This window comes from Microcoleus sp. A2-C3 (genome assembly GCF_036706065.1).
Taxonomy (GTDB): domain Bacteria; phylum Cyanobacteriota; class Cyanobacteriia; order Cyanobacteriales; family Microcoleaceae; genus Microcoleus.
On sequence record NZ_JAUBVX010000027.1, the window covers coordinates 1 to 57,671 of the forward strand.

50 protein-coding genes, 1 tRNA gene and 1 pseudogene (1 of these 52 running past the window's edge) are annotated in these 57,671 nt (G+C 44.5%); 22 read left to right on the plus strand and 30 right to left on the minus strand.

The features are described from left to right. The first annotated feature begins 262 nt into the window (after positions 1–262). Positions 263–1,353 (plus strand): annotated as a pseudogene (locus QUB66_RS16050) (ISAs1 family transposase). Positions 1,354–2,011: 658 nt separating this feature from the next. Here QUB66_RS16050 and QUB66_RS16055 read toward each other — a convergent pair. Continuing rightward, positions 2,012–2,401, minus strand: a complete 390-nt coding sequence (locus QUB66_RS16055; RefSeq protein WP_265233970.1) for a response regulator — start codon at positions 2,399–2,401, stop codon at positions 2,012–2,014. Positions 2,402–3,134: 733 nt separating this feature from the next. Between QUB66_RS16055 and QUB66_RS16060 the strand changes: the two genes are divergently transcribed. Together QUB66_RS16060 and QUB66_RS16065 are read left to right on the plus strand one after the other, a co-directional pair. Continuing rightward, the gene (locus QUB66_RS16060) at positions 3,135–5,930 is read left to right on the plus strand and encodes a GAF domain-containing protein (RefSeq protein WP_332968692.1); all 2,796 of its coding nucleotides are present in this window, start codon (positions 3,135–3,137) and stop codon (positions 5,928–5,930) included. A 101-nt stretch (positions 5,931–6,031) separates the two neighbouring features. Next, positions 6,032–6,103 (plus strand) — tRNA-Gln (locus QUB66_RS16065). A gap of 334 nt (positions 6,104–6,437) precedes the next feature. Here the strand turns inward: QUB66_RS16065 and QUB66_RS16070 are convergent. Beyond that, the gene (locus QUB66_RS16070) at positions 6,438–8,126 is read right to left on the minus strand and encodes a serine hydrolase (RefSeq protein ID WP_332971253.1); all 1,689 of its coding nucleotides are present in this window, start codon (positions 8,124–8,126) and stop codon (positions 6,438–6,440) included. A 179-nt stretch (positions 8,127–8,305) separates the two neighbouring features. Here QUB66_RS16070 and QUB66_RS16075 point away from each other — a divergent pair, with 179 nt between their 5' ends. After that, the gene (locus QUB66_RS16075) at positions 8,306–9,409 is read left to right on the plus strand and encodes an N-acetylmuramoyl-L-alanine amidase-like domain-containing protein (protein ID WP_332968694.1); all 1,104 of its coding nucleotides are present in this window, start codon (positions 8,306–8,308) and stop codon (positions 9,407–9,409) included. 91 nt (positions 9,410–9,500) lie between these two features. On the opposite strand, the gene QUB66_RS16080 is transcribed toward QUB66_RS16075, so the two are convergent. Next, positions 9,501–9,728: a DUF2809 domain-containing protein gene (locus QUB66_RS16080; protein WP_332968697.1), complete on the minus strand. Its 228-nt coding sequence runs from the start codon at positions 9,726–9,728 to the stop codon at positions 9,501–9,503. Between the two features lie 607 nt (positions 9,729–10,335). On the opposite strand from QUB66_RS16080, the gene QUB66_RS16085 reads away from it, so the two are divergent. After that, positions 10,336–11,079: a TylF/MycF/NovP-related O-methyltransferase gene (locus QUB66_RS16085; protein WP_332968698.1), complete on the plus strand. Its 744-nt coding sequence runs from the start codon at positions 10,336–10,338 to the stop codon at positions 11,077–11,079. Between the two features lie 239 nt (positions 11,080–11,318). Here the strand turns inward: QUB66_RS16085 and QUB66_RS16090 are convergent, their stop codons facing one another. Together QUB66_RS16090 and QUB66_RS16095 are read right to left on the minus strand one after the other, a co-directional pair. Then, entirely contained in the window at positions 11,319–12,659 is a 1,341-nt protein-coding gene (locus QUB66_RS16090) for a D-alanyl-D-alanine carboxypeptidase (RefSeq protein ID WP_332968700.1), read from the minus strand. 193 nt (positions 12,660–12,852) lie between these two features. Further along, entirely contained in the window at positions 12,853–13,188 is a 336-nt protein-coding gene (locus QUB66_RS16095) for a ribbon-helix-helix domain-containing protein (protein ID WP_265233975.1), read from the minus strand. 83 nt (positions 13,189–13,271) lie between these two features. Between QUB66_RS16095 and QUB66_RS16100 the strand changes: the two genes are divergently transcribed. From QUB66_RS16100 to QUB66_RS16110, 3 genes are all read left to right on the plus strand, one after another. Continuing rightward, positions 13,272–13,532 (plus strand): hypothetical protein, encoded by a 261-nt coding sequence (locus QUB66_RS16100; protein WP_265233976.1) that lies wholly within the window; start codon positions 13,272–13,274, stop codon positions 13,530–13,532. Positions 13,533–13,753: 221 nt separating this feature from the next. Beyond that, positions 13,754–14,269, plus strand: coding sequence for an HNH endonuclease (locus QUB66_RS16105; RefSeq protein ID WP_265233977.1), 516 nt, complete (start codon positions 13,754–13,756; stop codon positions 14,267–14,269). 428 nt (positions 14,270–14,697) lie between these two features. Then, positions 14,698–15,096, plus strand: coding sequence for an alr0857 family protein (locus QUB66_RS16110; protein WP_265233978.1), 399 nt, complete (start codon positions 14,698–14,700; stop codon positions 15,094–15,096). A gap of 138 nt (positions 15,097–15,234) precedes the next feature. Here the strand turns inward: QUB66_RS16110 and QUB66_RS16115 are convergent, their stop codons facing one another. From QUB66_RS16115 to QUB66_RS16135, 5 genes are all read right to left on the minus strand, one after another. Next, the gene (locus tag QUB66_RS16115) at positions 15,235–16,251 is read right to left on the minus strand and encodes an S-layer homology domain-containing protein (RefSeq protein WP_265233979.1); all 1,017 of its coding nucleotides are present in this window, start codon (positions 16,249–16,251) and stop codon (positions 15,235–15,237) included. A gap of 78 nt (positions 16,252–16,329) precedes the next feature. After that, on the minus strand, positions 16,330–16,431 hold the full coding sequence (locus QUB66_RS16120) for a DUF3370 family protein (RefSeq protein WP_321161531.1): 102 nt from the start codon (positions 16,429–16,431) through the stop codon (positions 16,330–16,332). Positions 16,432–16,440: 9 nt separating this feature from the next. Beyond that, positions 16,441–17,343 (minus strand): hypothetical protein, encoded by a 903-nt coding sequence (locus QUB66_RS16125; protein WP_265234027.1) that lies wholly within the window; start codon positions 17,341–17,343, stop codon positions 16,441–16,443. Positions 17,344–17,654: 311 nt separating this feature from the next. After that, the gene (locus QUB66_RS16130; protein ID WP_332968707.1) at positions 17,655–18,260 is read right to left on the minus strand and encodes a DUF1517 domain-containing protein; all 606 of its coding nucleotides are present in this window, start codon (positions 18,258–18,260) and stop codon (positions 17,655–17,657) included. A gap of 359 nt (positions 18,261–18,619) precedes the next feature. Beyond that, the gene (locus QUB66_RS16135; RefSeq protein WP_332968708.1) at positions 18,620–19,096 is read right to left on the minus strand and encodes a hypothetical protein; all 477 of its coding nucleotides are present in this window, start codon (positions 19,094–19,096) and stop codon (positions 18,620–18,622) included. Positions 19,097–19,454: 358 nt separating this feature from the next. On the opposite strand from QUB66_RS16135, the gene rfbB reads away from it, so the two are divergent. The 4 genes from rfbB to hpsJ-A all read left to right on the plus strand — a co-directional run bounded on the left by rfbB (position 19,455) and on the right by hpsJ-A (position 23,090). Further along, positions 19,455–20,561, plus strand: a complete 1,107-nt coding sequence (gene rfbB, locus QUB66_RS16140) for a dTDP-glucose 4,6-dehydratase (protein ID WP_332968709.1) — start codon at positions 19,455–19,457, stop codon at positions 20,559–20,561. Between the two features lie 284 nt (positions 20,562–20,845). Continuing rightward, complete coding sequence (crtA, locus tag QUB66_RS16145; RefSeq protein ID WP_332968711.1) at positions 20,846–21,700, plus strand: cyanoexosortase A; 855 nt, start codon at positions 20,846–20,848, stop codon at positions 21,698–21,700. Continuing rightward, positions 21,700–22,368 carry a cyanoexosortase A system-associated protein gene (locus QUB66_RS16150; RefSeq protein WP_332968713.1) on the plus strand — a complete coding sequence of 223 codons (669 nt, stop codon included), beginning with the start codon at positions 21,700–21,702 and terminating at the stop codon, positions 22,366–22,368. Before crtA ends, QUB66_RS16150 begins: the two co-directional genes overlap by 1 nt. A 44-nt stretch (positions 22,369–22,412) precedes the next feature. After that, the gene (hpsJ-A, locus tag QUB66_RS16155; RefSeq protein WP_265233985.1) at positions 22,413–23,090 is read left to right on the plus strand and encodes an HpsJ-like protein, cyanoexosortase A-associated; all 678 of its coding nucleotides are present in this window, start codon (positions 22,413–22,415) and stop codon (positions 23,088–23,090) included. A 378-nt stretch (positions 23,091–23,468) separates the two neighbouring features. Here hpsJ-A and QUB66_RS16160 read toward each other — a convergent pair whose 3' ends face one another. Further along, entirely contained in the window at positions 23,469–23,636 is a 168-nt protein-coding gene (locus QUB66_RS16160) for a DUF2281 domain-containing protein (protein WP_265233986.1), read from the minus strand. 311 nt (positions 23,637–23,947) lie between these two features. Between QUB66_RS16160 and QUB66_RS16165 the strand changes: the two genes are divergently transcribed. Continuing rightward, positions 23,948–25,645 (plus strand): RNA-binding domain-containing protein, encoded by a 1,698-nt coding sequence (locus QUB66_RS16165; RefSeq protein WP_332968717.1) that lies wholly within the window; start codon positions 23,948–23,950, stop codon positions 25,643–25,645. A gap of 158 nt (positions 25,646–25,803) precedes the next feature. Here QUB66_RS16165 and QUB66_RS16170 read toward each other — a convergent pair whose 3' ends face one another. The 4 genes from QUB66_RS16170 to QUB66_RS16185 form a co-directional block, all read right to left on the minus strand. Beyond that, entirely contained in the window at positions 25,804–27,492 is a 1,689-nt protein-coding gene (locus tag QUB66_RS16170) for a DNA repair helicase XPB (protein WP_332968718.1), read from the minus strand. Between the two features lie 523 nt (positions 27,493–28,015). After that, positions 28,016–29,896, minus strand: coding sequence for a helicase-associated domain-containing protein (locus QUB66_RS16175; RefSeq protein WP_265233990.1), 1,881 nt, complete (start codon positions 29,894–29,896; stop codon positions 28,016–28,018). A 241-nt stretch (positions 29,897–30,137) separates the two neighbouring features. Continuing rightward, positions 30,138–30,422, minus strand: coding sequence for a peptidase (locus tag QUB66_RS16180; protein ID WP_265233991.1), 285 nt, complete (start codon positions 30,420–30,422; stop codon positions 30,138–30,140). Between the two features lie 111 nt (positions 30,423–30,533). Then, complete coding sequence (locus tag QUB66_RS16185) at positions 30,534–30,986, minus strand: hypothetical protein (RefSeq protein WP_332968720.1); 453 nt, start codon at positions 30,984–30,986, stop codon at positions 30,534–30,536. Between the two features lie 576 nt (positions 30,987–31,562). Between QUB66_RS16185 and QUB66_RS16190 the strand changes: the two genes are divergently transcribed. From QUB66_RS16190 to QUB66_RS16210, 5 genes are all read left to right on the plus strand, one after another. Further along, positions 31,563–31,685 carry a hypothetical protein gene (locus tag QUB66_RS16190; protein ID WP_265233993.1) on the plus strand — a complete coding sequence of 41 codons (123 nt, stop codon included), beginning with the start codon at positions 31,563–31,565 and terminating at the stop codon, positions 31,683–31,685. A gap of 283 nt (positions 31,686–31,968) precedes the next feature. Further along, the gene (locus QUB66_RS16195; RefSeq protein ID WP_332968722.1) at positions 31,969–33,393 is read left to right on the plus strand and encodes an aspartate ammonia-lyase; all 1,425 of its coding nucleotides are present in this window, start codon (positions 31,969–31,971) and stop codon (positions 33,391–33,393) included. Between the two features lie 172 nt (positions 33,394–33,565). Next, on the plus strand, positions 33,566–33,892 hold the full coding sequence (locus QUB66_RS16200; protein WP_265233995.1) for a hypothetical protein: 327 nt from the start codon (positions 33,566–33,568) through the stop codon (positions 33,890–33,892). 280 nt (positions 33,893–34,172) lie between these two features. Beyond that, positions 34,173–35,141 (plus strand): DUF362 domain-containing protein, encoded by a 969-nt coding sequence (locus tag QUB66_RS16205; RefSeq protein ID WP_265233996.1) that lies wholly within the window; start codon positions 34,173–34,175, stop codon positions 35,139–35,141. Positions 35,142–35,604: 463 nt separating this feature from the next. Continuing rightward, positions 35,605–36,480, plus strand: a complete 876-nt coding sequence (locus QUB66_RS16210) for a class I SAM-dependent methyltransferase (RefSeq protein WP_265233997.1) — start codon at positions 35,605–35,607, stop codon at positions 36,478–36,480. 441 nt (positions 36,481–36,921) lie between these two features. On the opposite strand, the gene QUB66_RS16215 is transcribed toward QUB66_RS16210, so the two are convergent. From QUB66_RS16215 to QUB66_RS16275, 13 genes are all read right to left on the minus strand, one after another. After that, positions 36,922–37,245 (minus strand): hypothetical protein, encoded by a 324-nt coding sequence (locus tag QUB66_RS16215; protein ID WP_265233998.1) that lies wholly within the window; start codon positions 37,243–37,245, stop codon positions 36,922–36,924. A gap of 37 nt (positions 37,246–37,282) precedes the next feature. Beyond that, positions 37,283–37,408, minus strand: a complete 126-nt coding sequence (locus tag QUB66_RS16220) for a hypothetical protein (protein WP_332971254.1) — start codon at positions 37,406–37,408, stop codon at positions 37,283–37,285. Positions 37,409–37,773: 365 nt separating this feature from the next. After that, complete coding sequence (locus tag QUB66_RS16225) at positions 37,774–38,619, minus strand: WecB/TagA/CpsF family glycosyltransferase (protein WP_265233999.1); 846 nt, start codon at positions 38,617–38,619, stop codon at positions 37,774–37,776. 75 nt (positions 38,620–38,694) lie between these two features. After that, complete coding sequence (locus QUB66_RS16230; protein WP_265234000.1) at positions 38,695–39,777, minus strand: NAD-dependent epimerase/dehydratase family protein; 1,083 nt, start codon at positions 39,775–39,777, stop codon at positions 38,695–38,697. A gap of 60 nt (positions 39,778–39,837) precedes the next feature. Beyond that, positions 39,838–41,067: a glycosyltransferase family 4 protein gene (locus tag QUB66_RS16235; RefSeq protein ID WP_265234001.1), complete on the minus strand. Its 1,230-nt coding sequence runs from the start codon at positions 41,065–41,067 to the stop codon at positions 39,838–39,840. A 184-nt stretch (positions 41,068–41,251) separates the two neighbouring features. Further along, a complete protein-coding gene (locus tag QUB66_RS16240) occupies positions 41,252–42,406 on the minus strand; it encodes a glycosyltransferase family 4 protein (RefSeq protein ID WP_332968748.1) in 1,155 nt (384 codons plus the stop codon). Between the two features lies 1 nt (position 42,407). Beyond that, positions 42,408–43,289 (minus strand): glycosyltransferase family 2 protein, encoded by an 882-nt coding sequence (locus tag QUB66_RS16245; RefSeq protein ID WP_321161534.1) that lies wholly within the window; start codon positions 43,287–43,289, stop codon positions 42,408–42,410. 315 nt (positions 43,290–43,604) lie between these two features. After that, positions 43,605–44,855 (minus strand): glycosyltransferase family 4 protein, encoded by a 1,251-nt coding sequence (locus QUB66_RS16250; RefSeq protein WP_332968727.1) that lies wholly within the window; start codon positions 44,853–44,855, stop codon positions 43,605–43,607. Positions 44,856–44,876: 21 nt separating this feature from the next. Continuing rightward, entirely contained in the window at positions 44,877–45,803 is a 927-nt protein-coding gene (locus QUB66_RS16255) for a glycosyltransferase family 2 protein (RefSeq protein ID WP_332968729.1), read from the minus strand. An 18-nt stretch (positions 45,804–45,821) separates the two neighbouring features. Further along, entirely contained in the window at positions 45,822–46,883 is a 1,062-nt protein-coding gene (locus QUB66_RS16260; protein ID WP_265234006.1) for a hypothetical protein, read from the minus strand. Positions 46,884–46,940: 57 nt separating this feature from the next. Next, positions 46,941–48,161, minus strand: coding sequence for a hypothetical protein (locus tag QUB66_RS16265; RefSeq protein WP_332968731.1), 1,221 nt, complete (start codon positions 48,159–48,161; stop codon positions 46,941–46,943). Beyond that, positions 48,158–49,492 (minus strand): flippase, encoded by a 1,335-nt coding sequence (locus QUB66_RS16270; protein WP_332968732.1) that lies wholly within the window; start codon positions 49,490–49,492, stop codon positions 48,158–48,160. The genes QUB66_RS16265 and QUB66_RS16270 overlap by 4 nt, the downstream gene beginning before the upstream one ends. Before the next feature lie 119 nt (positions 49,493–49,611). Then, on the minus strand, positions 49,612–51,030 hold the full coding sequence (locus tag QUB66_RS16275) for an O-antigen ligase family protein (RefSeq protein WP_332968733.1): 1,419 nt from the start codon (positions 51,028–51,030) through the stop codon (positions 49,612–49,614). A gap of 307 nt (positions 51,031–51,337) precedes the next feature. On the opposite strand from QUB66_RS16275, the gene QUB66_RS16280 reads away from it, so the two are divergent. The 3 genes from QUB66_RS16280 to QUB66_RS16290 all read left to right on the plus strand — a co-directional run bounded on the left by QUB66_RS16280 (position 51,338) and on the right by QUB66_RS16290 (position 55,976). Next, on the plus strand, positions 51,338–52,819 hold the full coding sequence (locus tag QUB66_RS16280; protein WP_332968735.1) for a polysaccharide biosynthesis/export family protein: 1,482 nt from the start codon (positions 51,338–51,340) through the stop codon (positions 52,817–52,819). 136 nt (positions 52,820–52,955) lie between these two features. Then, entirely contained in the window at positions 52,956–55,292 is a 2,337-nt protein-coding gene (locus tag QUB66_RS16285) for a GumC family protein (protein ID WP_265234011.1), read from the plus strand. 318 nt (positions 55,293–55,610) lie between these two features. Next, on the plus strand, positions 55,611–55,976 hold the full coding sequence (locus QUB66_RS16290) for a response regulator transcription factor (protein ID WP_039886668.1): 366 nt from the start codon (positions 55,611–55,613) through the stop codon (positions 55,974–55,976). A gap of 64 nt (positions 55,977–56,040) precedes the next feature. On the opposite strand, the gene QUB66_RS16295 is transcribed toward QUB66_RS16290, so the two are convergent. Further along, on the minus strand, positions 56,041–56,538 hold the full coding sequence (locus QUB66_RS16295) for a hypothetical protein (protein ID WP_332968737.1): 498 nt from the start codon (positions 56,536–56,538) through the stop codon (positions 56,041–56,043). Between the two features lie 386 nt (positions 56,539–56,924). Next, complete coding sequence (locus tag QUB66_RS16300) at positions 56,925–57,176, minus strand: CHASE3 domain-containing protein (protein WP_265234013.1); 252 nt, start codon at positions 57,174–57,176, stop codon at positions 56,925–56,927. Between the two features lie 243 nt (positions 57,177–57,419). On the opposite strand from QUB66_RS16300, the gene QUB66_RS16305 reads away from it, so the two are divergent. Then, positions 57,420–57,671, plus strand: partial view of a helix-turn-helix domain-containing protein gene (locus tag QUB66_RS16305; RefSeq protein ID WP_321161536.1) — the 5' portion only. The gene runs 105 nt beyond the window's last position; the window shows 252 of its 357 coding nt (coding positions 1–252); its start codon is at positions 57,420–57,422; its stop codon lies off the right edge, out of view.

Here is a 57,671-nt window from a genome sequence, read left to right on the forward strand (position 1 = left end):
CAATCTTCAAAAATGGTTCGTGGAAATTTTCGCTAAACCCACATAGCTGTTGGATCATTCTTTTTGTGGAGGTCTCTAAGTACCTCGCTACCCAACCTAATACGATCGCATAATACCAATTTTTTATGAGGCTGCATAGAATGCGATCCCCCCTAGCCCCCCTTAACAGGGCGAACGCATCTAAATTTTATGTTAACAGCTTATGGTATCCTGGAGAAGAATTCTTAACTACCTAAAAAACATTTAATTAGAGTTTATCATTATGAAACTCAAACCTAAAATTACCATTGCCGACCATTTTGCCGACTTAGAAGATCAAGCAAGTTGAGCGGACGAAACGCCATCAATTAATTGATATTATTACTATCTCAATTTGTGCCGTGATTTGTGGTGCTGACACATGGGTGGATATCGAGAGTTACGGTCGCTCTAAATACGAATGGTTAAAGAAGATTTTAGAATTACCGAATGGCATACCATCACATGACACAATTGCAAGAGTATTTTCTCGTCTCAAACCGGAGCAGTTTCAGAAATGTTTTTTGAACTGGATTCAATCTATTAGCTGCTTCAATCCAGGAGAGGTAATCGCAATTGATGGCAAAACTCTTCGCCATTCTTACGATCGGGAGGAGATAAAAAAGCGATTCATATGGTAAGTGCTTGGGCGACCAGTCAAAGATTAGTTTTAGGGCAAGTTAAAGTTGACAAAAAATCCAATGAAATCACAGCAATTCCGGCTTTACTCAAAGTATTAGAATTAAACGGAAGCATTGTCACCATTGATGCGATGGGCTGTCAGAGGTTAATTGTGAAGTCAATTGTCGAACAGGGAGGAGACTACGTTATCACCTTAAAAAAGAACCAGCCATCCCTGTATGCCAGAGTAGAGGAGTTGTTTAAATAAGCAATTAGAAAAGGATTTTCTGGCTTTACATATACAGTTTATTCGCCCAAAAAAGAGAATAATTACGATCGCTCAGAAATCCGAAATCACAACCATGTTAAGTGAAATCAAAGAGCTGATTGATCCAGACAATCAATGGGAGAAACTTCAGAGTATAGGTATGATAGAATCGGTGCGAATAGTGAAGGGAAAAACCACTATTGAAATTCGTTATTACATTAGTAGTTTACCAAATAATGCTCTCTCATCTTGGTGAATCAGTACGCAGCCATTGGGGAATCGAAAATTCTTTACATTGGGTACTAGATGTGGGTTTTCGTGAAGATGATTGTCGGATCATAAAAGATAATGCTCCGCAAAATTTTTCTATTCTTAGACATATCTCTCTCAATCTTTTGAATCAAGAAAAAACCTCAAAAACTGGAGCAAAGAACAAGCGACTTTGAGCCGGGTGGGATGATGAGTATTTGACTAAAATCCTCGCTGTTTCAGTCAACTAAATTCTCACGAACAACTCATTGCTAACTATTATACAACTTGTAAACAGTAGTTGTAAGCTTTTTATTGTCTCAAAAATGGCAGCAAGTAAAAATTATCATTAATCAGTTCCTCTTTTCTCTTAAAAGTCATTACAAAGTGTGTCTATAGCTTCTAACAATGGTGAATTTATCTTAAAATATACTCACCACCGATGAACAGTGTTCAATAAGATGCGTTCCCCCTGGCAGTTGAATGAGGTCATGGGGAATTGGGAATTGGTAATATTGTTTGACGCGCTACTTATAGCGCTCTCGGTGCGCAGTGCGCACCCAACCCTGTCAAGGTGTCTGTAGAGCTTGGTTTTTAGTACGTAAAATCCTTGAAATTCCGTAGTTTGTAAGTGTGTATTGCCCGAACGATGATTAGTGCGATCAATTTATTTACATCATCCTAGTGGCAGACTTCGGTAATCACCTGTTAAAAAAAGCAGATTTAACGATCGCATCCTTCGAGATTTCAAGGGTTTGAGGCACTAAAAACCAAGCTCAGCACACACCTTGACAGGGCTGGCAGTGCGCACCCTACATATAGAGGACTGTTTCTGTGATGTAGGGCGGATAACTTTTATGATTTTAGATTGATAAATTTACCAATTACTTCGCGCAATTTTTCAGCATCAAAGGGCTTAGTTAAATACTCTGTCGCTCCCGCCAAACGCCCTTGTACCTTATCAAATGCTCCATCTCGCGCTGTCAGCATCACGATCGGCAAATTATGAAATTGAGGTAAGCTGCGCACGGTGCGGCAGAGTTCCAATCCGTCAATACCAGGCATGGAAACATCGAGCAACAAAACCGAAATTTGTTCGTGATAAATAGTTGACAAAGCATCCACTGCATTGTCTGTCACGAGAACTCGAAACTCTTTGCTTAAGGCTTGTTTGACCAGTCCTTGCATGACGACGCTATCATCAACGGCCAAAATGGTTGGTACTTGACTGCTACTTGCAGACATATTCTTCTCCCTGTTTATTAATAGTTGTTGAAAATACAAAACATAATTGCCGCCGTCATTTTTTGAGAGTTGCCTCTGCGAAATAATTGCCAACTCCGTTGGAGTGCTACTAGAAACCTCACCGCTGTTTTTTTGACCTCAAACTCTAAAAAATGGATTAGGAAAGGAGTCGATCGGCGATTATAAGCAAAATGTGCATCCGAACGTAGAAACCCTCGACGGTGGAGTTTGACCAACTATTGTTACAAAGTTTAACATTTTGGCAATCTTTTGTAGTTGATCTCCTAAATGTAGTTGATCTACCTGCGGCACAGCTCGGTAAACTGCCGTGGTATTGTGACACAAACCAATTATTTTAATCTACCAGTAAGCCAGCTACCCACGATTAGATAAGTCTGTTAAGATACTATTAAATTGATTAAAAAATTCTATGTAAGCGATCGCCATATATTCTTGAAAGGTGCTTCCTCCCCACCGAGGCTCTTAGATTCACCCAGCCGGATGTATCAAAAGCATAGTCAACTGGAAGTATAATTTATACAGTCTTAGATCTGCGGTGCTCTAACTGCTATAACTCAAAAGTTTCGATGTCAGTCAAGATGTTAGTCGGAGTTCGGCGCAAGCAGCCTGCGCGGGACTTGCGCCCACAGTCTCCCAGCACAAAATTCATAGCTTGTTTTTCCAGGGAAGTATTGAGAAGGGCGGTTGCCAGCAACTAGATGGGAAGTTATAGATGATGAAAGCACCCTTGCCTCTTGGTAAAAAAGTGTTCGAGTTCCATAACATCGACTTGTATCAGCTTCTCGGCTCGGATCCAGAGGCTTGCTTTGACGATTTGGTAGGCTTGGCGGCTCAGATCAGCCACACTCCTATGGCTTTCTTGAGCTTGATTGACGGTAACCGCCACTGGTTGAAGTCGCAGCTAGGTATCGATCGAACTTTGGGCCACCGTTACCTAAATTTTTGCGATCGCGCGATCAACCAAACTGCCGAAGAGTTAGCCGTCGGCTCAAACTCGGAATTTGACCGGGCAATTCCCCCACAAAAACCGCCAGTTGCTCCTTATTCAGCGATCGCACCCCCTGCAAATTCCTTCAAGGAACTACCCGCCGCCATTGTCCGAGACGCTTCCACAGACGTGGGATTTGTCGAGCATCCGCTCACCGTTTCCTACCCCTTTGTGAAATTTTACGCCGGCATCCCAGTCGTCACCTCAGACGGGCAGATGCTAGGAGTGCTATCCGTCATGGACTCCGTGCCGAGAGACTTGACAAAAAAAACGATAGATGCTATGGAAACTTTAACTCGGCAAGTTGCGATTTTGGTGGAGCTGCGCTGGCAATTAGTCAAAGCCCAGAAAGAGACAGCAGAGGTAGAAGATATCACCTCGGACAGGCAGCAAATCTCGGAGTTAGTTCGATACCGCGACTCCCCCTGTGCCGCACAGACGCCACAGAGCGGCACGAGAAGATACCGGACAAAAAAGCTCCCGACCATCGGGGAAACCGACAAATCTCAATATTTGCGGGAAACTTCAGGGCGCATCGGGGGCGATCGCGATACCAAACAAATCCCAGAAATCTTTGCCGGAGCACGGGACAGCTCTGATCGCCAACCAACGGCAGCCTCGCTACAGGAGCGATCGCGCTTGGGAACCCTGCAAGCTAAAGTCGGTGCAGCCCTCGGACAAGGGGGGAAAATATCTGCCATCCTCAACCGCTGCACCGAGGCAATGGTAGATTACCTCGACGCCGCAGGGGCGAGCATCTGGACGTTCAACCCGCAGACAGAGCGGTTAGAATTGCAGGCGGCTTCAGGACTCAGCAGCCAAGAGTGGGAACGGCAAATAGAAGATTGGGTGCGCTCAGAACCGGGAAAACTCCAAACGGCTCCTGTGTGCCTAATGTCGAACCCGTCTCTCTGGGCGATTGCCTATCCGCTGATTGTGGAGGAGCGGCTGGTGGGAGTGATGGCTCTATGCAGTAGCGCTTCGGTAAGCGAGGGGGCGCTAGAAGTTCTGGGCTGCATGGCTAACGCCATCGCCGTGGCGATCGATCGCGTCAAGGCCCGAGAAGAATTGTTGAGCCGCCGGGAAGGCCTGCTCTTCGGTCTCGCCAGCCAGATGCGGAATTCCCTCGACCTCGACAAAATTTTAGATACGGCTGTCAACGAAATTCGCAGCTTGTTGCAGGTTGACCAGTGCTACTTTTTGTGGTACTCCATCTCGCGAGACGGGCAGCCAAACTTTGCGATGACCCACGAGGCGGCAAATCCCGAACTGAAAGAGCGCCTCACAGAATACCCGATGGAACAAGTAACGCTGCTGGCCGAGAAAATTCGCGATCGCCAAACGCTGCGGATCGAGTACGCTGCAACAGCACCCTGCATAGAACCGCCCACGCGAGCTTTTTTAACTGGTGTCGGAATTGTTTCTAAGCTGCTGCTGCCGCTCAAGACTCACTCCGGTCAAATGGGGGCGATAGTTTGCAACCATTACAGCAGCCACCGTTCCTGGGCGACGAGCGAAGTGGAATTGCTGCAAGCGGTGGTGGATCAACTGGCGATCGCGATCGACCAAGCCGAACTTTACGCCCAAACCCGCGCGGCAGCCTTAGCCGCCCAAACTCAAGCCCGCCAACTGACGGAAACTTTGCAGCAGTTGCAGCAGAAAGAAGCTCAGCTCATCCAAAACGAAAAAATGTCCTCTCTCGGTCTAATGGTCGCCGGCGTCGCCCACGAAATTAACAATCCGGTTAATTTTATTTACGGCAACTTGACTTATTGCAAGCAGTACATGAAAAATCTGCTGGATTTGCTGCACTTGTATCAACAGCACTACCCCGATCCTTGCCAGGAAATTCTCGACAAAAGCGAAGAAATCGATGTTGATTTCATAGTGCCAGATTTGCTGAAAATTCTGTGTTCAATAGAGATGGGAGCCGAACGCATCCGCCAAATTGTCCTGTCTCTGCGGAACTTCGCGCGGCACGACGAAGCCGAGATGAAGCCGGTGGACATTCACGAAGGGATTGACAGCACGCTGCTGATTTTGCACAGTCGCTTGAAGTCAAACGGGCTAATACCGGGAATTGAGTTAATTAAAGACTACGGTGACTTGCCGAAGGTAGAGTGCTATCCCGGACAGCTCAACCAAGTATTTATGAATATTTTGGGGAATGCGATCGACTCTTTGGAAAATCAGCCCGCACCCAAGACGATCGAAATCTCGACGGCGGTGGTGAGCCGATACTCGGAGGCTGCTGAGTCAGGAAAGTCGATCGGTCAACTTGTGGTGATTCGGATTCGCGACAGCGGGCCGGGATTGGCCGAAAAAGCTAAAGGCCACTTGTTTGACCCTTTCTTTACCACTAAACCTGTGGGTAAGGGTACGGGACTCGGTTTGTCTATCAGCTACCAGATTGTGGTGGAAAAACACGGCGGCAGTTTGAAGTGTATCTCGAAACCCGGACAGGGAGCGGAGTTCTGGATTGAAATCCCGCTGGTTCGACCCGTTATGGTGAAAGAATAAACTGGCGGGCGATCGGTTGCAAAAAGATTTTTTAAACTTTATTGTCAAAGTGCTTGACAGATTCCGGTGTGTGAGTGCTAATATGATGAAGGTTAAGACGTTGGGGCGTCGCCAAGTGGTAAGGCAGCTGGTTTTGGTCCAGCCATTCAGAGGTTCGAATCCTTTCGCCCCAGTTATATGATTCTTGCAATTGTTTTTTCAATTGTTGATGAAAGAAAACCGGGCGGTTAGAAACCGCGTCTACACAGGCAAAACCCGCCTCCGCGGGTTGAAGAGTGGGCGGTTAAAATTGCGCTATCATCTCTTACGATCGCAAATTAAATAATTTACACAAGTTTGTGGGATGGGCGTCCCGCCCGTCCATAAAGAACGGGCGGGACGCCCATCCCACAAGAATCATCAAATTGTAAGTTATTTAATTCTCATTCCTTAGTCCGCAGAGGCGGACATCGTTTGTATAGACGCGGTTTCAACCGCCGTCTGCATCCAAGCTACGAACCAATTTTATTATGGTTGTTTGATCGCACCGGGCCCGCGAGTATTTAGTCGATCGAACACGTATCGGGAAATTGCCGGAAAGGCTGTTTCGTCCTTGGAATAAGCCGGATCGTCGGCAAAAACAGCTAAGATATAAATCGCGCGATCGTCCAAAGTCCTGACAAATGCAACTTCGCTGCGGGATTTGGAAGTATAGCCAACCTTGGAACCAAAATAAATATTACTTGGTAAAGACTCGCCCAGAAATCCTTTGATCGAGTTACTAGGGTCATTTTTCCATGCCTTGGGGTCTAAATCTCTCGTCAGCAAGTAAGCCATTTTGCGGCTGGCGATGCTGGAAACAGCTTGCCTAGTATAGATTTCATATATTAATCTGGCGGCTTGATCGCTAGTTACTTGATTGCGAATCGGCTGAGAATCATCGCCCCGCAATTGCAAATCGCGACCGACTGGGCCTTCTTGCCTTAAATAGTATATGGGATAATTTTTGGTGCTTATACGAATATCATTGTAGCCTGCTGACTGGAAAAATGTGTTAATTTGCCTGCGCTTTTGCAGCCATGTTTGCAACTCTTCTCCTGCGAGCCGTCCGCCGGATTTTGTATCAGTGAGTTTGTCTAAAATCCTGCTAGCGGCATCGTTGTTGGAGATGCCAATCATTTGTTCTAGGTCGTTTTTAAACGCAGATTCTTTTTGGGTAATCATGCCTTTTTCTATGGCTGAGTAAAAGGCTGCCATCCAAAATAACTTGGCAACGCTAGCAGGAAATCTGAGAGTTTGATTTTGATATCCGGCGAAGCTGTGATTTTGAGGATTGCTGACATCAAATAAGCTAATTGATAGCTTGTCTGCGGGCAATCCTTTGCTGGTTGCAATTTTCACAGCTTCATCAACAATCCCTTGCAATTCTTGAGAATAAACTGGATTGGGAGGTGTTTTGATGTTGTAGGTGAAGGTAGGATCGCTTTGACTATCGACTACATTTTGGGGTGTTTGAATTGTCGGTGGCGAGATAGCCTCTTGAGGCAAGATGACGGGTGGTTCTGCGGGGCGGCGAGTTCTGAAGGGCATTGTGAGTATCCAAAAGAACGCGATCGCCCCGGCAATTAAACACAAAATGTTGCGGTATTTGAGCCGAGACAATTTTGCCTTCAGTCGGCGTTGAGATGGGACTGGACGATCGCTGATTTGAGATCGAGATGCGACTGGGCGATCGCTGATTTGCCGTCGCAGCGCGACTGGACGATCGCTGATTTGAGATCGAGATGCGACTGGGCGATCTCTGATTTGCCGTCGCAGCGCGACTGGACGATCGCTGATTTGAGAGCGAGATGCGACTGGGCGATCTCTGATTTGAGAGCGAGATGCGACTGGACGATCGCTGATTTGCCGTCGCAGCGCGACTGGACGATCGCTGGTTTGGCGACGAGATTGGATTAGAGCTCTTACATAAATCTTTGATTGATCGATCAACCGCAGATACAAGGCAGACAAACCCAGATCAACCCAGATAAATTTAATAATTGAGAGCGACTTTTGCCAAAGGTCTATTGCACGTCGGATCTGGATTGGGCGTCGGGACTGGACTGGGCGATCGCTGGTTTGGCGTCGGGATGGGACTGGACGCTCGCTGGTTTGGCGTCGGGGCTGGATGGGGCGTTGGGGCCCGATTGGGCGGCGTCGGCGGTCTACTTGCATTACAGTGTTGTGGTATCAAACTCGCACGATCAGTTTATAATAGGGCGGCGTCCAATTGACAAGAGTGTCGATCGAGTCCGCTATCGTCAATTTAATCTGCCTGCTAGGCTGATTGACAGTTCTAATAATTGTAAAGGTTTCACGATAGCACTCAGTTGAAGCAAAATCCTTAGAAAAACATGAGAAATTTTGGGAATCTGGCTGTTTTGGGATTTGTGATCGCCATTGTGAATAATTCTTTGATACCTGATGTTTGGGCATTTCAGTCTCCACCTGCTGTCACTGTTGTCGATCGACAAACAAAAGCACAGGGCGCGGATGTAGTGGCTGAGTTGACCAGAGAAAGCGAAAATCGGGAAACAATAAACAAGCAAACTGTGTCCAGTTTTCCGAGTCTGTTTTGGGAAATCAACAATTTACCTAAAATTTCCTATTCCCAATGGCTCGAAGTGCTGGCGAGACGACCAGACTCAGACAATACTGCGAGAGAAACCGCTGCACAACCCGAAGATATAGCACGTTTTGATCAGATTGTACAGTATGCAAAACAGCAAAATTTGCCCGATCGCGCGATCGGACAAATCATCCAGGCGATCGGCGATAATTTCCTAGGAAAGCCCTACGCCGAGGGTTTGCTGGACAAATCCGGCGCAGAAAAGTTGATTATTACCTTAAATAAATTTGATTGTGTTTTATTTGTAGAGACAGTTTTGGCTATTTCGCGAGGCGTAGCCGTCAAAGATTACGACTATCAAAACTTTGTAAATCGCATAGAACAACAGCGGTATGTAAACGGTAAAATAAACGGTTATTGCAGCCGCTTGCACTATTTTTCCGAATGGATTAACGACAATCAAAAACGGCAAACCGTAGAAAATATTACCACTCAATTGGGCGGAGTGCCGATGAATAAAACATTAAATTTCATGAGCCAGCACCGCAGCAGTTACCCGCAAATGGTAAAAGACGAAGCAACTTATCAGTGCATAGTCAACCAAGAAGCAGACTTAGCCAAAACTACGGTTAATTACATCCCGACAAATCGGATCAAAAGTGTGTATTCTCAGTTAAAACCTGGGGATATTGTGGCGGTAGCCACGGATGTTAAAGGATTGGATGTCACCCACACGGGTTTTGTGTACCGCAATGCAGACGGGAATCTGGGCTTAATTCATGCTTCGCCGGCTGGGGCTGTGACAGTTGCTTACGACTTGCAAAGATATATTAGCAGAGTCGAAAGCGCGATCGGCATTGTAGTCGCTAGGGCGATCGATCCCAGATAAAGATACGTGAGGTTATCAAAATAAATGACTAAAGTCCTTACTACAAACCTGTTATCACAAAAAGAAATTGCCTTCCTAACAATCGAATTTGTTAGATTTTTTGGTGTTTTTTCATGATTTTATGCTTCAGACAAACCACCAAAACCAGTCCATAATACATCCCAAGATATACCAAACAAAATCCTCTGCAAGCCAAGCCACTACCGATAAATAGACTCCCGAATAATGTAGCCCCAATCCATTGCAAAAAAGGAGGATGCCACAGTTGGCTAAATTCAATTGCGGAGTTACAAATCAAAACTCCCCATTCTTTTAACAAGTGATTACCAATAAACTACGTTTATTGGTAATCACTTACCCTGAGACATTGGTGAATTGACAAAACGTGAGAACCTACCCACCATCAGCCTTTACCTTAGATGTGAATTCAAGTAATTGCCTCTTGCTTCAGAAAGGGAGATGATTTCAGGCTTTGGATCGATCGGCATTTCATCCTGATTTCATAATTGCGTGCAATTCTAGAGAAGTCAACCAATTTGGAGTATCTCAGGTAGCAACATTTTCTTTGGGTACTCTATCTCTGTAACCGTTAAGGGAGGGTACGAAGTTAATAAGCTTGAGACACTATTAAGCCTCTAAGTTTGAAGTTATGAGGCTAAGTCAAGTGATTTTATCGCCTGAAACCCTGATCTCTATTTACCCCCTGAACAGTTACCAATGAAGTGAGTGTTACTCAACTTCTTTGCAAAGATAGGATTTTCATTTCTTCTATTTAAAATCATTGCTTTTAGCAGATTCCAAAACGTTTGTTCCACCGCTGTTCAAAACTATGTAATTCTGTTCCACTACTATGCTGCTGACGCAATGATTCTAAGTGAAGTCATCATCCTTTAAACCACTATTCACGATTTCATCTAGTAAACGACATGGACAATACTTTCATTGCAACTTATTTTGATTGGGATCACCGGACTCCACGCAAACGCCATCGTTTGGCTAATCGGGTATTGAATAAATTTCGCTTGAACGGTCAAGTTATTCCAAAAACGCCTGGAATGGCAAGTGTAGAAGCTCGAATGAATATTTTTCATTTTGCGAGCCAAACAGCAGTATACAAAGTAGATGGTGATGTTGTCGAAGTGGGTTGTAATGCCGGCGAAAGCTCCATTGTGATCCAAAAAATTCTGAATGAGTATGCGCCGGAGAAACAATTTCATGTGTTTGACAGCTTTGAAGGGCTTCCAACACTACAAGAAGACGATATTAAAGATGGAATATACGCTCAAGGTTCGATGACAGCTAAACTCGACAGATTCAAAAAGAATTTTTCCGATGTTGGACTGGAGCTACCACATATTCATAAAGGATGGTTCGAGGATACTGTTCCTTCATGTCTTCCAGATCGGATAAGCTTTGCGATTGTGGACGGCGATCTATATAGCTCTACTAAATATGTACTGCCCTATGTGTACGAGCGTCTAACGCCAGGAGCTATTTGCTTATTTGGCATTTATTATGATGACAAGGTGTTTTCACGTCCATATACTGCTGGGCCATTCAAATCGCCTGGTGTAAAACGTGCTTGTGACGAGTTTTTTGAAGACAAGCCTGAAAAAGTCTCTGTACTCTATGCTTGTGAGTATTCCAACGGCTATTTTCGCAAGCTGTAGAGAGAGAGCAGTTTTATAGGAATAATAATCGGGTGTTTCTATCCTGAGAGTGTTTGATCGCTTTCCTGAATAGAGCGATCCTCGGAATTTGTCGATCGGCAATAAATCTTGTTGATTGCCGATCGCCAACACCTATAATGACGCAAATCCGTCCATTGCACTCCTGAGCGGGCTCGGTGCTTGTGGCACACATTAGACGACTTAAAAATAAAGGACGAAACTCCTTACCACAAACCAGATTAATTGATAATTTCGTTGCGAGACACCTTACTCTTTCTAGCAGGATTTGCCGTTAATTCCGCCGGTGAGGCTTGAACAGTTCCCCAATCATTCAAAAAGCTTTTCAGCAAAACCTCTTGCTGAGTGCGAAATCCCTCGACATTGACCCCTCTATTCATAATTACAAACCATACTGTTTCCTGTTTTTTAGTTGGCAGCGCTCCGCCCAAAGCGCTAACATTATCCAAGGTGCCAGATTTGATTACTGCTAATTTTGGCAGCGGTCGTTCTGAGAGGATTCCTTCATCTTTTCCAACTATAGTTAAGACATCGGCAACTGTCATATTGTAAGGTTTAAGATAGCCTTCTAAAGCTATAAATAACGCGCAAGCAGCCCTCGGAGAAATACGGTTATCTTCGCTCAATCCCGAACCGTTGACGAGTTGAATTTCGGCGGGAGGAACTCCAGTTGCTGCTGCTGCTTTTTCTGCGACTATTTTCGCGCCGCCGACACTATCAGCGAGCATATCTGCCATGAGATTGTTGCTGTACTGATTCATTTTTTTGATCAGTTCGGCGAGGGGCAAAGAATAATGTTTTACTAAAGGCAGGCTGGTGGGAAGTGCTGGCACAACTTTGACAGTACCATCAATTACTATTTGAGGTTTTGGGGTATTTGGAGCTAGTGTTTGATACTGGGCGGCGGCTTCGCTCGGCCAGTTTTGACTGTTGAATGCTTGTTTTAGCAATTCTCCTGATTTGAGGGGATTTAATTCAAAATTCATGTAAAATTTATCGACAATTATCAAATTGCCAGTGATGCGCTTGATACCTTTTTGATTTAAGGTGTTACCGAGGGCGATCGCCTCTTCCCAAACAAACAACGGATCTTCACTACCCTGAACAATCAAATCGCCTGTTAATACGCCGTCTTTGATTGTGCCGTCGGTACTAATTAAGGTAATAAATTGATGTTCCGGCCCGAATTCTTGCAGGGCTACCAGAGATGTGGCGACTTTGGTAATGGATGCGGCTGACAGAGGAACTGTACCTTGATGGTTGGCTAGCAAAGTATTGCCCGATTGCATCCAGATTCCTTGGTCTTCTTTGGCAGAACCTTGGGCTGTCAATCCGTTGAGATATTGCTGGATTTTGGTATTTGTGGCGGTTTCGGGATTGTTGACAGAGACTGTTAAGGGCTGACTTGGTTTAACCGGCGGCGGGGAAGATTCGGCTATAGGAGAGGGAGTTGCAAGTTGGGCTGATTCGGTAGCGGCGCATCCGGTGATAATTGTGAGAATGGCGATCGAACTTACAGCAGTCAAGTAGCGGTTTTTCAACATTACCTTAATTTTTTCCATCAAATTTACCATCATCTGTCGGCACGCCCGATGGAAAGTTTAGCATTAGCTGCGCGTCTTCCTTCTCCGATCTTGCTTCGCGCACTTCGCGTCTTCTTGCTTTCGTTAAATAGATATCTGGAAATGCTTCGGGATTTGATATTCAGCGCCTGGGGCCTTCACCCCAGGCCGGGCAAATTCTCGATCGACTGGTTTATCCAGCCATACTCCCCATACTTAGCGGCACCATTTCTCCGTGCATCGTCAGGCCTAATAACATCGACTCATTAACTCGGATCGTTTCTCCTGTAAGCGCGCAGCGTTCCTCCTGCTGTGCTGTGGCATTAATACTGGCTCGAATATCCTCTCGGCAAAACATCTGGCGATACTCTCCAGACTTCTGCTGGACGTAATTCCAGAGCAAATCTCGAATCAAAGCTTGATAGCCTTGATTCCCCGCGAGCTCTTTGAGTCTCTCCTTGAGCTCTTTTTCTAGTCGAATGCTGGTGACTTCCATTTCGGTGGTTGAGGTTCTAGGTAAGGTATGCATTATTTTTCTCCGTGACAGGTGGACATACGTGTAATATCAGTGTAGTATGTTTAAAGCTAGATTTAAAGGTCTCCGATCGCTTTGTGCCTACTGTGACATTTCTCTCCACCAATTCCACCTATCAACCGCAGCGCGATCGCCCTTGGGGTTGCAGCGACTCGTCACGGCACGTTTTGATGGTGGGTTTGGTCACCACAGCAACCTTCTGGGCGGGCGATCGTCTAAATAAACCCGGTTATAGTGGATTAAGACAAAATGCAGAAATTAATTACAACCAGGTAGACCGGGACGGTCTGGGAGTGGCACAGCCACAAAAAGATACGCGAAGCGGGAGGTACAGCTAAAAAAACTGTACCGACACAGGATGAAAATTTGCATGAAAGCAGTTTTTTTGGCCCCCGCTTCTGTCGTAACAGAAACGGGGGCATTTGATTGGATATTTGAGCAATTTGGAAAGGCTTGGGGAACTCGCAAAAACTAGGTGTAGCCAATGCTAGCGAAACGAAAATCCCAAATCAAAAATCTAAAATTCAAAATCTAAAATCCAAATGAGGAGGAGCAAGCCGTGATCATAGCAACTGATGTATTGAGGCAATCTGTAGTTGTATTTTCTCAAAATTACTTACCGATGAGCCGTGTCAATATCAAACGGGCGATCGTACTTTTGGTAACAGGCAAGGCTGAACCTCTGGATTTTAGCATCGGCAATGGCTATCTGGTGCGATCGCCCAGCACCAGCATCCATGTACCCGAACAAATCCGCTTGACTTTTGGTAACAGGGAGCGCGTTTGGAAAGTGCCACCGGTTAATCGCCGGGAAGTGCTGCGCCGCGACGCCCATGCTTGCCAATACTGTGGCAGCAATCGGCATTTGACGTTGGATCATGTGATGCCTCGATCGAAGGGCGGGCCGCACACTTGGGACAACGTGGTGACTGCTTGCGAAGGGTGCAACTCTCGTAAGGGCGATCGAACTCCCATAGAAGCTCAAATGTCTCTGCGAACTAAGCCGAAGGCTCCTATGCACCCCACTGTTGTTTTTGCCGAAATGTTTTGGCAAGAATACCAAATTGGTCATTAGTCATTGGTCATTGGTCATTGGTCATTGGTCATTGGTCATTAGTTAATCAAAAACAACTGACAACTAACAATTGTATTTCGCGATCGCATTTGTCACCCCAGAAACCAGGTTTCTTAATACATTGCTCGTGGATTGTCCCAAAACTCGTATAAACCCGATTTTTCACTGCCCATGCCTAATATGCGAACCAATGACCAATGACTAATGACCAATGACTGATGACTGATGATTAAGAGGGCGGGTTTTGCCATTTTTCTATTCATTTGTATCATATATTTTTAGCTAAACCCGCCCCTACGAAATGCTAATAACCAATGACCAATGACCAATGACCAATGACCAATGACTAATGACCAATGACCAATGACCAATGACTAATGACTAATGACTAATTTCAAATTTTCAATTTCAAATTTAGGGCTGTCAATATGCTGAAGTTGACTTATACTGAAACGGGCTTTAACCTGGAGCGTTTGGCTCAATCTCCCGAACAGTTAGTGGCGCTGCGAGTTGTGCTGGCTATGCGAGTTGGTCAAAGCATCAGCGTCGAACCGAGCACTGCGGCATTTTTGCTGCCGGCGAATTTGCCGGCGCTGTCTCTGTTGGAATCTGAGGCCCGCCGAAATGACAGCGAGGCGATCGATCTTTGTGTTGCTGATGCTGATTTTGTGGAAGTGACTCTGCGCGGTACGTGGATTGGAGGCGCGTCAGAGGGCGCTGATGGGGTGTTTGCGACTGTTTTGGGCGATCGGGCAGAACTGTTGTTGCTCAAACTCTGGCTCGAAACTCAGGCTGCTGCTGAGGTTGTCGGGGAAGTCGGCGATTAATATCTGATGAACAAGGAAAAAAAGAGGGAAGAGGGAAGAGGCTTGAAGGAAATATTTTCTTCATCTGGGCCTTTTCCACTCTTCCCATTCTCCCCCTCGGAAGCATCTCAGTTTTGATGTTGATTGCGCCCCAAAATATTATTTGGATGGCTTGACGGGCTTCACAACATAGTCAGAAGGCTTAACAGGAACTTTGCCTTGTTTCGCCATAGCTTTGTAAATCATGGCTGCTACTTCCCCGCGAGTTGCTATTTTGTTTGGCTGCAAAAGTGTAGGATTGGGATGGTTGACAACAATGCCAGCTTTTGTTGCTGCTGCTAATTTGTCAACTGCCCATTTCGGAACTTTTTTCCTGTCTGTATAAACTTGTAAAATCTTGCTGGTATTTTTTTCTTGTTTCAGGTTTAAACCGCTAGCTAATGCTACGATGACTTCGACACGGGGAACGTCTTTTGTGGGACGGAATTCATTGTTGGGATATCCTTTAAGAAATCCTTTTTGTACGCTGCCATCGATCGCACTGGCGGCAGGGTTCTTGTCTTTCACGTCTTCAAAATTAATCGTTTTTCGGCTCGGTTCTTTGTCGGACATTCGCTCAATTAAGCGCGCTAGTTCGGCTCGCGTCATCGGTTCGTCAGGCCGAAACTTGTTGTCGGTGACATCAGTAAAGATTTTGCGATCGACTAAAGCGACAATAAAGGGACGCGCCCAATATTTTTCAGGAACATCGGACAATTTAACGGCGCCAACCTTTGGTTTAGCTGCTTTCGGTTTGATAATGACTGGAGGGACAGTCGATCGCGCAATTGGCGTTTCGGGAACCACGATCGTCCCCAGAAGAGGAAATACTGGTAAAACCGGCCCGATAGGTGCGACAGGGGCGATATCCGGTTGCGAGGGAACGATCGTGGTAGCGGGCGATCGCATATCCGAACTCGGCGACACAGGCGTTAATATTTTCAGACTGTCGGGCGCAGCAGCAGGTTGAGAAAAAACCGCTGGAAATTGCCAACTTCTGGCATTCAATCGATCGGGATTTCTGCCCGTTACCCAAAAGAAAATTGCTCCCATCGTGCCGAAAGCAACCAAGATCGCAATCAATTCATCAAAACCTAGAGGGTTTCTTTGCTTTAACGGGGGTTGTGGAGAAGACATACTTGTCACCTACTATCAATGAAGCAATTAAATCACATATTTTTTGAGTCTGGCGAAGGCAGAGACCGCTACCATCAACTATTCCAAAGTTCTCGCCGTCAATACTTGCGGCGGTGTGGCATCGGGAGGATAGATAAAATCAACTTTTATCGAGATCGGTTGCTGATGCAAGGCAATCAATCTCTTTCATCAGCGCCTTCTGCCGCTTCCGAAAGAGCGACTCCGACTCGGTTGACGAGAACTCCTGCCGCTACCAAAGCTTGGCTGGCGTTTGTTTTGATTGGGACGTGCCTGCTGCGATCGCCTCAAATCGCTGCCTCCGTAACCCGAACCAGTCGATCGATTGGCATTTGGCGGTGCTGGGCGTCTTACTGGCACGTTCGATGTGGGCGATCGCAAGCGGCCCGTCGTCCTTAAAACTTGACGGTTTCTCACAGCCGGAGGCGGGGCTTGGTAGCGAGTTTGATATTGCGAGACAGCTTGGCCGTAAGTATTGCCGTACCCGCCATATCCGCTCATAATTACCCCAGGCTGATAGAGTGGCGGCACGTAATATCGCGGTGTAAATAACAAACTGCCGATCGCCTGACCTGCCAAAGCCCCTGCAAACGGCGCCCAGAAGCCTGATTGCTGCCGAACTACCACCGTTTGTGGCTGACCTGTTTGAGGATTGTTAACAGTTTCAGTAACGTTGTGAACGTACTCTATTTTAAAATCTTCTGTCAAATGCAAGCTCGCTTTATTGTTATCCAGACTTAGATAACTTTTCTTGCCTGCCGAGATTTCTTCCTCCGTCAAGCGAGCCATTTGCAAATCGGTAGTACGGTAAACAGGGGTACTGCCGGGGGGAGTATTCAGCAACATCAAACTGTACTCGCCATCACTATCGTCGTAGGTAGCTTGCTGTACGGGATATTGACCTTGACTCAACTTATTGTTATTGTTTGGTGCAGCACCCACCGTGTTAATATTCCGATTTGCAGCCGGAGTTTCAGGCTGATTCACAGGAGATTGCGCGCTAGGAGAACCGCAGGCAGTTGCCGTCCACAATAATGTTAAAGCCATTAAATAAATTGTCAGTTTTCGCAGCATAATAAATAATAATTGGTCATTGGTCATTGGTCATTGGTCATTGGTCATTATTACCCAATACGGTTCAGTTAAGCCCGATCCCCCCTAGCCCCCCTTACAAAGCGGGGAACAAGAAGTTGCTCAAAGTCCCCCTTTTTAAGGGGGATGCGAGGGGGATCTCCGGGGAATAAACAGCGCTAACTGAAGCGTATTTAATTATCAACAACTTCCTCCACACACGATCGCACTTTGGACTCAAATCCTGATTTATTCACAGTTTAAAGACTAAAGCACTCACTACAAACCTTTTTTAGTTAAAATTTTTCTCATTATTAAAGGGGAATGAGTTCTGGAAAATTGACCAAAACTTGGTCGTTGGTAAGTTCGTCTCCCAACTGTGCGGGAGAAAAGTGAACTTGCACAGCTCGCAGCCTTTCTTGGTAATGTAAATTAATTAATGCTTTTAAGCCGACTTTCAGGGTGCTGATGTCAGCAAGGTCAGTTTCTAGAGCCGGAACTTCGCCTTCATAGGCGACTGTCAGCATCACCACCACATTTCTAGTTACTGGCAAAGACAAGGGGGAATTTTTATCGTAAACAGATGTACTATGTTGAGGCTCGCTCAGATAGCGATCCGCTGAATCCGTAAAAAGTTCATCTACATAATCGCCTGCTTCGCCTTCATCCCAAAAAACATCGCCGACATTGGCCGCTGCTTGCCAGTAGTTGTCATACTGCAACAGGTGATTGCAAATTTCAACCAGCCCTTCTCCTAACACTTCTAAATCGCCATCGGCATCAATTGCTTCTCTGGCGGTGCGGTTGAGAACTCCTAACAGCGGTGCAACTTCTTCGCCTGTTAGCTGAACGAATATGCGGCAAACTGCTAATCGAGTTTTACCTGTAAATTGATTGAATCGATCGCGCCAAGCATTCATAAAAAACTATAGTTGTAAATCTGTAGGGCTATATTTCCAACAATAGCAGGCGATTTGAACTCTTGCCGTCTAACCTCAGATTGAGATCGACGGTATTTTGAGCGATCGATTCCTCTTTAACAGTTGACAGTTGACAGTTGACAGTTGACAGCGAAGTTTTTAGGCTGGGGCTTAAATCCCCTGCCTAAAAACAATCCACCTAAAGGTGGGGGCTTGAATCCCCTGTGCTTTGGTGATTATTTGCTGTGCTTCACGATCGCAATCACAGCAAAGCAAATTGTGTCGATAATTTAAAATCAAAAAACCTCCAATCTGGCAAAATTGGAGGCTTGCTGAGCGAATACTTTGGTTTGAGATAACTATTTGACGATCGCACTTTCGGCTTGTTCGATCGCAATTTCCGAACTCAACTCGGCAACTTGCTCGATCGACAAATCCAGCTCGCCGCCCGGAGCTTCTGGATGTTCGCGAACGCCTGCAACCGCATCTGCTGGCTCAGTTACACCTGCATCTGCCGGATCTTCAAAAATTTCAAAATTATCGCTCATCGCAGCGCAAGCAGCAGAGGCGCGCTGACCGGCGCGATAGCTCATGTAAGCCGCACCGCCACCCAAAACCCCCAAACCCAGAAAACCAAGAGCTGTTGTTTTGTAAGATTTCCACGGATTAATTTGATCAGAGCCACCGGAACCTAGCAGCGTTGTCGCAGAACCAGATTTCGTCGCCCCAGATTTGTTGTAGGAATAGGGGAAAGCAGATGCAGCATCACCTATGGCAATGCTGCTGGCGATCGCCACGATGGAAGCAATGCCAACTAACACTTGAAACTTCTTCATGGTGTTCTGGATTTTGTAAAGGATCATTAAAAAATAAATGGTAACAGCTCTTTACAAATCTATCAACAGGCGATCGCCGCCCAAATCACAGATTGATCGCAACTGCCAACGCTCGCCCGATCTCAATAAAAATTTTAAATTACCAAATTACCAGGCTGAAACTATTGTGATGCAAGCGTTTTGGCTAAAAGATTGGTATAATTGAAAGTCAGGTGAGCCAATATTTCGATCGCACTCATATCAAAAAAATTGAGGTGAAATAGCAGAAATTTTAATACAGCGTGGCAAACACTTGATGACAAACTACATTTAAGGCTACTTTTGAAAAGACTTCGTTATTGGAAAACTTTTTATTTTTATGACAGACAGCGGGAATCAAGGCATTGAGCGAGATCCTCATCGATTGTTGGTCACAGGCGGGGCTGGATTTATCGGCTCCAATTTTGTGCATCACTGGTGCAGCAGCTATCCCAATTCACGAGTAGTCGTACTAGACGCTTTAACCTACGCCGGCAACCGACAAACCCTGGCAAGTTTGGAAGGAGGAGAAAATTTTCGGTTTGTCCAAGGCGATATCTGCGATCGAGCTCTAGTCGATACCTTGCTCAAAGCAGAAAACATCAACACAGTCGCCCACTTTGCCGCAGAATCCCACGTTGACAGGTCAATTATCGGGCCTGCCGCCTTCGTTCAAACCAACGTTGTCGGCACCTTCACACTCCTAGAAGCCTTCCGCAAGCATTGGGAAGCCATTGATGATTCGTCTGTCAAAGCACAAATGCGCTTCCTCCACGTTTCCACCGACGAAGTTTACGGCAGTCTCGGCCCCGACGACCCAGCATTTACCGAAACAACCGCCTACTCCCCCAACAGTCCCTACTCAGCCTCCAAAGCCGGCAGCGACCACCTCGCCCGCGCCTATTTCCACACCTACGGCCTCCCCACAATTATCACCAACTGTTCCAACAATTACGGGCCCTATCACTTCCCCGAAAAATTGATTCCATTAATGTGCATCAATATGCTATTGGGCAAACCGCTGCCAGTATACGGCGACGGTCAAAACGTGCGAGATTGGCTGTTCGTGCTCGACCACTGCCGCGCCTTAGATGCCGTGATCAACCGCGGACAGCCTGGGGAAACCTATAATGTTGGCGGCAACAACGAGGTAAAAAATCTCGATTTAGTCAAAATGCTCTGTCAGTTAATGGACGAATTAGCCCCAGATTTACCCGCGCGTCCTTGCGAACAACTGATCTCATTTGTCAAAGATCGAGCTGGGCACGATCGGCGTTACGCTATTGATGCCAACAAAATTAAAACAGAGTTGGGCTGGACTCCCTCAGTCACAGTTGAAGAAGGTTTGCGACAGACCGTGGAATGGTACTTAGCCCATCGCGAGTGGTGGGAACCCCTACTTTCCGAGGAATATCAAACTTATTACAGCAAAATATACGCTAATTAGTCAGTTTCGTGCGATCGCACGCCAGCGTGTAAATCATTAACCGGGTTTTTCAACTCTTATCCAGGTCTTGAACCAAGCATTTTAGTTAAAAAACCCGGTTTCCGCGTAAATCCTGATTTAATTAAGTGCATTTTATATCATAAATATTCACCATTGTCAATCTTTGTGAAGATTTAGTTAACAGTCATCCCAAACGCACAAATTTAAGTGGTTGTGGCTGATAATTTCAATAGAGCGATCAAATTAAACATTTTAGAAGCTTTTAGTAAACACAGAAAGCAGCAATGACCGAAATCAACTGGCTCAAACAAGTCCAAGAACCTAAATACTGGCTGTTAGGCATCGCCTCCGGTTTGATTGCCCTCCACCTGACTCTGACTTCCAGAACCAACGACACTGACCTGTTCGGCACAATGTTACTGTTTTGGGGAGTCGTAGCATTTCTGATTTGGGAAAGGCACGAATCCTTAACCTTTGAAAGCGGAATTTTCGCCAGCTTCTTTGGGGCATCGTTAATTGCTTTCATCTTGCTCAAAAGTTCTTCGATACCTGCGGGATACGACTTTTTTATCAGACTTTCGCCCTTCTTGACAGGAGTAAGTCTGGCGTTGCTAGCTTCCGGCACAAAAGGGCTGAAACAATACTGGCAGGAACTGCTAATTCTTGCCTACACAGCCATTCCTCCCGGATTGATCGGAGTATTCGTTGACGTAGCCCAATTAACAGCAAAATTTTCTGCTTTCATCCTGCACTACTTAGGATTTGAAGTGATACGGAAAGGAGTATTTCTCATCCTAGAAAAAGGCAGCGTGGAAGTGTATCACGGCTGTTCTGGCGTGAATGCAATTCTACAATTATTAGGATTAGCCCTGGTTTTCATGCTGATGTTTCCGACAACTTTAGGTCAAAAGATTGTAGTACCAATCGTGGCAATAATTACTGCATTTGTAGTGAATGCCGCGCGAGTCGCTCTCATGGCTGTGCTGGTATCGCTATCTCAACCCGCAGCATTTAAATACTGGCACGAAGGAAATGGTTCGGTAGTATTTTCGATGATTGCTGTCTTCATTTTCGGGTTATTCTGCTGGTTTGCAATTTTGAAAGACGAACCGCCCACTAAGGAAAAACAAAATTGCTAATGGCTATTACCTATTGGAAACCAGTTAGGATTTCTCTTTTGGCTATTACTTTTGCAGGGGTTTTGTTAGTCGCCGGAAAGTTCACCTTATATCCTTCGACTGGAAATCAGGCTGCCACCCAGTTTGAATTTCCAGAGTCAGTACCTCTAGCAGAGTGGAAACTACAAAAGAGCACCCCACTCAAAATTAGCGATACTTCAGAAGTCAAAGCTGCCAGAAAGTATGAATATCAAAAAAGTAGCATTGCTTTAGAAATAGAGATGCGCTATGCGGTAAACACCATCGGGGATGTGGAAAGTATGATGAAGGGACATACTATTCTCAAGTCGTCTCCTGGTAAACTAGCATTAGCAAAGACTCAAGGCGCGGGGTTTCACGGAATTTTGCAACAGCAAAATCGACTGTATTTGAGTTCGTGTATCAATCCTCGTGGCGGTGCTACAGTCACTGCCGAACAGTTTAGATACAATCGCAATACTCGCGATTGGCAGCCAAACCGCATTCTGTTTTGGCTGTTGGGTAGGGGTAATATTCAAGACCGGCGATGTTTGTGGGCTCAGATGTCTGTACCTTTGGATAAAACAACTCCAGAAGATGCCCAAAAAATTCTAGAAAATGCTTGGGTTTCTTGGTATGGGTGGTGGCAACCACGATTTCCCGAACCTTAAGTGAAGTCAAGAGAGATTTTTTGTAACCACAATTGTGATTATTTATGAATGACGTACAAGGCGAGCAAGGTTTTTCGATCTACAGGCTGCGTTGGATTGGCTACGGTCTATTAATTCTATCTTTATTAGATACGATCGCAGTTCTGATACCAGCAAATTTTGGGAATCGCGTCTGGGAATTGCAGACGATTGGCGCTGTGGTGGAACGGGTGCCAGTTCCTCTATTGGCAATGGCGCTGATATTTTTTGGAGAAGGATATGACCGCAGAAGCTTGGAAAACGTTTTTTTGAAGGTTTTGTCTTGGGTGTGTCTGCTGCTGGCGGTGGTTTTTCTGTTGATGATGCCTTTGGGAATTTTTGGCACTATCTACGTGAACAACCAAAATGACAAGCAAATTACTGCTCAAGCCAACCAACAATTAGCTCAGTTGCAGCAGGTAGAAGAAAAGTTAAATAAGGGTACTCCTGAAGATTTAAAGAATTTGGCAGGGGAACTTAGCCGTTTGGGGGTACCAGCGGATACCCAAAACCCGCAGGAATTGAAAAGCCAAATTCTTTCGAGAATTACTCCGGCTAAGGAACGGTTGCAGTCTCAAAGCGCCACGGTTCAGTCAAGTCAGCGCTTGGGGTTATTCAAAAATGCTGTTAAGTGGCTGCTGGGCGCGTTGATTTCTAGTGTTTTGTTTTTCACAATCTGGCGCGGTACTGATTGGGCTCGTTAAGTAAGTATTGGTGTCAAATTATGCCTGAAACCATTGAATAATTTCGCTTTAATCTGAGTCTAGATCCCCCTAAATCCCCATGAATAAGGGGGACTTTGATCGGAATTCTTGTCCCCACCTTTTTTTAAGGGTGGTTAGGGGAATCTGTCTTAACCCAAGCGTATTGTATTATTTTAAGCAACTGGGTTTCTGCATTCATATACTGTACATGGGGAGCATTGGCAAGTCTTTTTCGAGACGCTCAATAGCTTGAATGCCTGTCAGTTAATTCAGGATCTGTCAAAAAATCTTGGGCTGTGACAACCATATATGGTGCTAGTATTTTATGGCGATCGGCAATTTAGCAATTTCTGTGAAAAATAGCTTGAGTGGTGGCGGTTATGTTAGCGAACTGCTGTACTCATAACTTTCTTTTGATAAATCTTGTGTCTGCTGCAATTTGTGTACTAGAAATTGCACAAAATCGAGCACTTCCTGCTGTTTGTCTGTCGAAAGCATCCGCAGATTATCTAATAATATTTTTTCGATATCGAGTGTTTGTGTCATTGATTTTTACCTGCACATCGATCGTGTTTTTGTACGGGTATTTGTAGGGCGCGTACTGCACACTTTACCTGTTCTATATCAAATTTGCACTGTCAGCAGGCGAAGATCGCTTTTTAAGTGCCACGAGTAAGATGTTTGAGTCAGATGGTGCGCCGAAATTGAGTAAGAAAAAGAAATTCGGATGCGAATCACAAAGGCGTTGACATACATGAGCAATTTGCGGTATTTTGTTCATATGATGTATTGTACTGCATCTGCAACACAATCATAAGTCAACCCTATATCTACAAGGTATACTGGAGTCAAAAGTTATGAGAATCAAAGGCCAAGACTCAATAATCGAAATAATAGCTGCGTGTAAGGTAAAGCCAAGTGAGAGTCTTGAGAGCGAAGAAATTGAATTTAAACAGTATAGAGATATTCAAGCACTCCATAATGCTAAAGATTTAGCTGATGAATTTTCAGCCTTATCCAATTGTCGCGGTGGAATTATCATTGTTGGAATTAAAGACAGTTCTAACGTAGTCGATCAAAATTGGCTCAGTCAACTTGTTGGTTTTGAACATGGAGACATTATTGAAATTGAGCAGCGTCTAAAAGGAAAGCTAAAACCTTCTCTGGAGATGTGTGTTGAATATTTACAGTTTGAAAGTAAGTTTTATTTAATTATTCATGTCCCACATCGACGAGATTCTTTGATAACTACATCAAGTGGCAAGGTTTACATTAGAGATGGTAGATCAAGCCGTCCTATGGAGCCTGATGAAATTAGGGAAGCCGTCACCAATTTACAAAATTATGATTGGAGTGCAGATTTATTAGATTTAAATGTGATTACTTGCTTAGAGCCTGTTGCGTTGGATCAAGCTTATAAAGATTATTGTATTAGGAAAGAATATACTGTAGAATCTCAGCCCGATAAAGATGCTTTTTTAGAGGCAATTGGAGCAACAAATAACGGTTGTCTCACAAAAGCTGGATTGTTGTTTCTGGGAAAATCGGATTTAATTAGAGAATGGCTCGGTGCTTATGAATATAGATTTAGTTGCAAAACCCGATCTGGAAAGCTACTTATAAACAAAGTATGGGAAGGATGTGTTTGGAGCTCTATAAAATTAGCAAATGACTACTTTTATGTCTGTAATGACAATCAAGAAATTAAATTCAAAGACAAGATTTACAATGTACCAATTCTTGATAAATTTGCATTTCATGAGGCTTTTATTAATTCTATTGTCCATAGAGATTATTCGATAGACGGAATGATATCTGTTGATTTTGATTTAGCAAAAATGACTATTACTAATCCAGGTAATTTCTATGGTGGAGTTACGTCAGAAAACATTGTGTTCCATCAACCGAGGCATCGAAATAAAGCTTTGGCTAAGCTCATGATGCAGTTTCAGCTTGTTGACAGGGCTGGAATGGGTGTTAAGAGAATGGGTCTAGGTTCTTTAATATATGGGAGAGAATTTCCGAAATTTGAAGAATCGTTTCATTGCGTAGAGGTTGGTATGCAAGCTGAATCAGTTTTACCAGGAATATTTGTGTTAGTGCAAATTAATCCTAATGCCTATGGATTGATCGATTTGATTTTAATCAATAGTCTGTATAGGAAAGGAGCAATCTCTGTTAATGAAGCTCAGAAAAGAATTCGTTCTATTTCAACAAATCCTTGGATAGATTTAAAGGAGTCGGTTGAGAGAGTAGAACAAATTGAATTTTGTGGAAGTAAAGATGGAGTTTATATAAGAGTTAATCCTAAATGGAATGATTTTTTTGATACAAGAAAAGTTTTTTCAGTGACAACAACATCAACAAAACACGTTAGACTATACGATTATTTAATGGAATTTGAAGAGGCATCAAATGATGATATAACTACTCTTCTGGAACACAAGAACTCTACTTATACAAGTAAGTTTTTAAAAGATGCAAAATATGTTTATCGTACTGGTATTTCAAGAAACTCACGTTGGTTACTCAGAAATGATGGAGGTGAAAAATAAAATTTGTAATGGTGGCTGCTCTTATTTCGGTATGTATCAATTTTTCCCGACAGGTGAAATGCGATAGCCCGCAACTCCTCCCGATCGCCCACCCTTTTCCCATATCCCAGCAAAACACAACCATTAAAATCATAAAAAACACGAATACGCAACACCGATTAACCATCGCCTTGCACCTCAATAGTATAACTGTAACCTTGTTCAGTCAAAAACAGTTGTCGGTGTCGCGCAAAATCCTCCTCACAAGTTTGTAGCGAGACTAATGTATAAAAACTCGCAGTATGTCCGTCAGATTTCGGGCGGAGAATTCGTCCGAGGCGCTGCGCTTCTTCTTGGCGAGAACCATATTTACCCGATACCTGAATCAACACATCGGCATCGGGTAAATCGACGGCAAAATTGCCCACGCGAGATAGAATTAATCCGGGAATCTCTTTGTGACGGAATGCTTCGTATAGCCGATCGCGCTCAACCTGTTTTGTCTTCCCCGTAATCAGTGGTAATTTGGTAACAAGGGCGATCGCATCCAACTGTTCGAGATACTCACCAATAATTAAAATACGGTGTCCCGCCTCCTTTTGCAACAAACTTTGCACCACATCCAACTTACCCGGATTTTCCGCAGCAATCCGAAACTGACTGCGGCGAGGCGCTAGGGCATATTCCATCTTTTCGGCCTCATTTTGGGCGACACGGATTTCGGTACAATTGGCTGTAGCAATAAATCCCTGTCCTTCCAATTCCCGCCAAGGTACGTCGTAGCGCTTGGGGCCAATTAGCGTGAAAACATCGCCTTCTTTCCCGTCTTCGCGAATCAATGTCGCCGTCAAACCTAACCTGCGTCGCGCTTGTAAGTCGGCGGTAATCCGAAATATCGGTGCGGGTAATAGATGCACTTCATCATAAATAATCAGTCCCCAGGATTGCGCGTTAAATAACTCGAAGTGGGGGAATTCATCATCTTTAGTCGATCGATAACTGAGCATTTGGTACGTCGAGAGAGTTACAGAAGCCGTTTTTTTGCTGTTGCTGCTGTACTCGGCGATCGCATCTTCAGTTAAACTCGTTTTGTCTAATATTTCCCTGCGCCACTGATGCACCGAAGTCAAACTACTGGTGAGAATCAATGTTTTTTGCTGCACCAAACTCATCGCAATCATCCCCACAATCGTCTTACCAGCGCCGCAGGGTAGGACGATCGTACCGCTGCCACCTCTAACCTCTCCGCTCTGATAGAATGCTTCTACTGCTTCCTTTTGATAGGCACGCAAATTAAAGGGTAAGTCGCTTCCTAAAGTGCGATCGCGCAACGTAATTTTCAACTCCGCACCTTCGACATATCCAGCTAAATCTTCCGCCGGATAACCCACAGCTAGCAAAGCTTGTTTGAGTACACCGCGATTCCCCGCATCGACTTGAAAGCAAAGATCCGAAATCCGCTTACCTAACAGCGGTTTTACGCGCTCATCCCGCACTAGCAACTCCGTCAGCGGGCGATCGGCAATCCGCAGTTGTAAATCGGTATTTTCCGCATCAATCCTTTCAATTACCGTCAATCCGTAGCGCGTACCAAGCAGTTGGATTTCCTGCGCTACCGACTCAGGAATGTCATATTTGGCATACTTTCGCAAAGCTGCGATCATCAATTCAACTAACATTCCCGCCGCCCGCGCATTCCACACGCTTAAGGGCGTGATGCGATAGGTGTGGATGTGTTCGGGACTTTTGATTAATTCGGCAAAGGGTGCGATCGCTTCTCGTGCTTTTTGTGCTGTTGGGGCGTGCACTTCTAGTAAAATTGAGCGATCGCTCTGTACGATTAAAGCATTTTCAGCAACATAACTCATAAGTAGAAGGAAGAAGGAAGAAGGAAGAAGGAAGAAGGAAGAAGGAAGAAGGAAGAAGGAAGAGGGAAAAAGGAAGAAGGAAGAGGGAAGAGGGAAGAAGGAAGAGAAATGTTTGGTTTATTTTATCCAGTCTATGTCAAAGGTGCGTCGCGATCGAGATTGTCGATCGCATTTATGGATTTATCGTCAGTGATATCCTTTCCATTTGCATCGGAATAATAATTTTCCTAGAGCGTCCCCGCTCGCGAGTCGCGAGCGCGAGCGGGGACGCTCGCACTGTATAATTCCGATGTAACCGGAAAGAATATGACGCACCCTACAAATACTATCTCTTAAAATTCTTGTGGAGTGGGCATCTTGTCCGCCCCAAGGGGAGCATCTCATTTTTGCAAAAAAATATTTTTTCTTTGAGTGCGAGCGTCCCCGCTCGCGAGGTGTATAATACTCGCGAGCGGGGACAGCACTATAAATGGAAAAATGAGATACTCCCGCCCCAAACATCCAATTCTAATGCCACAACAGCTTATTTATCACTCTGAGGCAAAACATAACCTATTTGGCGCAGGGCGGTGCGAAATTTAGTTTCCTGGCCCAATGGAACCGCTAAAGTGCGATCGCCCGCCAACTGACAGAACTTTTTAGTACGGGAATCATTCGCAATCAGCAATGCTAAATGGGCGGTAGTACATTCGATCAACCTGACACTACCTATATCTTGCACGCTATTCGATCGCTCCATAACATCAGTTAAAAATTGTTGCACAGTTTGCGGTAGCGGTTCAATACTCCTGGCGTCCAAAAACTCTGTAAACTCAGTTAATGGATATCCGTTTTCAATGGCTGCGAAGATTTTTGGGCGATCCAGACGCCACACAACATCCGACACTTTCTTAGTATAGATATCTAGGACGATCGCATCAGATGTCTCCACACCATCTCCCGCCGCAATAATTTCAAGATTCGGTAATACCCGCAGCGTTTGACGGATCTCAATTACTGGCGGAGTATACTTATCCGTCAACTCCAAACAGTAAGCCCCCAAACTCGTCAAGCGAAAATATACTAAGCCATCATAACGACTGAGGAATTCCATATAGTCCGTTCCCCAAAGATTGTCATAATCGCTTGGTATGAGCGCAGGATCGACATATGCAACATCAATGATTCCCAAAGTAGCAGCATACTCAAACAAAAAACACCGCATATATCGTTCTTCCAGAATCGACCAACTATGGCCACCCAATTCTGATAAGTTTCCATACCCAGCTTCACCAATATATAAACAGTACGGTTCCTCTGTTACCTCAAATCTATGACCTGTTGCGACTAGATATTTACTAAAATCATAAAATAGAATCCACTTACCGACAGGACATTCTGCGAGCACAGAGACGATCGCATCTCTGCGCCACGCCACATCCGTCATCCCATTTGCACCCCGGCCAGTTTGTCCTTTGATCGCATCAATGCGGCGAAATTCATCAAAGATTTTGGTCTTTAACCAGCGCTTCCATGCTGTTTGTAAACCTTTGGCGGGTGATTCTTGTAAGGCTTTCAGTCCCGCTTTTGTCAAAACTAGCTTTTTGCCCGATCGTTCCGCGAACTTGCTCCCTTGCGCTATCATTATCCAAGCAAAGGGCTTAATGCTACCGACTTCAGCGAATACTTCATCATCATAGTCGCTATCCTGCGCTAGGGTAATTTGACGCTGTTCCTCATTATAAAAATCACCGCCTTGCAATATAGAGGCGATCGCTTTTACACTTGCAGCACTAGCTAAACCAGTTCTCACGCTAACAGCAACTTTCCCCGACTGAATCAAACGCAAAACAGCAGCTAAATCCTTTGTGGCTGCCAACTGTGTTTCACAAGAAGCCAAGGGAATATCGTATTCTTCTGTATCTTTTTCCCCTGTACTATAGTTGTATTTTCGGACGCTGAGTTTAACATGATTTTTTAATGTTTCACCACTATGATCCAAGGTCGTTTTTTTCGGCTTTGGCACAAATTTTAGCAATGATTTTTCTAAATCGTAAGGAATCTTGCTGCCATAAATAAACAAGCATAGCAGTGATGGTTCTCTGTTAGTTCCATAGCGATCGATTGTTCCAAAATTTGGTGATTCTCCGTATTTCGCCCTAAATATTTCAGGAAAATAATAGCCATCCTCCCCATGTATAACTTCAGCTACAGCCGCTTTTTGGAGATCGTCTAATTGCGTCCACAGTTTCCGAAGGTTATCTCCCAGCAATTGCGATCTAATTCCATCAACAAGATCCGCTTTACGGGTTAATTTACGAGAATCGGGTAATAATGCTTTGAGCTTTTTTAAATCGTCAACAATTATTGCTTCCAGTGCCTGTTGGAGGCTAAGAAGGTTATCTATACTTGGGTAACGCGGCATAATTTTTGGCGATGCGCCCGCTTCAAAAAAAAATTGCAACCCAATTATAACAACTTTATGGGATGCGAAACTTGAATTTTTGTTACAAGATTCAGAATTTTGGTTCAACAGTTACGGTACGATGAACCGGAACTCTGCATAGGTTATTTGTTTGGATTTTTAAGGGAATATTTCTCACCCTAAAATTACCTGGTTCAAGAGTCGTCATCAAGTCCTTCGTAAGTTTTTTACATCTTTACTTTTAATCGTTGGAGGTTGGCTGCTTTCTTCTAGCAAACAAACCCGACATACTTAAACCTGTCACCAGCAAGCCGAGCATTCCCAATCCGTTTAAAATCGGGTAAATTGCTTGCAGGTGAAAAATTTCACCTGTATGAATTTTCAACAATAATCTCGATGAAATTCCTGTGCTAATCGGCCACTCTTTGACAACTGTTGTAGCCATTCCAGTCAACACAGTGAGGGTAATTGGTAAAAAAACAATTATAGCTAGAATGCGATGGTACTTGCGAAATGCTTTTTTCATAACGGTTGAAAATTTAGAAATACTCAGCTTATATAATGAGGTAGCATTGAGTGTTTGTTTCTGAGCAATTACGGCGAACGCCGCACTAGAAACAAACACTCAAATTAGCACTTACATTTTGGACTTAGGAATGCTAGCGATGGTCTTTTCTAGCGACTGCAATTCAACCAGCACTAGGTCTTTGCTGGGCTTGGCTTTTTTGAGTTCGTTTGTTACTTTTTCTGTAGTTTCTTCAACGGTATCGTAGCTTTTAGGTTCCTTAGCTTTGATGCCATCTTCGACTTTCTTCCAGGAAGTTTCAAACTTGTCAAATTCGGTTTTAGCTTTAACGAAATCACCAGTGTCAACTGCTGCTTTGGTATTAGTAACTACACTCATTAACTCTGGATAGCTAGCAGTAGATACTGGTTTCTCAGATCCGGTGGTAGTAGTAGTAGTCGTAGTCGTAGCAGGGGGAACCGCTGAAGGTGGGGTTGACGGAGTGGATGCTTCTTTGTCGCCGCAACCAGCCAAAGCTACAAGGGTGACGGCACTGAGGATAAGGATTGGATTGAAACGAGCCATGAAAACTCCTAAAAAATTAAGACTACAATCTATTGTGTCACAAAACCAGCAGATCGATCGCTCAAACGGCAATTTTTGCAATTAATCGCAGTTAGCAGCCAGCCCAAAAGGATCGCGCTGCTAGCGCTGTCATCTTCGAGACGGCGCGGGAGTTACAGAAACCGAGTTTCGGGAATGAAGGTAATGTGATCGCTGACAGGATTTAACAATCTAAAGGAAACGTCGAAATGTTAGTGTATCGAAACTGACAAAGTGTAACTCGCACCGCCTCGTTCTGTACCGACGACTATCTGATATTTTCCCGTCTGGGGCAATTATTCCGACCAAGTTTTTGCTCCTTCAGTTAAGGCGTTTGTATTCGGATCGATCGCATTAAAAACAGCATTTGCTTCGACTGATTGAATTTCAAGATTCATCCTTTAACTTTGTTTGACACCAATCAAATAAATTATGACTTTGCCGCGCGCTACTCCTCCTTTTACTTCGACTGAGCTAGCACCTCTTTTAAACTTAATCTGCTGCTGTCACTGAACCATTAAAATTGCCGATTGTTCCCGGATTGCTGTGGAGGGGAAAATGCTGGACATAGCCTTGACTGAAGCTGGAAAAATTGCAGAGGCACTTAAGCCGATTATCAAATTATTTAGCTGTTTGAAAGTTTTTGCTGGTTTGTTCATGGGAGTTTCACTCTTAGTATGAAATGGATTTACTTGTACGATTATAGCTAAGCATTCCTGTCTGCGTGCGATCGCCCTTGCAGATAAATTTTAGCTTTCTGTCAACGGCTTTTTCGCCCTCGCCCTCGCCCCAGACTTGATTTGAGTTTCGAGATTTGAGATTAAACCCTAGGATGTGGGATAATTTTGGGCGATCGCAATTTATGCTACTGTACAGTCGCCAGCGAGTGCGGTAAAGTAAAAACACCCAGAACACGCTGTTACAAAAAAATTGTACACTTCCTAATTATCACAAACCAAACGATATGACGCAACAGCCAGCCATTACCTATCGCACCGAAAGCGACTCAATGGGAGACAAACAAATCCCATCTACCGTTTACTACGGCATTCAAACTCTGCGCGCCGTTGAAAATTTTCCAATTAGCGGTATCAAACCTTTATCAACTTACGTCGATGCTTGCGTTTTAATTAAAAAAGCTGCGGCGATAGTCAACGGTAAACTCGGCTGCATTCCTGAAGATATCAGCCAAGCACTGATCCAAGCTGCTGATGAAGTTTTAGCAGGAAATTTGCGCGATCAATTTGTAGTTGATGTTTACCAAGCAGGCGCGGGAACTTCTCACCACATGAATATTAATGAAGTTCTTTCCAATCGCGCTTTGGAAATTATGGGCGATGAAAAAGGCAACTACAAGCGCGTCAGTCCCAACGATCATGTAAACTACGGTCAATCTACCAATGATGTGATTCCGACTGCGATTCGGATCGGCGGATTGTTGGCGTTAGAAAATACTTTGTTTCCGGCTTTGTCGGATGCCGTAGTCGCCCTAGAAAACAAAGCAGAAGAATTCAAAAATATTGTTAAATCCGGCCGCACTCATATGCAAGATGCTGTGCCGGTTCGACTCGGCGACACCTTCGGCGCTTGGGCGCAAATTCTCAGAGAACATACCTTGAGAATTGACAGGGCATCCGATGATTTGACATCCCTGGGACTGGGGGGAAGTGCCGCAGGAACAGGGTTAAATACTCACCCTGAATACTCTCAAAAAGTTGCTGAAATTCTCTCAGAATTAATCGACCACCCCCTAAAACCAGCACCGCATTTAATGGCAGCGATGCAGAGTATGGCACCGTTTGTTAATGTCTCCGGCGCACTGCGAAATCTCGCTCAGGATTGCGTTAAAATGTCCCATGACTTGCGTTTGATGGACTCCGGCCCGAAAACGGGTTTTAAGGAAATTCAACTGCCTCCGGTGCAACCTGGTTCGTCAATTATGCCGGGAAAATACAATCCTGTGATGGCAGAAATGACTTCGATTGTGTGTTTTCAAGTTATGGGTTACGATAGCGCGATCGCCCTTGCCGCCCAAGCTGGACAATTGGAATTGAACGTGATGATGCCCTTAATCGCCTACAATCTGATTCACAGCATCGAAATTTTAGGCAACACCATCAGCGCCCTGACAACCAAATGTCTCGAAAAAATTGAAGCAAAGGGCGATCGATGTCTCGCCTACGCAGAAGGCAGTCTCGCCCTCGTTACCGCCCTCAACACTCACATCGGCTATCTCAACGCTGCCGCCGTCGCCAAAGAATCTCTCGAAACCGGCAAATCTTTGCGGCAAATTGTGCTAGAACGCGGTTTAATGAATGCAGAAGACTTGGCAACAGTTCTAGATTTAGAGAAAATGAGTGCGATGCCAACATCTTCTGCTAACGTATAGGATCTCGCAGGAATCAGCTAGAAACTAGAAGGCTGAACTCGATTTAATTTTGCATTCTGCCTTCTGAGTTCTGCTTAACGGCTGTCACAGGTTACAGTTAAAGAATTCAGAATTCAATCTCTTACATTTAATTCTGAATTTTTTTATAGTCTAAAGTTTGGGAGCAAAATTTATGCGCGCAGGTTCTTTTGGCAAATTAACTCAAGATAAAGAGAACACCACTCAAGTGACATTTCATTATGTGGAAGGTCACACGGAAACCTTTACTATCCCGATGCCTGCACAAGAATTTCAAGAGGAAGTGCTGAATTTATTAAATCAACCTTGGTTGACTTTTCATTTAGTCGATCAAACGGTTTTTATCTGCACTGCCAGGTTGGTGAAAGTGGAAGTTAAACCTGCTATCCCTGAACTGCAAGGCCAAGGAATATTCTCTAACTCGCAGCGAGTTAGTACCATGCAGCGGGCTGCTGTTGGTAGATTGCCGATGAATACTTGAACTTAGTTGATGGTAATTGGTAATTGGTCATGGGTAATTGGTAAGCTGTTTAGCATTTAAATTGGATATTTGGAACGGGTTCGCCTGCCCATTTCACAATATCTTTATTAATTTTTGATGTACAATTTAAACGTAGAACAGCTTAATAGGTAATGGGTAATTGGTAATGGGTAATCACGAAACGAAAAAACATCAATAATCCATTTCTCCTTCCAATGCCCAATGCCCAATGCCCAATGCCCAATGCCCAATGCCCAATGCCCATTACCCATTACCCATTATGTCTGCTGTTAGTTTAATTCGTGCCAATTCATACGATCGCCAAAATCTACTAAAATCTTTAGAAAATTTGCTCGCACCCTTGGGCGGAATGTCGGCTTTTGTCAAATCGGGCGATCGGGTTTTACTCAAACCCAATCTTCTGACAGGTGCTCGCCCTACCAAAGAATGCGTCACCCGGCCAGAATTAGTTTACTGCGTGGCTAAAATGGTCATTGAAGCGGGCGGAAAACCGTTTTTAGGAGACAGTCCAGCTTTTGGTAGCGCGATGGGTGTAGCCAAAGCCAACGGTTATTTACCACTGTTGGCAGAACTCAATTTGCCAGTAGTGGAGTTTCAAGGAAAACGCTACGAAACAGTCAGCCAAGAGTTCAATCATCTCCGACTTTGCAAAGAAGCAATGGAAGCAGATGTCGTGATTAACTTGCCCAAACTCAAATCTCACGTTCAATTAACCGTGACAATGGGCGTAAAAAACTTGTTCGGCTGCGTACCGGGGAAAATGAAGGCTTGGTGGCACATGGAAGCCGGCAAAGATAGCGCCAGATTCGGTCAAATGCTGGTAGAAACGGCCCGAACAATTAACCCAAATCTGACGATTTTAGACGGTATAATCGGTCACGAAGGTAACGGGCCCAGCGGCGGCGAACCTAAGTTTTTAGGAATTTTGGGCGCGTCGAGTGATGTGTTTGCTTTGGATCGAACTTTAGTGGAAATTATTAATGTCGATCCGGCGCTGGTTCCGACTGTAGCTGCGGCGATCAAATTGCGGCTGTGCTCGAATTTGGAGGCGATCGATTTTCCGCTGTTGCACCCGGAAACTCTCAAAGTTTTGGATTGGAAGTTGCCCGAAAGTATGATGCCCATTGACTTTGGGATGCCCCGCGTGATCAAGTCTACTTTCAAAAATTTGTATATCCGCTTCATTAAAGAAAATAACGGAATGTATGTGTTTTTCTGTAAAAAGTGACAAAGCAAGTTGCAACGATCGGGACATTTTTTGGGTAGCGCCTGAAACCCGCATTCTACAGTTTAAATTTTAGCTTCTAAGGAACCTGAAACCCTATTCTACGCTGATTCCTGATTGAAAACTGTCCGAACTATTCATCTTACATCTTAAATGAGTTATCTTAAATAAGATGTTAAGCTCAAAACTATCCCGGAGCAATGTGTTTCTGAAGCCTAATAATTTTAGGCTACTCATCTAATGTGTATTACGATACACAATTTTCAACGACGATAATTGATGCCAGGATTTAAGCTTCAACTTCACTGGTGATCAGTCATCAAGTACCGAAATAAGGAGAACTACAATGCAAACTCAGAATTCCTTAAGTCCTACCGTCGTTTGTCCTATATCGGGACAGAGTATGAAACCCTGGTTATTGATCCCGGGTGATTGGCGAAGACCAACAAATAAAGAGTCATTTCAATTGTACTGGTGTCAAAAATCACAACTTGGATGCCTTAATCCTCTACCAGAACTTAAGCAAATCGAAAGCTTCTACGACATCGACGATTACTATACTCACCATACAGACTTTACCGACTCAAAATCTGCCTCTTCTATTTCCTTCTTCGATAAATTGCGCACCCACCTAGCTTGGCGTTTCGATAGGGGAGTAGATGTCACAACTCAATGGTGGAAACAGCACTTCGGGACTTCTTCTTACGAGATATTAGAAATCGGTTGCGCCAATGGCAAACTGCTGGAAGAATTCAAAGTAGATGGTCACAAGGTCTGGGGAGTAGAACCAGATAGACAAGCTTTGTTTTTCGCCAAGGAACGAAATCTTGATGTATATTATGGCACTGCTGAATCTTTGCCCCCGGAAATCACGTCGAGAAAGTACGACATAATTATTATGAACCACGTACTGGAACATACCCTAGATCCTTTACTGGCACTCCGCAATACTATGGACTTGCTCGTGGACGGTGGCAAATTGGTGATGGAAGTACCAAATAACTCGTGTATGGCGCTAAAAGCATCAGGGATTGCATGGCTCCACCTAGATGTGCCCAGGCATTTGTATTTCTTCACACCCGACAGTTTGCGCGCTATCTGTAAACAGGTGGGATTTGAGGTGATTTCTACTGAGTTTAATGGCTACTATCGCTTATTTACCAACGGTTGGATTGATGATGAAAGAAAAATCTTGAATTTGTTCAATTCAATGGAATTAAAGGGGATTGCTAAGCCCAAAGAAAACAGTAAATTCCAATCTTGGAAGTTACTACTGAAAACATTTCTTGCTCCCGACCACAAAAAATACGATTCAGTCAGAATTGTTGTAAAAAAGCCCTAGTAAGAGCGAAGGAAGGGAAATAAAGCTTTGAGAATTTCTTAGTAACTTGAGAATTTCAGCATCAAGGCTTCGCATTACCTAAGACAGGACTTACGCAGGGTGCATCTCACTTCGACAATTACCAGAAAAAATTGGGCTAAAGCCTCTCCCTTGTAGGGAGAAATTAAAAGTAGACTATTCATTACTCCAATCCTCTTCCTTCCAGGTAGAGGCCGCCCTCAACTGTCAACTGTCAACTGAATGAAGTCTTTTTTGCCTTGGTTCGAGTTTCCCTGCATAGCAAAGCTTCCATAAAGCTATATGAACTCGCACTATTCAAGCAAAACTGAGATGCTCCCCTGACGCACTACCTCTACATACGGTGTGAAAGTAGGAACAATCCCTCTTCAGGAATCGCCCCTATCCCTAGACCTCTTGCGTAAGTCCTGTAAAAGATTTTATTTAGGGCAGCCAGCGAGGGCGGAATCCTTTTAAAGCCAATGCTTGAGGTGATGGAGAATTATTAGATGTCGGTGCATTTTTTAAGTCGATCGCGATCAAGGTTGAAGACTCGATCGCATTTCCGCCCTCTGTTCTCAAATCTCCTGCGACTGGTTCTGATTTTTTGACAACTATCCGGTCTAACAGCAATTCTAACCAGTCGGGTGACAAACTCATTTTTGTCTCCACCTGATCTGGCAAAACGTTTGGTGTCAGGGATAAAATAGCGATGCCGTCTGCTTGGGGATTGGCTAATGTTGCGCTGTCTGGGGCGATCGCATCCAATCTGTCGATCGATCTGTTAAAATAAAATTCTTCTTGTTTACTGGAGAGTAATCGTCAACAAAAACCTACTAACTTTGCTGGGCTGCTCCGGTTCTGTAGCCTTAATGCTCTTAGCAGTAAATCCCGCCAATGCTAGCACCCCAATTTCCCAAAATCGCAGCATTGAGTTCAATCGCGAAATCGCAGCAAATTTAGATATAAATCAAGACGAAAGCCAATCCTCGCTGCCACAAATCAACTCTGATAAAATCGGAACCTCGCCACCATAAAATTAGGCTGCGACTGCACGGGCTGTCGAACCCAAGTCCTCCAAATGATCCAACAAGGACGGTTGATACTTCCTCAGTAACGTAGATAGTAATTTACAAAACAAGCAAAACTGAAGTTACAGAAAACAACCCATTAATTCGTGATTTAAATCGTCACAAGTTTAAAGTCGCCAGTCAAAATAATTAATTATTATTTCTACTTTTGGCTTGTGGCTTTTTATTTGTCAAAACTGACTATTTACAACAGAAGAGAGAAATTTCAACCATACAACACTTCTTCTACAGGTGGCGTAGCGTCTTTGGGGTCGAACTCTTTGAGTTTGAAAGCTTGCAACAAAAACAGCCAGATATAAAGCGGATTCAACAAAACATACCGCTGCCAGAGGCGCCGGGGCTCCTTCACCAGCCGAAACAACCATTCCAAACCTATCTTAGATAAAAACTCAGGAGATTTAGCCAAATTTCCCGCATGAAAATCGTAGGCTGCACCTACAGCAATCAGTGGCATCGATAAGTCGTCCCGGTATTCGTAAGCCCAGACTTCTTGTCGCGGACACCCCAAACCCACAAAAGTAATTGCTGCACCGCTGTTGCGAATTTGCTGGGCAATTTCCTGTTTCTCTTCCGGCGAAACGTGCCTAAATTTAGAAGGCTGAGTTCCCGCAATAATTAACTTGGGATAACGCTGGCAGAGATTGCGAGATAAAGCCTCCAGTACAGAAGCTTTAGAGCCGTACAAATAGATAGATAATCCTTCTTCGGCCGCACGTTCGCAGATTTGTAACATTGCATTTGGCCCGCCAACTCGATCGGGCAATCCCGTATTATAGAGCCAATTTAATGCCCATCTTACGGGTTGACCATCTGGCAATACTAAGTCAATGTGATTGATCCGATAGCGGTGAGTGCTATCAAGCACCCCAGTCATTACCCCATGAACTGCTAGAGCCGAAACAGAAAGTGGTGTTCTGGTGCTGGCTGCCGCCATAATTTTGTTGACAGCAGCTTCATAATTAAGGGCATTTACTAAGATGCCGAGTACATTCTTTTTCCCTAAATCAATCATGGAACACCTCTCTAAGCCAACACTTGCCGTTACAGTCATAAACCTCCTGTGGGATTGGTTTAACATTGTATTCAATCGTGTACCACAATTGCCCGGACATTTTTTTTGTCCAGCTCAATTCTGCGCCCCTTCTTTCAGCCACCGCTCGCGGTTACATTCATAAATCTCCCGTAGGATTTGTTTAACATTATATTTCATTTTCCAGTCAGGATAGTGACTGGCGAATTTTGAATTGTCGCTAATCCACCAAATATGATCGCCAATGCGATTCCCTTCAGCATAAGTCCAATTAAATTTGCGTTCCGCAATTGCCTCGCACATCTGGATGGCTTCTAACATCGAACAGTTGCTGTAGCGGCCTCCTCCTGTATTATAGACTTGCGCGCTTCTGGGAGCTTTATAATATTCATAAAATGCCGAAATTAAATCAGCACTGTGAATGTTGTCGCGGACTTGCTTGCCTTTGTAGCCAAACACGGTGTATGGCGTTCCTGTTACAGCACACTTCATCAAGTAGGCGAGGAATCCGTGCAATTGAGCTCCAGAATGATTGGGCCCAGTCAGACAGCCACCGCGAAAACAAGCCGTGTTCATATTAAAATAACGGCCGTATTCTTGAACTAAAATGTCAGCGGCTACTTTGGAAGCACCAAACAAACTGTGCAGACACTGGTCAATTGACATATCTTCCCGAATGCCGTTTTCGTAAGTGTGACCGGGTTCAATTTCCCACCTATGTTCTAATTCAACTAAAGGTAATCTGTTGGGCGTATCGCCGTATACTTTGTTAGTAGAAGTGAAAATGAAAACGGCTTTGGGACAGTACAAGCGAGTTACTTCTAAAAGATTGAGAGTACCGTTAGCGTTGACGGTAAAGTCTATTTTCGGAGCACGGGAAGCCCAATCGTGACTGGGTTGGGCTGCTGTGTGAATTACTAACTCGATCGACTCGCCGTACCGCTGAAAGATATTGGTAATCGCTTCATAGTCGCGAATGTCCACATCTAAATGGTAATACTTTGTTCCCAGTGATTTTTCTAGTTGTTGGCGGTTCCAATTAGTAGAACCATCAGCACCAAAAAAAAACTGGCGCATATTGTTGTCGATACCAACTATGTCGAAACCTTGTTTGGCAAAGAACTTACAAGCCTCAGACCCAATTAAACCCGCCGCTCCAGTAATGATTGCAACGCTCACATTTCACCGCCTAAAAAATATAGTTTTCTTTGTTTTGCGAGATCTAGGTAAAATCAGAATTTATCCTGATTTTCCTTGAAATACATTTTCGCACAATCCGGCAAAAAAATTACCCTTAAAATCCCAATCATAGATTTCCCTGACACGCTTTTGACCGGCACGACCCAAGCGCGATCGCAATTCACGATCCTGTGCTAAATACACTATAGCTTCTGTTAGACCTTTTACTGCACTTTCCGGATCAGTAGCCTCGACTTTAATGCCAGTTTCAGCAGTTACTTGAGTAGCTGGGCCACCCAAATCCAAACAAATCGTCGGACGGCCAACCCCCATCATTTCCGTGCAGACAAAACCGCCAGAGTCATGCAAACTCGGATGGAGAAGAACGTGAGATTCGCCCATTTTTGAAAGAGTTTCATTGCGCGGTAAAGCTCCCCAAAAATGTACTTTATTTCCCAGTCCCAATTCTGTCACCAAAGTTTCTAAACGCTGTCTTTCTGGACCATCTCCGACAATCCAATATTCCGATTGTTCCAGCTTCGCCTCCGCAAATGCACGGAGTCCCAAATGTACCCCTTTCCAGTGCAATAGACGACCAACACTAATAAATCTAATTGGTAGATCCGGCGGAGTTGGAAATTTTTCGAGTTCCTCAATTTCCCGCTGCGATAAACCGACTTGTGAGAAAATTTTCACATTTTTTGCTTTGAGAAATCGCAGTCTTGCTGCTGTTTCTTCGGTAGTAGCTAGCGCGACGGCACTGCGGCGCGCCGTCAGCCCCACAAACGGATCGCGTTCTCCGACGCTTTGAGCCAATGCTCGCAGCGTTTCGTAAATTTTGCCCCGGCGACTAAAATCTTGCCAAAAAGGCTTTGGTGCTGCCTCTGCGCCCCCGACAGGCCCCCAAATAAAAGGATGTGGTAACAGCGCTAGGAAACTTGGAGACCAATGTTTAACATAAGTTACGTGGTGTACTATGTCAAAACCGATTTCGCGATCGAGCTTTCGAGCGATAAAATAAGCCCAGATTTGCCACAAATAATAGTGAAGTTGCAGCAATCCCTGTTTTCCCTTCCAATCTTCGCTCCACCCAAACGGATCAAAATAAACAAAGTGCAGGTTTGGGACTGGATTGCGTTCTAGTTCTGCTTCAATGTACGATCGACAAAACGTCCGAGTAAATACCCAACTTTCGTGATGTTTAGCAGATTGGATCACAGTATTCCATCCTACTCCCTCTTCAGATCCCAGATTTGGTTCGCAAGCAAAGGCAGATAATAAAATTTTCATCAGTAATTGGTAATTAGTAATTAGTAATCGGGCATCGGGCATCGGGAATTGGGCATTGGGCATTGGGAATTTGGCATTGGGCATTGAGCATCGGGCATTGTAGATAGAATCGGGAAGTTATTGGTAACCAATAACCAATAACCAATAACTAATAACTAACAACTGTCAACTGTCAACCGTCAACTTACTTCATCAAAAAAGATGTAACTTCAACATAAGCTTTAGCTGCTGTTTCAGGAGTTTTTTGAGAAATTAGCTGCCGCGAATAGTCTCCCATCGATTCAATCAAATCAGGACTATCTATAAAAATCTTCATCTTTTCTGCCAACTCCTTGGCATTGCTAGGATCGAAAATATAACCGTTTTTCCCTGACGCAATTAACTCACTAGAAGCTGCACCGTTAGAACACAATACCGGTTTACCAAACACCATTGCTTCCGGTACAACCATGCCCCAGACATCCTCAAAAGTAGGAAAAACAAAAACATCAGCAAGCTGAAAATAAGCACCCAAACTTCCGTAATCAACCCATCCCACCCAGTTTACTTGATCGGGGAAATCTTGCTCTTTAATAAAAGCTTCCAACTCATCTTGCTGGTCGCCCTTGCCAACAATTAGTAAAGTATAATCAGAATATCCTTGTTTTTTTAGAATAGCACAAGCTTCTAAGAGGGTTTTAATTCCTTTTCGAGCTGTGATCCTTCCCACATATAAAAAAACTGGTTTTTTGATATCTAAATTGAGCCGCTTTTTTGTTGTCAAAGGTTTTAGCAGCGTTTCCGCATCGGGAACTAAATAAGTTCTCGTAAAAACTTGCTCTTCCGGTGCATGGAGAACCTCCACCAAATATCTTTTCCCGGCTTGGCTGTTAGAAACAAAAGCATCGGCAAACTTAGCTAGAATGCGTCTGGCGAATGTCCGAAAGCTCGAATCTCGAAAATCCGTGTTCGGAGAACTACCATCATAGATAATTGCAACTCGCCATTGACAAAGCGGTTTGAGGAGAATTACTAAGACAGTCCACAAAGAAAAAGCTTGCGGAAAAACTACTTGAGGTCTAAATTTGAGCAAGTGACCGATTATGCTAGGGGACACTGCGATGAAACCGCGATCGTATCCTGTTTCTATCTTTTCCGTCTCGACAAATTTAGTCTCCCCTACCAACTTAATTGCTGATGCTCCTGGTAGCGTCGGATCGAACCCAGACCAAACGCGACCAGTATAAAACACAGTATTTTTATATACTTTTGTAAATTCTCTCAATACAGGCTGCCAATAGGCACCCAATTCTACTTCTGGAACCAGCCAAGCGACGCGCAAATCATCTCCATCGACCATGCTATTCACCTTCAGTTTTGTTTTTAGTCAATCCCAGCTTGCTCAAAACTGAAAACCAAACTAACCTTCTGTAAGGTAGCAACCAATACACTGGCCAGAATAAACCACCGTGACGCTGAGCAAACACTTTCCACTCTTCCCAGGGTTGAAGGGTAGCATCTTTAAAAGCTAAACCCTTGGGTTGGTTCATTTTTTGCAAACCTTCACTCATATTGGCAGCCGCTGTTGTGGTTGACTGCGGATTGGGAGAACAAGTTCCTTGATATCCTGGAGCTATCCAAACTGTACAGCCTTTTTGTCTAGCACGCAGACCGTATTCCCAATCTGATAAATAATGAATAAAGGCTGGATCGAGATTGCCAACCAGTTCAACGACGCTGCGGGGAATTAACACGAAGTTACCATTCATGCTGTCACAAGGCTGAGCTGCTTTTGTTGGTTGGAGGAAGCGAAATTTAAAGGGAAGTAATGGGGTAATCTTGACTATACCGCCGTAAGTAAAATTACCTGTTTCTGGATCGCGAGTAGAGCCGGCAACGATCGCCTTTTCTTCTCCTTTTTTCATTAGCTCGCTACTGGTGGTCAACAGGTCGTTTAAAGCTTCTGGATCGAGTACGGTGTCGTCGTTGAGCCAGACATAGTAGTCTGGATCGTCTTTGATGGCTTCGCTGAAAGCCACCCGCATTCCTCCATTCCAAAATAAGTTACCATCTCCCGAAAAAATCTTGACTTGAGGGTATGTTTGCTGTACCGCTGCGGCTGTGCCATCAGTGCTGCCATCATCTACCAGATAAGCATTGAGTGCAATTTCACTTGTTAATTTTTGCTTGAACAGCGACTCTAGAGTGGCCAAAGTCTTTAACTTGCGGTTATGGCAAGTCATCAGGACTGCTATACTTATCTGCTCCATCTATATCAAATATTTGGCTGTTTGTGCAAAAATGGTAGAAAACAGTCTTCGGGCGATCGACAATGCCGATCGACTTCGAGTCCTATCCAATTATTAACTTAGTTTGCCCCAACTATCAAGATATTTACTCGATCGTTTATTTTTTGATTTTCTAGCTTGGCCCCGACGATAATTGCCTGACGGGGTAATTGTAACAATCAATACGTCCACTGTCCGAATATATACCAATACACATCCAAAAACAGGTATTTTCGATAGCCTACAAATTGTCGGTTTAATGAGTTTTACCTACTTAGGGGCTTGCCAAACTTCTTGATAAAGGTTTTGATACTCGCGAGCTTGCACTTCTAATGTAAACTTTGCTTCAACTTTCTCTCGTGCGTTGCGACAAAGCTTTTGGTGTCGCTCAGAATCTTCTAGCACCCAAGCAATCCCTCGCGCTAAATCCTCACTGTCATAGGGTTGGGCTAAATAACCATTATGCTGGCGATCGACAATATCTTTTAATCCCGTCACATCAAAAGCCACCACAGGCGTACCGCACGCCAGCGCTTCCGACGCCGTTTGACCAAAAGCTTCGTACCGCGATGGCACAACCATCACATCCGCCGCCGCATACACTTTTGACAAAGCAGCATCATCCAGCCTGCCTAAATAATGAGTTTTGAAACCAACATCGATCGGGCTTTCAGGCTCAGAACACCCAAAAACCAAAAGTTCAATCTGATCTTTCCATCCCGACTGACTCAGCCTTTGCAGAGCCGGAACCAGCAACGGAAAACCCTTCCAGCGATCGCCCGTTCCCTCCATCGCCCCAAACAACACCAACCGTTTATGTTGGGGCAAATTCAAACTATCTCTCACCTGCGGGCGGTTCAGCGGCTTGTAGAGTTCAGCATCAAGACCATTCGCAATGACTTTAACTGGATATTTTTTCAACAAAGAACTAGATTTCGCGCATTCAGCCAACCAATGACTCGGAGTTACCAAAGTCAGATCCAAATTTTGCCAAGCTTGAGCTTTGCGCTGCCAAATCCAACGAGAAATATCCGCATCCTTAGTGCTGTGCAGTTGCGGACAAGCACCGCAAGCATCAAGATAGCGATCGCAATTTTCACTATAGTGACATCCACCCGTAAACGCCCACATATCGTGCAGCGTCCAAACCACAGGTTTATTAAACTTTGCCAGGGTTTCAATCTGCATATAACCTTCACAAACCCAGTGCAAATTAATCACATCTGGGTTAATTTTGGCAACTTCCGATGCCAGGGAATCAGGAACCCATTGCGGCGAAAAAATTACCTGACCTAATTTTGGATACAGTTTTAACGGCAATCTATTTAATTTAGGTCGGAGACTCTTAAACTTTTCTCCTAACTTTGTCGGCATCAACCGCACCGTTTCATCATCACTCGACTTATAACCAGCCAAGATTTCGGAATTTACCCCGATACTTTGCAAGCCCTGGTGCAGGCGATAAGTCGCCCTCGCAGCACCACCTTTAAGATCGTAATTACTTACCAGCAGAACTTTCATCAAAATATCCTTAACTCAGGCCTACTTACTCAACAATTGTTTAATTTTTCGTTGTACTTTCTTGACCAATTTCGGATCGTAATCATATAAACTCTCCTGAGTGAAGTTATCAGCTTGGGCGTCGCGAATCACAAACGGAGGATGTTTGAGAGGAAAGGCGATCGGTTCAACAGACATATTATTGTAGGGACTGTTGATATCATCCGTGTGAGTTCCCCCCGTTCCATGTCCGATATTTGCAGCTAAATTGACATTAGACAAAATATTCAAACCATTTTGAATAAAACTCGCAAATGTCCACTGAAAATCCCAAGTGTCAATTGCTCCTTCGTAACACAACTGACAAGTTTTAGTCCAGATTTTAGCAGCATGAGCATCTCCCAATATATCCATCAAAAAATTGCCATCTCGAACCGAAGGCCACAGCTTCATATCTAAATCGTAGTGTCGCCAAGCTCGCCTCCAACTCGCCCAACTCCAGCAGTGAGTGTAGCGAGAAAAGTAGTAGCTATAATCAGTTCGCTGCTTCCCAAACTGCACATTTTGACCAGATATCGACATAATTCGTTCGTCGTATCGGTAGCGTTCTAGCAACTCTTCTGCAAAGTAAAAAAATGTACTATCCGGCAAACAATCATCCTCAATAATAATCGCCTCTTCCACCGTATCAAACACCCAATCTAGCCCGCTAGAAACTCGCTGACGACAGCCCAAATTGCGATCGGCATAATTTTGCAAAACTTCGCATTCCCAATCCACCTGATCAATAATCGCGCGAGTAGCAGCGCATTGTGTGTCTTCTCCAGGTCTATCCGGCCGCGGCCCGTCAGCAACTACTAGCAATTTAGACGGCTGGACTTTGCGAATTTCTGCGAATACTCTCTGGGTTTCTTCCGGGCGTTTGAAAATAATAAACGCGACGGGGGTTTTTAATGGTCGATCGAACATTTACAGAACTCCACTATGCTAATTGCGGACAACACTTGTGACTTTCGACAATCTCCTTTTGAGACCAGAAATTTTATTGTCAAACACATCCCAAACAGTCTTAGAAATATTGCGTTTTGGTATTCCTACATAACCCGCAACATATTTAGTAAACTGTTCTCCTACAGGCAGATTCCAAAAATCAGAGTTGGGATTAGCAACTTGTGCAAAAAGTCGCTTAATTCCGTATCCTTTTTCGGCTGGCAAATGCCACACATCCATTTTGAAATCAGCCTCAGTTGCTGTATAGTAGATCGGCGATGTCCACACTCGATTAAAGTAAGCATTCCCACTGCCGCGAGCATATCCCAGCTTATTGTAAATGTAGGTGAGCATCTGCTCTTCTGTATAAAATTTTGTCTTCCCTTCGGCAAATCTTTGCAAGCAAGTCTCCCAGATCGAGTCTACTTCGTCGGACAATATTTTAATGTGCTTACCACTTCCTACGATAAATTCTGCACCAAAATACTTGGGAGGCTCATCTACTTTATAGCCTAATTCCTCATAAATTGTCTGCATTTCTCGCCTGGTTAAACCGCTTATTTTTTTGTCGTCAGGCTCGTACAAATCGTAGGTTACCAAACCTTCTTTTTCAATATCGGCAATTATGCGATCGGCGGAGTTTACCCACACGCAGTCAGAGTCTAAAGCGATACAGCGATCGTTTAACTCAGAATTATTTTTGAGGTATTGAATGATGTCAAACTTAAAAAACGTACTTCTGAAGGCGGGGTAATATTCAAGTGGTGGCTGATAGGTAAATGGAATCTGGACAACTTTAACTCCGATTTTGTCGAAAAATTCAACGGTGTTAAAGCTTTCAAGATTTGGAATGCGATCGGCATTCGTAAATAAGATATGCTGAGCTTCCGGGTTATTTCTAACGCTGGAAGCAAAATATAGCACAGCACATCGCCAGTAAACTGATTGAAATTTTTCCGATGAAGATTTCGCATTCGATCCCTGCGGATATTTACTTTCCTGGCCTTCTTCATCACAGCACATTCCAGTAACTATGTAAACAGAACCGCTGTCATTCATGGTGTATATCTCCTATTATCTTTAAGGTGTAAAGTTAATTAAAGCCGTGAAGCGAAGCTATCCCGTTCGCGAAGCGTTCCCGAAGGGTAGGGAATCGCCTGTCATGTGAAAATAGAAATCCGAGCGTTTGAGAATCATTTCAGAACCAATATGTGCTAAGTTTTTCAAGCTAGTCGCCAGCGGCAGATATCGATAGCGAAACGAAGACAGTCTGGCGTCTGTTTCCTGATATAAAATATCTTGAGCAAAATTGCCCCACCTTTCATCAATCATATCGATCGTCATACCAGCGTGTCCCGAAGGCAGCAACATATTGGAACCGTGAATGCCAATCACCAAGCGACTTTCAGCATAAACCTGACACATTTGCCTCTCAGTTTTTTCATCAAACTTATCCACTCTTAAATCTTCTACCCACTCAGGAAAGCTAGTGCTTTTGCCTAAACCTGCCACTGCAAACTTAGCTGAAGGCAGCAATTTTCGCATTTTTGTAAACAAGCTGTGCACTTGCCAATTTTGAATACTTAAAGGAATTTGCAGCAAGTTTAGTTTTCGGCAAACTTTGAAAAGTAAATTATTGCACCACAGCCGATCTTCCCGCCAAACAAAAGTAATTTTGTATTCTTCTTTGTCAAAATCGTGTTTGGGAACCCCTGTAAATTTACTAATATCAAATTGACTGGGGTGAGAATAGGCTTTGCTTACGTAAACTTCATCAAAACGTTCTAACTGTTTGCTAACAAAATTCCCAAAACTGGGATAGTAACACTGACCATTTTTCAGCGATACAGGTACTGTCCAGACTTCGGCAACTCCTTCGGGAACCATCCACCTCATAAATTTTTGGACAATGACAATCAAACCCAATTCTGGGTGAGATTCTAAATGCCTCTGTGCGTTGAGCAACTTTAAAAGGCTGTGTCCGTAAAGATAATCAATGCAGTTTAATACGATTACCCGATCGCAAGATTTGAATATTTCTTGAGAAATTTCTAGCTGTTCGTTTTGAGGATTTTGCAGAGATTTGAGCAAGGGTTTTGCTAAAAATTCTTCTGCATATTTGTCCTTACTAAATGTTGTTCCTTCAGCTAAGTTAATGCTGTAAGCAGTTTTAGCGGCGTGGCCAATTCTCAACTCGTCAATGATCTCGCCGCCTCCTGGAGACTCAGACACAACACAGACGCGGGCACCTTGCCACAATACTTTGACAGGTTTGAGTATTTGGCCAGAGGAGAGACAGTGCGATCGATGTTCGAGCTTGGGTTTAATTTCAATCATTTGATCAATCCTCTTAGCCTGGAAGCAGCCTTGTATAAATTCAGCGAATTCAGGATTAAATTACCAAAAGGTCTCAGTTCTTTGATCAAAAAGTTGACTAAAATAATTACGTAGAAATAAGTGATTAAAGTTGCCACCGTTGCTCCAAAAGCTCCATATTTAGGAATCAGTAGAGAGTTCAATACTATATTAAAAAATGAGCCAATAAATGTCAAGTAAAGACCGTATCGCAGTTGACCTTCTAAGGCAAAATAGGTATTTCTAGCGATGCCGAAGTTACTGCCAAATTGAGCCCAAACGTAGATTGACAATACCCTAGCTGAGTCTGTATATTGAGCGCCGTAGAGAGTCTGGACTATGAAAGGAGCTAGCAGAGAGATTGGTAATGCCACTCCCAACCACAAAAATAACATGGCATCTGAGTAAATCTGAAAGTTTTTTAAGTATTCGCCATAATTTTTTTCTCTTAACTGTGCGAGTTTAGGGAAAATAGAAGAAGCGATGATCACAGGCAAAAAATCACAGATTTCCGATAGTTTGACTGCAACTGCATAATATCCCAACTCAGTTTTATCTATAGAACCGAGCATAATCTGATCGATTTTGGAATAAATAAAAACCGCCAAGCTCGACATCACCAGCGGCCAACTTTCCTGAAGCAATTGTTTGCCTCGTTGCCAACTGACTCGCCACAGCTTTAAATCATTTCCCCTGCTTTGATAGACAATGGCGATCGCCAATCCCGCCAATGCTACCTCTCCCAACCTCAACCAAGCAAAAGCAATCAGCGGTGCTTTGAGTTGAATTAATCCGATTCTGAGTCCTGCAACCAGTAATGATACGCAATTTCTAGCAACAACTGTATACTTAGATTGAACTTGAGACTGAAACCAAAAATTTATTGTTTCAAAGGACTGAAAAATAGTTCCGGCGGCGATGATCCCCACCAGCCAACGAGTTAAGTTGTCATTGGGATTTTGTATCGAAATCACTGTTACCGTTAGCAGTAAAGTGATGATTCCGCCTGCTAATTGTATGGCAAAAGCAGTTCCCAGAGTCTCTTCTTTGCAGTCGGGATTGCGAGCAATGTCGCGCACTACCAGAGTACCCAATCCCATCGTTGCTACCGAGGCAAACAGGGACACAAAGGCGATCGCATAATTGATTAAGCCAAATTGTTCCGGGCCTAGATATCTAGCTACCCACACTCCCACCAACAGACCCAGAGCCATCTGCAAAATTTGGTCTGTCAACAGCCAAGCCAGATTGCCGAGTACCTGGCGGAGGCCAGGGCCGAGCTTTTGACTGACCGCATTTAGCTTATCTAACATCAGAAAGTTTTCAGTCCTTGTCAGAAATAAATATACTTTTCGAGCGCTGGGGAATTAATCAAAAACCAGGCTCATTAATTTAGTATATCATAGTTCGATCGATTTTTAACTTCTGCAAGTTAATCATGATTCAATCTGGATGGATCTCGCTGCACCAAATCTCCTCCGTAAATGCGGCGGTTGCTGGATGGAGATTTGCTACTATCGATACTGAGTCTAACTGTGATTAACACGTAGGCAAGCCACACATCCCCAAGATCACCGATAGAACCTTCAGTTAAGTTATTCAAAACAATAAAAACTAAGTAAATAATCGGTATTCCCGATTCAGATAGCGGGCGTCGGCTCAGTTCCCGGACGGCAAAAATTAGATTGGTTAACAGAGAAACTAAGATTAGTAGGAGTCCTGGATAACCGAAAGAGAGCAATACTGATATACCGCCATTATGAGCAGTTTTCGGTTGAAATCCATTCGGAGTATATACAAAATAAGCTGGGGTTTTATCGCCCAGTAAAGCTTGTTGAAAAAATCCATCAAATCCATAGCCAAACCAAGGACGCTGATTGGCTGCCGCGATTAATTGTGGCCAGAACTCCGTGCGTCCTGTCAAAGTCAAATCCTTTCCCAAACCTCCGACAACAATGGACTCTAAATTGTCTATTATATAAACGCTGGAAATGATCCCCAATACCGTAAAACCGACAATAGAAGTAAATGCCCATTGAAACTTTAACTTGCTCAAAAAACTCAAAGATGATACTATAACTATCAGCATCAAACTATTAACTAAAGAACCACCGGAGCTAGTAGCTCTCACCAAATAAAAGGAAAACAACATGAATCCCAGAGCTATCCAGCGTTCTTTCTGAGTTTTAGCACCTTGGGAATAGTGCAGATACCAAAGTGCTGTACTCACCACCATGATGCTGCCCAGAGAATTTTTGTGACTCGTAATTCCTGCAAATTCCCGTCCCACATTCGGGTGCCGCAAAAAACTAACTATACCGATCGAGGTATAGCCCCATCGCACCAAACCTGATAGTTCGTGCCACTCATATCGTGCACCTAGATAAAAAGTAACAACAGTAAAACCTGTAAATGCTATCCCTGCTTTCAGCGTAATTTCAGGAACTAATGACCACAATGTCGATGTGATTGGTAGCAAACAATACAGCGAGAAACCAGGATTTCTCAGCAACAAAAATGACAATCCTTCTACAAACTGATTTTTGAAAAATTTAATAAATCTTCCACATAAAATAAATACTATCCAGGGATAAAAGACAATAGGAAGCTGATTGACAATAGCGCCATTAGTTTCAGTAAGATTGATAAAATGCAGGTAATTAAAAGGAGGTACATTGACGTGAGGAGATATGAAAATGTACAAAATAGCAAACCATTTCTCAAAAGTAACACCGAATTTTTTTTTGCTGGCTATCTGAAATATGAACAGAGTGATCATCAATCCACTGACACCCAATATAATCAGCAACAAATTATTGCTGATAATTAGTTCCTTAATGATTTTCGCCATAAATATTTACTCTCTCTGAGAAAAAGATCAATTTAGCAGCGGGCTAATTCCACCAAAATAACAATAAACCGAGGCAGTTGTCGCCCGCGATCTTTCTACGTAAGCTGCTGCGGATCTAAATTGTTGGTTGGGTAGGAGGAGAGGGGTTCGGGAATGAGGTTTTTTTTAATTCTGCCTTCTAGATAAGTGCTTTGGGGGGAGGGGAAGAAAATTTGATGATTTTTTTTCTTTGTATCTGCGATCGACATGGCATTTCAATGGTGAGCGATTAAACTGGTGAATGATCCTCAGATAAAATAGGTAGCCTGTGGTTAACGCTGATTTCCCCAAAAAAATAACCGCACCCCTCTTGAGTTTGACATTGTGGACGATCGCCTGCGCGAGTATTTCCCTTGGGTTCCCGCTTGGTGCAACGGCGCAACTGCAATTGCGTCCCGGCGCAGTCACAACACCATCGGGGGGCGTTAGACGATCGCCCGAAAGTTACAAACTCGGTGGCGGCGATCGCATCCAAGTAGAAATACTCGAAGTACCAGAACTCACCCGTGGCTACGAAGTCCTCTCAGACGGTTCTGTCAACCTTCCCCTCATCGGTCTGATCTCCATCCGCGCCCGCACCTTAGTAGAAGCCACCAACATCATCCGCAACGCCTACCTGCGCGTCCTCAAAGACCCGGTAGTCACAGTCAGCCTCGTCGCCGCCCGCCCCCTGAACGTCGGCGTGATCGGAGAAGTCACCAGGCCCGGAAACTTCATCATTACCCTGACTCCAGGGCCGGGGGTCGCGCCGAGTGTGCAGTATCCCACCGTCACCCAAGCGATTAGACTCGCAGAAGGCGTCACGGGTGTCGCCGACATCCGCAACATCCGTGTCCGCCGTCCCCAACCAGACGGCCCGGATCAAGTGCTTAACGTCAACCTGTGGAAATTCTTGCAAGAAGGAGACATCTCCCAAGATATCATTTTGCAAGACAGAGACACTATTGTGATCCCCACAGTCACTAACTTCAACCAAGCAGAAGCGCGCCAATTCGCGATCGCCAACTTTTCGCCACCGCCCGAAAAACCTCGATCGATCTCGATCGTCGGCCAAGTCACCCGCCCGGGGGCTTACGTCGTCATCGGTGGCAACACCACAAACGACGCCAGTCGCGAAGGCTTCCCCACCGTCATCCGCGCCATTCAGCTAGCCGGGGGCATCACCTCCGATGCCGACATCCGGCAAATCCAAGTGCGCCGCGTCACCAGAAGAGGCGAACAAATTATCCCAGTCAACCTGTGGCAGTTCCTAGAGTCCGGCGACGGCGCCCAAGATACCATCCTCCAGGAGGGAGACACGATCCTCGTACCCAAAGCCACGATAGTCAACCCCGCAGAAGCTGGCGTGCTGGCTAGCACTAACTTTGCTCCCCCCGGCATTAACGTTTATGTAGTAGGAGAAGTCAGAACAGCCCTCGATCCGGTCAGGCTCCCAGCTAATGCCACGCTGAATCAAGCTTTAATTTCTAGAGGTTTTTTTGGCTACGAGAATACGAGAGCTAAAAGGAATAAAATTGAGCTAGTCCGCCTCAATACCGACGGTACAGCTACTAAACGGACGATCGAAGTTGATTTAACTCAAGGCATTAACGAAGAAGTAAATCCTCAACTTCGGAACAACGACATGATTATCGTTTCCCGCAGCGGTCTCGTCAACTTCGTAGACCGCATGAACGCTGTAGTCGGGCCTGTCGGACCAGCTACCGGAGTGTTAAATTTTATAAACGTTTTCCGAAATTTATTCAGGTAAGAACGTTGCTGGTGAGGTGGATAATTCGTGGGAAAGGCTAGAATAAATTAAACAATAGGATTTCTGGCGTCGTGGCGTGGCAGCTTCAAAAATATCAACATCACAAATATAAACCTCAAAAATACCCAGGCTGAATATGGATAGCAGACAAGATTACCAACCCTTCACACCTAAATCAAAGGGCAAACTGCCCGACTTCTCGGCTCAGAACTACAGAGATAGGTTTGTCGAGGAGACAGAGGAAGAAAAGCTAGACTTGTCCTGGCTGTTAGGAGTCCTGCGCCGCCGTATCCTGGTCATGGCAGCAGCCACCATTGCTTTGAGCGCCCTTGCCGGAACAGCGATCTTCCTGACTTCTAAAAAGATAACGCTCGAGTATGAAGGCTCCTTTTCCCTGTTAGTAGAACCAGCCACCGCTGAAGGTTTGCTATCCAAACAATTAGACAACACCGTCGCTGCCGATTTAGCAAAAATTAATATAGAAGGGATTAGCTTAGTAGACTACGAAACCCAAATTAGAATTTTGCGCAGTCCCAAAATGATGCAGCCAGTGCTTCAGGAATTGCGAGCTTGGAATCCCAACCTGACCTACAGCGAAATGATGTCAAAACTGTCTATCAGCCGCGTCAGCTACGGAAAAGATGGCAAACAACAAGGCACAAAAATTTTAGAAGTTCGCTACAAAGATTCAGACCCAAAGAGAATTTATGGCGTATTGGATAAAATTTCTAAAGCTTATCTAGAATATAGCTTGCAGCAGCGGCTGACGGGCATTAATCAAGGCATTAAATTTATAGATATGGAGATGCCCAAGCTCCGAGAAAGAGTCGAAGTTCTGCAACTACAAGTCCAAAGACTGCGGCAGGATAGTAACTTGTTTGACCCCCAGCTAGAGGGAAAATCTCTGTCAGAACAAGTTCAAAGCATTCGGGGACAGCAAGTAGGACTCCAAGTACAGTTAAAAGGGATGCGTACTCTCTACCAAAGTTATCAAAAATTAGTCAATCAAAATAACCCAGTTGGCGTGTTGATGACCCAAGGACAAGCTTACGGCGGACTCTTAGGCCAAATCCAGAAAATAGACTCAGACCTCTCCCTAAAATTAGCTCAATACAGAGATGACAGTTTGCCCGTTTTAGCGTTGCGAAAAAGTCGGGAAGAACTGATTTTGACAGCAAGTCAACAAGCCAAAGAAGTGGTGATGGCAAATTTAAGCAGCCAAATCCAAGAAGTTGAGGCGCGCGATCGCGAAATGACTCAATTACAAAAAGATCTCAACCAAAAAATCAGAAATTTTTCAGTGACAACGCGGCAATACGACAATTTACAGCGGGAACTGCAAGTAGTTACTAAGAGTTTTTCAGACTTTTTGGCAAAACGAGAAGCTTTGCGGATTGATGCAGCTCAGCAGCAAATACCTTGGGTACTGATCAATCCTCCAGAAATTCCGCTAGACAAATTCGGCAAGTTTGTCACAGCTACCGTCAAACAAACCAAAAAACAGTTAGTGCTGGCAGTAATTTTAAGTAGTCTGCTGGGCATAGCAGTCGGCTTGCTAGTAGAGGTGCTAAATAATGTTTTCCACACTCCAGAATCGCTGAGAACAGCCACAAGATTGCCGGTGCTAGGGGTGATTCCGTTTACCAAAAAAGTCAAGCGCAGACCGCCAGCCAGACCAAGGAAACTAACATCGGCTCGATCGTCGTCGAAGTCGCAAGTGCAAGTTCTCGAACCGCTCGAAGCTGCACCTACTGCTCCGATGCTGGGGCAAAGTATTTTTAGGGAGTTAGACTATCAATTTTTAGAAGCATTTCGATCGCTCTACACGAACATTCACTTGCTCAGTGCAGGTACGGCGATTCGATCGCTCTTAGTGAGCTCGGCCGTAGCTGGAGACGGCAAATCTACAGTAGCTTTGCACCTGGCAGCCACAGCAGCAGCAGTCGGACAGCGAGTATTGTTAGTAGATGCCGATTTGCGCTGCCCGCAACTGCATACTAAGCTAGGACTGCCGAACGTGCGCGGCCTGGGCGATGCCATCTCCACAGATCTCAGCCTCAACGATGCGATTCAGCGAGCGCCCAACCAAGAGAATTTGTTCGTACTTACCGCCGGCCAAATTCCCGCCGATCCGATCAAGCTGCTTTCTTCCAAAAAAATGCAGTATCTGATGGAGCAGTTTCAAGCATTTTTTGACTTAGTGATTTATGATACCCCGCCCCTATCAGGCTTGGCAGACGCCCACTTGATCGCAGCTCACACCGACGCTACGATTATGGTGGTGCAAATTGGTAAAACAGATCGATCGCAAGTTAGCAAAGTTTTAGAAGAATTAAAATTTTCTGGAGCTTCCGTCTTGGGAATCGTGGCTAACGGCTGCAAAAACGACCGTCATAGCTATCGCCAGCGCCCGATCGGTTTAGAGACGCTCTACGACCAAAAAATCGCTTTAGGTACAAAAAATCAAAATTAGACAAATTTTGATGCAGGCGGCGCGCCACCTTCCTCGATCGGAATTGCACAAGCAAGCTGCACCGTCATTTTTTGAGAAAAGTACCATTTGAGAAAGAAAATGATAGACTAACGGACATAGCCTCGTGTGTCAACCGAGATTACGCGGATCTTTAAATTCGCGATAATTCTTTAAAAAATGATTGGGAAATCAGCAAAAGTGGGTAAACTACATCTAGCAGAACGCAATCTCAATCAGGAAAAGACACCTTTGAAGGTGAACGTTAATGCAAACGTTAATGTGAACGTTTCAACCCAGAAACTTGGTAGGGATTATTCTATGAGTACAGTTATGGTTGTTGATGATAGCGTCACTCTGCGGGAGATGATCGCTGACTTGCTCAAAGGTAGAGGACTCAACGTCACGGTAGCTAGTGATGGCGTAGAAGCTCTAGAGCAAATCAAAGCCAACCGCCCAGATTTAGTCGTTCTGGATATCGTGATGCCCCGGATGAACGGCTACGAAGTCTGTCGCCGGCTCAAAAGCGACCCCAAAACTCAGAATCTGCCGGTGGTAATGTGTTCGAGCAAAAGCGAAGAGTTCGATCGCTACTGGGGAATGAAACAAGGAGCTGATGCTTACATCGCCAAGCCATTTCACCCTCAGGAATTGGTCGGTACGATTAAGCAACTGCTGCGCGGTTGAAGTAGAGGAAGAGGGACAGAAAAAAATGTCTTGAGTGGTTCCAATTTCTGATCCCGCAGCCTCTCTAAACTACTCGATTGACAATAGTCCAAACATCCCCGTCCGATCGCACGTAGGGCACAGAAATACTCTTAAAACCAGTAATAAAAGGCTTGTAATAAACCTGCCAGTAACTGGGGCTAATTTGGTCAGCGATGGCTTTGAGTCCCTTCACTTCCGCAGCCAGTTCCCCCGCCAGTTCGTTAATCCGTTCCGCGTGTCCGCGAGCGAGAACTCTTCCCTCCTCAACCTGCTCCTCCATCGGGTTCCTTCTTTGCAAGTTTACCGATAGCTGCTGTTTCTGATGAAGTTGATCAGACAGAGCAGCGATCGCATCATCTATCCCCTTGACTTCTGCTGACACTTCTGCTGTTTCCCTCGCGTGACGGCGGTAAGCATCGGCGATCGCTTGAGGCGAATCACCGAGGGGGGCGGCAGCGCCAATGCTAAGCTGCTGGCGTTCCCGGCGCAATGCCTCAATCTGAGAAGAAATTGCTTTGATGTCTGTCTGAAGTTTGTCCACTTAATTACCGCGTGGTTTTTGGATATTTTAGCATATTAACACAAACCAATCAGTCGATCGGCCTTGAAATTGCATATTTTGGGCGATGCTCAGAGCATCGCCCCACAAGAAAAAGTTCAATTGCTTTAAAATATAAAAATTTGTATTTTTGAGTTGAGCGGTTCCCGTCTAGATCGAGTTTGGTGAATCAGCATTATAGGTTTGATCCTTCGGAATGCAAGTCCTCAAAGTTTGATGAGGACTTGCATTCCGAACGATCAAACACAATTACCAATTATTAATTGAGTTATTTTAAATTGTCACCGCTTGCTGCCTCAAACTGACTACAGCCTCCACCAAAACATCGGGTGGTACGGGTTTAGCCAAATGGCGATCGAAACCAGCTTTCAAAGCCGATAAATTACTCCGACCAGCAAATAACCGCGCTGTCCGGTTTCAGCATCTTTTAACGTGGAAAGTGTGGCTTCGAGTTCAGTTGAAACTTGGTGAGTGTGGCTCACTGAGCGTTCGTTTTCGACTAACTTGAGAGTATTGCGGTAGGAAGTTGCCGCATTGAAAATTAGCAGCCCCAAGGCCATGCCGATGCCTGCGGTGATTTGGCGAGTCAGCGATTTATTCTTGAAATACTCGGCACGCAAGTCCTGCTTTTTTTATTTTACTTGGATGTGGGCGATCGTTTTTTTGTCCGGGCACACACGGTGGCGAAAGTGTCTAAATTTAAGGCTCAAATCTGCGATGATTTATCTTGTTTCTAGTTTAGCTGGATCAGCAGAAGCCCCGCGCTCAATCCGCTTCGGATGAGCGTCGGGATGAATGGGACCGAAGCGACGATTGCCCGTTTGACAATCCCAACAATCGCAGATATCGGAAGGAGAACGGGCATGGGTCGACTCGCCGTATTCTTTGCATTTGTATTGTCTGATCCATTGTGTTATCATAGTTCCAGTAGCGTGATAAACAACATTGTGTTGAAAGCAGTCAAAGTCAGAATCTATCCCAGTCAGGAACAACAAAACCATCTGGCGCAAGCTTGTGGTTGTGTCCGTTGGGTTTGGAATCAGTCATTGGCTACGATGTCCCAGACTTACAAAGAGACTGGGAAAAGTATCTCTGCCTTCACGATGAAGAAACAG

What these genes read in the sequence shown, in the direction of transcription:
- QUB66_RS16070 (WP_332971253.1), bottom strand. Translation starts at nt 8,126, where the DNA reads ATGCAAGTAGACCGCCGACGCCGCCCAATCGGGCCCCAACGCCCCATC.
- QUB66_RS16220 (WP_332971254.1), bottom strand. Translation starts at nt 37,408, where the DNA reads ATGCTGCGATTTTGGGAAATTGGGGTGCTAGCATTGGCGGGATTTACT.
- QUB66_RS16175 (WP_265233990.1), bottom strand. Translation starts at nt 29,896, where the DNA reads ATGCCGCGTTACCCAAGTATAGATAACCTTCTTAGCCTCCAACAGGCA.
- hpsJ-A (WP_265233985.1), top strand. Translation starts at nt 22,413, where the DNA reads ATGAATGACGTACAAGGCGAGCAAGGTTTTTCGATCTACAGGCTGCGT.
- QUB66_RS16225 (WP_265233999.1), bottom strand. Translation starts at nt 38,619, where the DNA reads ATGACTGTAACGGCAAGTGTTGGCTTAGAGAGGTGTTCCATGATTGAT.
- QUB66_RS16200 (WP_265233995.1), top strand. Translation starts at nt 33,566, where the DNA reads ATGCGCGCAGGTTCTTTTGGCAAATTAACTCAAGATAAAGAGAACACC.
- QUB66_RS16060 (WP_332968692.1), top strand. Translation starts at nt 3,135, where the DNA reads ATGATGAAAGCACCCTTGCCTCTTGGTAAAAAAGTGTTCGAGTTCCAT.
- QUB66_RS16075 (WP_332968694.1), top strand. Translation starts at nt 8,306, where the DNA reads ATGAGAAATTTTGGGAATCTGGCTGTTTTGGGATTTGTGATCGCCATT.
- rfbB (WP_332968709.1), top strand. Translation starts at nt 19,455, where the DNA reads ATGACAGACAGCGGGAATCAAGGCATTGAGCGAGATCCTCATCGATTG.
- crtA (WP_332968711.1), top strand. Translation starts at nt 20,846, where the DNA reads ATGACCGAAATCAACTGGCTCAAACAAGTCCAAGAACCTAAATACTGG.
- QUB66_RS16290 (WP_039886668.1), top strand. Translation starts at nt 55,611, where the DNA reads ATGAGTACAGTTATGGTTGTTGATGATAGCGTCACTCTGCGGGAGATG.
- QUB66_RS16095 (WP_265233975.1), bottom strand. Translation starts at nt 13,188, where the DNA reads ATGCATACCTTACCTAGAACCTCAACCACCGAAATGGAAGTCACCAGC.
- QUB66_RS16285 (WP_265234011.1), top strand. Translation starts at nt 52,956, where the DNA reads ATGGATAGCAGACAAGATTACCAACCCTTCACACCTAAATCAAAGGGC.
- QUB66_RS16205 (WP_265233996.1), top strand. Translation starts at nt 34,173, where the DNA reads ATGTCTGCTGTTAGTTTAATTCGTGCCAATTCATACGATCGCCAAAAT.
- QUB66_RS16090 (WP_332968700.1), bottom strand. Translation starts at nt 12,659, where the DNA reads ATGGAAAAAATTAAGGTAATGTTGAAAAACCGCTACTTGACTGCTGTA.
- QUB66_RS16235 (WP_265234001.1), bottom strand. Translation starts at nt 41,067, where the DNA reads ATGAAAATTTTATTATCTGCCTTTGCTTGCGAACCAAATCTGGGATCT.
- QUB66_RS16110 (WP_265233978.1), top strand. Translation starts at nt 14,698, where the DNA reads ATGCTGAAGTTGACTTATACTGAAACGGGCTTTAACCTGGAGCGTTTG.
- QUB66_RS16275 (WP_332968733.1), bottom strand. Translation starts at nt 51,030, where the DNA reads ATGGCGAAAATCATTAAGGAACTAATTATCAGCAATAATTTGTTGCTG.
- QUB66_RS16135 (WP_332968708.1), bottom strand. Translation starts at nt 19,096, where the DNA reads ATGAAGAAGTTTCAAGTGTTAGTTGGCATTGCTTCCATCGTGGCGATC.
- QUB66_RS16085 (WP_332968698.1), top strand. Translation starts at nt 10,336, where the DNA reads ATGGACAATACTTTCATTGCAACTTATTTTGATTGGGATCACCGGACT.
- QUB66_RS16115 (WP_265233979.1), bottom strand. Translation starts at nt 16,251, where the DNA reads ATGTCTTCTCCACAACCCCCGTTAAAGCAAAGAAACCCTCTAGGTTTT.
- QUB66_RS16185 (WP_332968720.1), bottom strand. Translation starts at nt 30,986, where the DNA reads ATGGCTCGTTTCAATCCAATCCTTATCCTCAGTGCCGTCACCCTTGTA.
- QUB66_RS16195 (WP_332968722.1), top strand. Translation starts at nt 31,969, where the DNA reads ATGACGCAACAGCCAGCCATTACCTATCGCACCGAAAGCGACTCAATG.
- QUB66_RS16160 (WP_265233986.1), bottom strand. Translation starts at nt 23,636, where the DNA reads ATGACACAAACACTCGATATCGAAAAAATATTATTAGATAATCTGCGG.
- QUB66_RS16170 (WP_332968718.1), bottom strand. Translation starts at nt 27,492, where the DNA reads ATGAGTTATGTTGCTGAAAATGCTTTAATCGTACAGAGCGATCGCTCA.
- QUB66_RS16165 (WP_332968717.1), top strand. Translation starts at nt 23,948, where the DNA reads ATGAGAATCAAAGGCCAAGACTCAATAATCGAAATAATAGCTGCGTGT.
- QUB66_RS16150 (WP_332968713.1), top strand. Translation starts at nt 21,700, where the DNA reads ATGGCTATTACCTATTGGAAACCAGTTAGGATTTCTCTTTTGGCTATT.
- QUB66_RS16265 (WP_332968731.1), bottom strand. Translation starts at nt 48,161, where the DNA reads ATGATTGAAATTAAACCCAAGCTCGAACATCGATCGCACTGTCTCTCC.
- QUB66_RS16260 (WP_265234006.1), bottom strand. Translation starts at nt 46,883, where the DNA reads ATGAATGACAGCGGTTCTGTTTACATAGTTACTGGAATGTGCTGTGAT.
- QUB66_RS16245 (WP_321161534.1), bottom strand. Translation starts at nt 43,289, where the DNA reads ATGACTTGCCATAACCGCAAGTTAAAGACTTTGGCCACTCTAGAGTCG.
- QUB66_RS16180 (WP_265233991.1), bottom strand. Translation starts at nt 30,422, where the DNA reads ATGAAAAAAGCATTTCGCAAGTACCATCGCATTCTAGCTATAATTGTT.
- QUB66_RS16055 (WP_265233970.1), bottom strand. Translation starts at nt 2,401, where the DNA reads ATGTCTGCAAGTAGCAGTCAAGTACCAACCATTTTGGCCGTTGATGAT.
- QUB66_RS16130 (WP_332968707.1), bottom strand. Translation starts at nt 18,260, where the DNA reads ATGAATGCTTGGCGCGATCGATTCAATCAATTTACAGGTAAAACTCGA.
- QUB66_RS16125 (WP_265234027.1), bottom strand. Translation starts at nt 17,343, where the DNA reads ATGCTGCGAAAACTGACAATTTATTTAATGGCTTTAACATTATTGTGG.
- QUB66_RS16270 (WP_332968732.1), bottom strand. Translation starts at nt 49,492, where the DNA reads ATGTTAGATAAGCTAAATGCGGTCAGTCAAAAGCTCGGCCCTGGCCTC.
- QUB66_RS16190 (WP_265233993.1), top strand. Translation starts at nt 31,563, where the DNA reads ATGCTGGACATAGCCTTGACTGAAGCTGGAAAAATTGCAGAGGCACTT.
- QUB66_RS16250 (WP_332968727.1), bottom strand. Translation starts at nt 44,855, where the DNA reads ATGAAAGTTCTGCTGGTAAGTAATTACGATCTTAAAGGTGGTGCTGCG.
- QUB66_RS16240 (WP_332968748.1), bottom strand. Translation starts at nt 42,406, where the DNA reads ATGGTCGATGGAGATGATTTGCGCGTCGCTTGGCTGGTTCCAGAAGTA.
- QUB66_RS16255 (WP_332968729.1), bottom strand. Translation starts at nt 45,803, where the DNA reads ATGTTCGATCGACCATTAAAAACCCCCGTCGCGTTTATTATTTTCAAA.